This is a genomic window from Streptomyces sp. NPDC002853, from assembly GCF_053591915.1.
Genome location: NZ_JBSFUS010000004.1, coordinates 610,358 through 667,081, shown reverse-complemented (window position 1 = coordinate 667,081; position 56,724 = coordinate 610,358). Strand labels below are relative to the sequence as shown.

Annotated in this window: 52 protein-coding genes (1 of these 52 running past the window's edge); 36 read left to right on the top strand and 16 right to left on the bottom strand. The window is 70.4% G+C overall.

The genetic code is table 11. The features are described 5' to 3' along the window. Together ACWD02_RS14305 and ACWD02_RS14300 are read right to left on the bottom strand one after the other, a co-directional pair. Positions 1 to 1,066: the 5' portion of a SufS family cysteine desulfurase gene (locus ACWD02_RS14305; protein WP_451209124.1), read on the bottom strand. It extends 257 nt beyond the left edge of the window; the window shows 1,066 of its 1,323 coding nt (coding positions 1-1,066); it begins with the start codon at positions 1,064 to 1,066; the stop codon falls past the left edge of the window. Then, complete coding sequence (locus ACWD02_RS14300) at positions 1,053 to 2,441, bottom strand: family 2B encapsulin nanocompartment shell protein (RefSeq protein ID WP_451209122.1); 1,389 nt, start codon at positions 2,439 to 2,441, stop codon at positions 1,053 to 1,055. Before ACWD02_RS14300 ends, ACWD02_RS14305 begins: the two co-directional genes overlap by 14 nt. Before the next feature lie 334 nt (positions 2,442 to 2,775). Here ACWD02_RS14300 and ACWD02_RS14295 point away from each other — a divergent pair, with 334 nt between their 5' ends. Next, positions 2,776 to 3,633 carry a GNAT family N-acetyltransferase gene (locus ACWD02_RS14295; protein WP_451209119.1) on the top strand — a complete coding sequence of 286 codons (858 nt, stop codon included), beginning with the start codon at positions 2,776 to 2,778 and terminating at the stop codon, positions 3,631 to 3,633. Between the two features lie 66 nt (positions 3,634 to 3,699). Here ACWD02_RS14295 and ACWD02_RS14290 read toward each other — a convergent pair whose 3' ends face one another. Next, complete coding sequence (locus tag ACWD02_RS14290) at positions 3,700 to 6,000, bottom strand: glycoside hydrolase family 3 N-terminal domain-containing protein (RefSeq protein ID WP_451209116.1); 2,301 nt, start codon at positions 5,998 to 6,000, stop codon at positions 3,700 to 3,702. A gap of 179 nt (positions 6,001 to 6,179) precedes the next feature. Between ACWD02_RS14290 and ACWD02_RS14285 the strand changes: the two genes are divergently transcribed. Then, entirely contained in the window at positions 6,180 to 8,060 is a 1,881-nt protein-coding gene (locus ACWD02_RS14285) for an ABC transporter ATP-binding protein (protein ID WP_451209113.1), read from the top strand. A gap of 71 nt (positions 8,061 to 8,131) precedes the next feature. Here ACWD02_RS14285 and ACWD02_RS14280 read toward each other — a convergent pair whose 3' ends face one another. Together ACWD02_RS14280 and ACWD02_RS14275 are read right to left on the bottom strand one after the other, a co-directional pair. Continuing rightward, positions 8,132 to 9,733: an MFS transporter gene (locus tag ACWD02_RS14280; RefSeq protein ID WP_451209110.1), complete on the bottom strand. Its 1,602-nt coding sequence runs from the start codon at positions 9,731 to 9,733 to the stop codon at positions 8,132 to 8,134. A 147-nt stretch (positions 9,734 to 9,880) separates the two neighbouring features. Then, on the bottom strand, positions 9,881 to 10,360 hold the full coding sequence (locus ACWD02_RS14275) for a MarR family winged helix-turn-helix transcriptional regulator (protein ID WP_451209107.1): 480 nt from the start codon (positions 10,358 to 10,360) through the stop codon (positions 9,881 to 9,883). 206 nt (positions 10,361 to 10,566) lie between these two features. Between ACWD02_RS14275 and ACWD02_RS14270 the strand changes: the two genes are divergently transcribed. The 6 genes from ACWD02_RS14270 to ACWD02_RS14245 all read left to right on the top strand — a co-directional run bounded on the left by ACWD02_RS14270 (position 10,567) and on the right by ACWD02_RS14245 (position 16,616). Further along, positions 10,567 to 11,853 (top strand): flavin-containing monooxygenase, encoded by a 1,287-nt coding sequence (locus ACWD02_RS14270; protein ID WP_451209105.1) that lies wholly within the window; start codon positions 10,567 to 10,569, stop codon positions 11,851 to 11,853. Between the two features lie 10 nt (positions 11,854 to 11,863). Continuing rightward, positions 11,864 to 12,352, top strand: coding sequence for a RidA family protein (locus tag ACWD02_RS14265; protein WP_451209102.1), 489 nt, complete (start codon positions 11,864 to 11,866; stop codon positions 12,350 to 12,352). After that, the gene (locus ACWD02_RS14260; RefSeq protein WP_451209100.1) at positions 12,349 to 13,023 is read left to right on the top strand and encodes a DUF1028 domain-containing protein; all 675 of its coding nucleotides are present in this window, start codon (positions 12,349 to 12,351) and stop codon (positions 13,021 to 13,023) included. Before ACWD02_RS14265 ends, ACWD02_RS14260 begins: the two co-directional genes overlap by 4 nt. Beyond that, on the top strand, positions 13,023 to 14,165 hold the full coding sequence (locus tag ACWD02_RS14255) for a M20 family metallopeptidase (RefSeq protein WP_451209097.1): 1,143 nt from the start codon (positions 13,023 to 13,025) through the stop codon (positions 14,163 to 14,165). Before ACWD02_RS14260 ends, ACWD02_RS14255 begins: the two co-directional genes overlap by 1 nt. Before the next feature lie 66 nt (positions 14,166 to 14,231). Beyond that, positions 14,232 to 15,620, top strand: coding sequence for an MFS transporter (locus tag ACWD02_RS14250; RefSeq protein WP_451209093.1), 1,389 nt, complete (start codon positions 14,232 to 14,234; stop codon positions 15,618 to 15,620). A gap of 57 nt (positions 15,621 to 15,677) precedes the next feature. Next, the gene (locus ACWD02_RS14245) at positions 15,678 to 16,616 is read left to right on the top strand and encodes a LysR substrate-binding domain-containing protein (RefSeq protein ID WP_451209090.1); all 939 of its coding nucleotides are present in this window, start codon (positions 15,678 to 15,680) and stop codon (positions 16,614 to 16,616) included. Between the two features lie 51 nt (positions 16,617 to 16,667). Here the strand turns inward: ACWD02_RS14245 and ACWD02_RS14240 are convergent, their stop codons facing one another. Both ACWD02_RS14240 and ACWD02_RS14235 read right to left on the bottom strand, forming a co-directional pair. Continuing rightward, positions 16,668 to 17,063 (bottom strand): hypothetical protein, encoded by a 396-nt coding sequence (locus ACWD02_RS14240; RefSeq protein WP_451209087.1) that lies wholly within the window; start codon positions 17,061 to 17,063, stop codon positions 16,668 to 16,670. 144 nt (positions 17,064 to 17,207) lie between these two features. Continuing rightward, positions 17,208 to 17,660: a hypothetical protein gene (locus tag ACWD02_RS14235; protein WP_451209085.1), complete on the bottom strand. Its 453-nt coding sequence runs from the start codon at positions 17,658 to 17,660 to the stop codon at positions 17,208 to 17,210. A 352-nt stretch (positions 17,661 to 18,012) separates the two neighbouring features. Between ACWD02_RS14235 and ACWD02_RS14230 the strand changes: the two genes are divergently transcribed. From ACWD02_RS14230 to ACWD02_RS14190, 9 genes are all read left to right on the top strand, one after another. After that, a complete protein-coding gene (locus tag ACWD02_RS14230) occupies positions 18,013 to 18,918 on the top strand; it encodes an ArsR family transcriptional regulator (RefSeq protein WP_451209082.1) in 906 nt (301 codons plus the stop codon). Positions 18,919 to 19,175: 257 nt separating this feature from the next. Further along, positions 19,176 to 19,931 (top strand): ABC transporter substrate-binding protein, encoded by a 756-nt coding sequence (locus tag ACWD02_RS14225; protein ID WP_451209251.1) that lies wholly within the window; start codon positions 19,176 to 19,178, stop codon positions 19,929 to 19,931. A gap of 41 nt (positions 19,932 to 19,972) precedes the next feature. Further along, a complete protein-coding gene (locus ACWD02_RS14220; RefSeq protein ID WP_451209079.1) occupies positions 19,973 to 20,758 on the top strand; it encodes an amino acid ABC transporter permease in 786 nt (261 codons plus the stop codon). Positions 20,759 to 20,763: 5 nt separating this feature from the next. Then, positions 20,764 to 21,597 (top strand): amino acid ABC transporter ATP-binding protein, encoded by an 834-nt coding sequence (locus tag ACWD02_RS14215; RefSeq protein ID WP_451209076.1) that lies wholly within the window; start codon positions 20,764 to 20,766, stop codon positions 21,595 to 21,597. Between the two features lie 123 nt (positions 21,598 to 21,720). Further along, positions 21,721 to 22,170 carry an aspartate 1-decarboxylase gene (gene panD, locus ACWD02_RS14210; protein WP_451209073.1) on the top strand — a complete coding sequence of 150 codons (450 nt, stop codon included), beginning with the start codon at positions 21,721 to 21,723 and terminating at the stop codon, positions 22,168 to 22,170. Next, entirely contained in the window at positions 22,167 to 22,517 is a 351-nt protein-coding gene (locus tag ACWD02_RS14205; protein WP_451209070.1) for a GNAT family N-acetyltransferase, read from the top strand. Before panD ends, ACWD02_RS14205 begins: the two co-directional genes overlap by 4 nt. Then, positions 22,511 to 23,170, top strand: coding sequence for an aspartate/glutamate racemase family protein (locus ACWD02_RS14200; protein WP_451209067.1), 660 nt, complete (start codon positions 22,511 to 22,513; stop codon positions 23,168 to 23,170). Before ACWD02_RS14205 ends, ACWD02_RS14200 begins: the two co-directional genes overlap by 7 nt. Before the next feature lie 90 nt (positions 23,171 to 23,260). Next, positions 23,261 to 23,701: a nitroreductase family deazaflavin-dependent oxidoreductase gene (locus ACWD02_RS14195; RefSeq protein WP_451209064.1), complete on the top strand. Its 441-nt coding sequence runs from the start codon at positions 23,261 to 23,263 to the stop codon at positions 23,699 to 23,701. A gap of 101 nt (positions 23,702 to 23,802) precedes the next feature. Then, on the top strand, positions 23,803 to 23,997 hold the full coding sequence (locus ACWD02_RS14190; protein ID WP_451209061.1) for a hypothetical protein: 195 nt from the start codon (positions 23,803 to 23,805) through the stop codon (positions 23,995 to 23,997). Between the two features lie 61 nt (positions 23,998 to 24,058). Here the strand turns inward: ACWD02_RS14190 and gndA are convergent, their stop codons facing one another. Next, positions 24,059 to 25,501 carry an NADP-dependent phosphogluconate dehydrogenase gene (gene gndA / locus ACWD02_RS14185; RefSeq protein ID WP_451209058.1) on the bottom strand — a complete coding sequence of 481 codons (1,443 nt, stop codon included), beginning with the start codon at positions 25,499 to 25,501 and terminating at the stop codon, positions 24,059 to 24,061. 98 nt (positions 25,502 to 25,599) lie between these two features. Here gndA and ACWD02_RS14180 point away from each other — a divergent pair, with 98 nt between their 5' ends. Further along, entirely contained in the window at positions 25,600 to 26,571 is a 972-nt protein-coding gene (locus tag ACWD02_RS14180) for an acetylxylan esterase (protein WP_451209056.1), read from the top strand. 115 nt (positions 26,572 to 26,686) lie between these two features. After that, complete coding sequence (locus tag ACWD02_RS14175) at positions 26,687 to 27,895, top strand: transglycosylase family protein (protein ID WP_451209053.1); 1,209 nt, start codon at positions 26,687 to 26,689, stop codon at positions 27,893 to 27,895. A gap of 83 nt (positions 27,896 to 27,978) precedes the next feature. Here ACWD02_RS14175 and ACWD02_RS14170 read toward each other — a convergent pair whose 3' ends face one another. Beyond that, positions 27,979 to 29,001, bottom strand: coding sequence for a DMT family transporter (locus tag ACWD02_RS14170; protein WP_451209050.1), 1,023 nt, complete (start codon positions 28,999 to 29,001; stop codon positions 27,979 to 27,981). 331 nt (positions 29,002 to 29,332) lie between these two features. Here ACWD02_RS14170 and ACWD02_RS14165 point away from each other — a divergent pair, with 331 nt between their 5' ends. The 4 genes from ACWD02_RS14165 to glgC are packed head-to-tail and all read left to right on the top strand — an operon-like array spanning position 29,333 to position 33,296. Next, entirely contained in the window at positions 29,333 to 30,085 is a 753-nt protein-coding gene (locus ACWD02_RS14165) for a class I SAM-dependent methyltransferase (protein ID WP_451209047.1), read from the top strand. Then, positions 30,082 to 30,822 (top strand): (2Fe-2S)-binding protein, encoded by a 741-nt coding sequence (locus ACWD02_RS14160; protein WP_451209043.1) that lies wholly within the window; start codon positions 30,082 to 30,084, stop codon positions 30,820 to 30,822. Before ACWD02_RS14165 ends, ACWD02_RS14160 begins: the two co-directional genes overlap by 4 nt. A gap of 51 nt (positions 30,823 to 30,873) precedes the next feature. Further along, positions 30,874 to 32,040: a glycogen synthase gene (glgA, locus tag ACWD02_RS14155; protein ID WP_451209040.1), complete on the top strand. Its 1,167-nt coding sequence runs from the start codon at positions 30,874 to 30,876 to the stop codon at positions 32,038 to 32,040. A gap of 35 nt (positions 32,041 to 32,075) precedes the next feature. Continuing rightward, the gene (gene glgC / locus ACWD02_RS14150) at positions 32,076 to 33,296 is read left to right on the top strand and encodes a glucose-1-phosphate adenylyltransferase (RefSeq protein WP_451209038.1); all 1,221 of its coding nucleotides are present in this window, start codon (positions 32,076 to 32,078) and stop codon (positions 33,294 to 33,296) included. A 21-nt stretch (positions 33,297 to 33,317) separates the two neighbouring features. Here the strand turns inward: glgC and ACWD02_RS14145 are convergent, their stop codons facing one another. The 5 genes from ACWD02_RS14145 to ACWD02_RS14125 form a co-directional block, all read right to left on the bottom strand. Then, complete coding sequence (locus tag ACWD02_RS14145; RefSeq protein WP_451209249.1) at positions 33,318 to 34,307, bottom strand: ABC transporter permease; 990 nt, start codon at positions 34,305 to 34,307, stop codon at positions 33,318 to 33,320. Between the two features lie 29 nt (positions 34,308 to 34,336). After that, positions 34,337 to 35,308, bottom strand: coding sequence for an ABC transporter permease (locus ACWD02_RS14140; protein ID WP_451209035.1), 972 nt, complete (start codon positions 35,306 to 35,308; stop codon positions 34,337 to 34,339). Beyond that, positions 35,301 to 36,830: a sugar ABC transporter ATP-binding protein gene (locus tag ACWD02_RS14135; protein WP_451209032.1), complete on the bottom strand. Its 1,530-nt coding sequence runs from the start codon at positions 36,828 to 36,830 to the stop codon at positions 35,301 to 35,303. Before ACWD02_RS14135 ends, ACWD02_RS14140 begins: the two co-directional genes overlap by 8 nt. A 1-nt stretch (position 36,831) precedes the next feature. Continuing rightward, on the bottom strand, positions 36,832 to 37,929 hold the full coding sequence (locus ACWD02_RS14130; protein WP_451209029.1) for an ABC transporter substrate-binding protein: 1,098 nt from the start codon (positions 37,927 to 37,929) through the stop codon (positions 36,832 to 36,834). Between the two features lie 154 nt (positions 37,930 to 38,083). After that, complete coding sequence (locus ACWD02_RS14125; RefSeq protein WP_451209026.1) at positions 38,084 to 39,097, bottom strand: LacI family DNA-binding transcriptional regulator; 1,014 nt, start codon at positions 39,095 to 39,097, stop codon at positions 38,084 to 38,086. Between the two features lie 195 nt (positions 39,098 to 39,292). On the opposite strand from ACWD02_RS14125, the gene ACWD02_RS14120 reads away from it, so the two are divergent. The 5 genes from ACWD02_RS14120 (at position 39,293) to ACWD02_RS14100 (ending at position 48,384) form a co-directional block, all read left to right on the top strand. Next, complete coding sequence (locus tag ACWD02_RS14120) at positions 39,293 to 41,911, top strand: PA14 domain-containing protein (RefSeq protein WP_451209022.1); 2,619 nt, start codon at positions 39,293 to 39,295, stop codon at positions 41,909 to 41,911. A 133-nt stretch (positions 41,912 to 42,044) separates the two neighbouring features. Then, a complete protein-coding gene (locus ACWD02_RS14115) occupies positions 42,045 to 42,761 on the top strand; it encodes a hypothetical protein (protein ID WP_451209246.1) in 717 nt (238 codons plus the stop codon). Between the two features lie 115 nt (positions 42,762 to 42,876). Next, positions 42,877 to 45,219 carry a GH92 family glycosyl hydrolase gene (locus ACWD02_RS14110; RefSeq protein WP_451209020.1) on the top strand — a complete coding sequence of 781 codons (2,343 nt, stop codon included), beginning with the start codon at positions 42,877 to 42,879 and terminating at the stop codon, positions 45,217 to 45,219. A gap of 203 nt (positions 45,220 to 45,422) precedes the next feature. After that, positions 45,423 to 46,796 (top strand): wax ester/triacylglycerol synthase family O-acyltransferase, encoded by a 1,374-nt coding sequence (locus ACWD02_RS14105; protein WP_451209017.1) that lies wholly within the window; start codon positions 45,423 to 45,425, stop codon positions 46,794 to 46,796. 70 nt (positions 46,797 to 46,866) lie between these two features. After that, positions 46,867 to 48,384 (top strand): SDR family NAD(P)-dependent oxidoreductase, encoded by a 1,518-nt coding sequence (locus ACWD02_RS14100; protein ID WP_451209014.1) that lies wholly within the window; start codon positions 46,867 to 46,869, stop codon positions 48,382 to 48,384. Positions 48,385 to 48,418: 34 nt separating this feature from the next. Here ACWD02_RS14100 and ACWD02_RS14095 read toward each other — a convergent pair whose 3' ends face one another. Beyond that, positions 48,419 to 49,243: an SDR family oxidoreductase gene (locus tag ACWD02_RS14095; protein ID WP_451209011.1), complete on the bottom strand. Its 825-nt coding sequence runs from the start codon at positions 49,241 to 49,243 to the stop codon at positions 48,419 to 48,421. Positions 49,244 to 49,550: 307 nt separating this feature from the next. Between ACWD02_RS14095 and ACWD02_RS14090 the strand changes: the two genes are divergently transcribed. From ACWD02_RS14090 to ACWD02_RS14055, 8 genes are all read left to right on the top strand, one after another. Further along, positions 49,551 to 49,724, top strand: a complete 174-nt coding sequence (locus ACWD02_RS14090; RefSeq protein ID WP_361831645.1) for a hypothetical protein — start codon at positions 49,551 to 49,553, stop codon at positions 49,722 to 49,724. 127 nt (positions 49,725 to 49,851) lie between these two features. Next, on the top strand, positions 49,852 to 50,838 hold the full coding sequence (locus tag ACWD02_RS14085; protein ID WP_451209008.1) for a YihY/virulence factor BrkB family protein: 987 nt from the start codon (positions 49,852 to 49,854) through the stop codon (positions 50,836 to 50,838). A gap of 99 nt (positions 50,839 to 50,937) precedes the next feature. Next, on the top strand, positions 50,938 to 51,378 hold the full coding sequence (locus tag ACWD02_RS14080) for a phage holin family protein (RefSeq protein WP_451209005.1): 441 nt from the start codon (positions 50,938 to 50,940) through the stop codon (positions 51,376 to 51,378). Further along, positions 51,375 to 51,812: a DUF3618 domain-containing protein gene (locus tag ACWD02_RS14075; protein WP_451209002.1), complete on the top strand. Its 438-nt coding sequence runs from the start codon at positions 51,375 to 51,377 to the stop codon at positions 51,810 to 51,812. Before ACWD02_RS14080 ends, ACWD02_RS14075 begins: the two co-directional genes overlap by 4 nt. After that, positions 51,809 to 52,075 carry a DUF4235 domain-containing protein gene (locus ACWD02_RS14070; protein ID WP_451209000.1) on the top strand — a complete coding sequence of 89 codons (267 nt, stop codon included), beginning with the start codon at positions 51,809 to 51,811 and terminating at the stop codon, positions 52,073 to 52,075. The genes ACWD02_RS14075 and ACWD02_RS14070 overlap by 4 nt, the downstream gene beginning before the upstream one ends. Positions 52,076 to 52,212: 137 nt before the next feature. Continuing rightward, a complete protein-coding gene (locus ACWD02_RS14065) occupies positions 52,213 to 54,102 on the top strand; it encodes a family 20 glycosylhydrolase (protein ID WP_451209243.1) in 1,890 nt (629 codons plus the stop codon). Between the two features lie 38 nt (positions 54,103 to 54,140). Next, positions 54,141 to 55,781 carry an alpha-L-fucosidase gene (locus ACWD02_RS14060; RefSeq protein ID WP_451208997.1) on the top strand — a complete coding sequence of 547 codons (1,641 nt, stop codon included), beginning with the start codon at positions 54,141 to 54,143 and terminating at the stop codon, positions 55,779 to 55,781. A 56-nt stretch (positions 55,782 to 55,837) separates the two neighbouring features. Next, positions 55,838 to 56,236 carry a nuclear transport factor 2 family protein gene (locus tag ACWD02_RS14055; protein WP_451208994.1) on the top strand — a complete coding sequence of 133 codons (399 nt, stop codon included), beginning with the start codon at positions 55,838 to 55,840 and terminating at the stop codon, positions 56,234 to 56,236. Here the strand turns inward: ACWD02_RS14055 and ACWD02_RS14050 are convergent. After that, on the bottom strand, positions 56,233 to 56,691 hold the full coding sequence (locus ACWD02_RS14050) for a hypothetical protein (protein WP_451208991.1): 459 nt from the start codon (positions 56,689 to 56,691) through the stop codon (positions 56,233 to 56,235). The two genes, ACWD02_RS14055 and ACWD02_RS14050, sit on opposite strands and share 4 nt — an antisense overlap. Positions 56,692 to 56,724 lie beyond the last annotated feature (33 nt).

Genomic DNA, 56,724 nt, shown 5'->3' with positions numbered 1-56,724 from the left:
GCACCGTGGCAAGGGCCTGTTGCGCGTACGTCATGAGCGCGCTCTCGTACGCGGCCACGGCGTCCCGGTCGAAGGACGTGAACCAGTTCAGCGCGGCGAGGAGGCCGACCACGCCCGAGATGTGGCCCGTGCCGGCTTCCAGGAGATGCGGGACCGGCGCGAACGTGGTCCGCGTGAAGTCGACCGACTCGATCATGTTGCCGCCGCCCTGCCACGGCCGCATGCCGTGCAGGACCTCCGGTTTGGCGTAGAGCGCGCCGATGCCGGTCGGGGCGAAGAGCTTGTGCCCCGAGAAGGCGTAGAAGTCGGCGTCCAGATCCCGCACGTCGACCGGGAAGTGCGCGACGGCCTGTGCCCCGTCCACCAGGACCCTGGCGCCGTAGCGGTGTGCGAGGGCGGTCATCTCCTTCACGGGCGGGACGGTGCCGAGGACGTTCGACGCGTGGCTGACGGCGACGAGCTGGGTGCGGGACGAGAGGAGGTCCGCGTAGGCGTCCTGGTCGATCGCGCCCTCGGGGGTCAGGGGGATCGGGACGACCCGGGCCCTGGTCTCCTTCGCGATCAACTGCCACGGCACGATGTCGGAGTGGTGTTCGAGGACGGCCACCAGAATGTCGTCCCCGGGCCCGAGGTTGGCCCGCCCCCAGCTCTGGGCCACCAGGTTGATCGCCTCGGTCGTGCCGCGCACGAAGACGATGTCGTCCGGCGACCCCGCCCCGAGGAACCCGGCGACCGCGGCCCGCCCCGCCTCGTACATCTGGGTCGCTTCGCGCGCCATGGTGTGCGCGCCGCGGTGGATGTTGGAGTTCGCGGTGCCGTAGAAGGCGCCGAGCGCCTCGATGACCTGGCGCGGTTTCTGCGTGGTGGCGCCGTTGTCGAGCCAGACCAGGGGGTGGCCGTTGACGGTGCGGTGCAGGATCGGGATGTCCTGGCGGGCCGACTCGGGCGAGAACCCCGGGGGTTGCAGCTGCGGGAGGGCGCTCGGAGCGGGGGCCGTGGCTGCCGGGGTCACGCCCCGGAGCCCCGGGACGCCCGCCCCGAGTGTCGTGACGTCAGGAATAGTCATGGTAGTTGGACACCTCGACGTTCTGCAGGACGGCGATGGCGTCCTCGACCAGGACCGCGGTGTTGAAGTACGCCGTCATCAGGTACGACGTGATGCCCTTCTGGTCGACGCCCATGTTCCGCATGGACAGGCCCGGTTCGACCTCGTCGGGGACGCCCGAAGGCCGCAGCCCTACCACGCCCTGCTCGGCCTCGCCCGTGCGCATCAGCAGGATCTCGGTGGTGCCGAGGCCGGTGCCCAGGCCGCCCGAGAAGCGCACCTTGTCCGAGGGGAGCAGCGGAACGCCACGCCAGGTCAGGAGCGGGCTGCCGTAACGGTTGTCCGTCACCGGGGGCACGCCGCGCCGCGTGCACTCCCGGCCGAAGGCGGCGATGGCCCTGGGGTGGGCGAGGAAGAAGCCGGGTTGCTTCCAGACCCGCGTCAGGAGTTCGTCCAGGTCGTCGGGCGTCGGGGCGCCGGTGCGTGCCTGGACCCGCTGGCCGGCGGAGACGTTGTGGAACAGGCCGTGCTCCGGGTGGTTCAGGAGCGAGGCCTCCTGCCGCTCCCGCAGCGCCGCGACGGTCAGGTTGGACTGCGCGCGGGTCTGGTCGATGGGCCCGTTGTAGAGGTCGGCGACCCGGGTGTGCACGCGGAGCACCGTCTGCGCCAGCGTCATGTGGTACTCGCGGGGCGCGTCCTCGTAGTCGACGAACGTCCCCGGCAGATCCGGCTCCCCGACATGCCCGGCGGTCAGATCCACCGGCACCTCGGCGCCGGGCGTCATGGTGTCCCCGTCGCAATACGCGGTGATCGCGCCGCCCAGCGCCTCGTCCCGGTCGGCGAGCCGCGCCAGTGCGCCGCGGTCCGCGCAGAGCGCGAGGCCCGGGGTGAGCGCCTTGACGCGGTACGGCATCGGCTGGGTCCTGGTCCACGCGCCGAGGTCGAAGAACTGGCCGTCGCCGATGACCTCGAGCAGCGCGTCCTCGCCGTAGCGTCCGGTCATCCGCTTCTCGGCCCTGCCGTGCACGACCACCCACAGCCGGTCGGCGGGGTCGCCCTCCTGGGCGAGTACCTGCCCGGCCTCGAAGGGGACCTCGGTGAAGGCGCCCGCCAGCTCCGCGAGCAGCGCGTCGTCGGCGTCACGCAGATAGGGGACCTCGCGTAAGTCGCCGGGCACGACACGCTGCGAGCCGCTCTCCTCGTACGTGGTGACGCGGTCGTCGCCGAGCACGAACGTCCTGCGGCGGTTAACCCGGTAGGTGCCCGACTCGACGTCCACCCAGGGCAGGGCGCGCAGGAGATAGCGCGGGGTGATGCCGCGCATCTGGGGAGTGGTCTTGGTCGTCGTCGCCAGTTGCCGTGCGGCATCCGGACCGAGTGCGAGCCGGTCGTTCACTGGAACCTCCTGGAAGAACGGTCTTTCGCGGCTGCCGCGATGGCATGCGACGCCGATCGTCTTCGGGGTGTTCCATGACCGCAAGGGGTCATTTATGAGTGCTAGTTGGGAAAAGGCCAGAAATGACCGGACAGTTGGTCTCGCGGCCCCTGACCAGCCTCCCAGGGCTCCGCCGGGGAGTCCCTCCGCAGCGGATATTGGGCTCGAATCATCCCGATACCGGACCCAAGCACCCCTGAAAGGAGCGCTTATGACTCGGGTATCGGCGTGAGGAGTCGGGAAGGATGGTTCCGGTGCGAGGGGTAGTCCCCTCCGTTTCACGAAGGGTGCAGCGATGACAGATTCGGTCCCTGGGCGGCTCACCGTCTCGCGGGCGACGCTCGACGACTGGCAGGTCGTCAGCGGGTGGGCGGCGGACGAGGGCTGGAATCCGGGCCTGCGGGACGGCCCTTCCTTCTTCGCGCAGGACCCCGACGGTTTCTTCATCGGCCGCATCGACGGCGAGCCGGTCTCCGCGATCTCGGTCGTGAACTACGACGAGGTGTACGCCTTCCTGGGTTTCTACCTCGTACGCCCGGACCAGCGAGGACGCGGCCACGGCCTCGCCACCTGGCGCACGGCCATCGCCCACGCGGGCAAGCGCACCGTCGGCCTCGACGGCGTGGTCGCCCAGCAGGACAACTACCGCCGTTCGGGCTTCGAGCTCGCCCACCACACCATCCGGTACGTGGGCTCCCTGCCCGGCGGCGGCCCGCGTCCCGCACGGGTCCTGCCGGTCGAGGCGGCGGGTCTGCGCGCCATCACCGCGTACGACGCCGCGAGTTACCCCGCGGACCGCCCGAGCTTCCTGGAGTCCTGGCTGACGGCTCCCGGGCACCGCGCCCTCGCCCGGATCGTCGACGGCACCATCACCGGATACGGCGTGCTCCGCCCGGCCCACGGCGCCCTGCGCATCGGACCCCTGTTCGCGGACACGCGCGCCGACGCGGAGGAACTCTTCGACGCGCTGACGGCGGAGGCGGACGACACTCCTGTCGTCATCGACGTCCCCGAGACCCAGCCGCACGCCGTCGCCCTCGCCGAGGCCCGCGGCATGAAGCCCACGTTCCCGACCGCCCGTATGTACACCGGCCCGGTGCGGGAGATGGCAGGGGAGCGGGTCTTCGGCGTGACCACGCTCGAACTCGGCTGATCCGGCTGATCCGGCTGATCCGCGAGGAGCCGGGCCCGCCAGGGGCCCGGCGCTTCTCCGCGGTGGTTACGTGATCGTCAGCCTCTTCTTCGCCGTGGCCTCCGAGCTGTTGCCGACGTAGAGGTCCACCGCCCCCTCCTCGACACGGAACTCGCCGTCCCGCGCGTTCGTCCAGAACCCGAGGTCCTCGGCGCGGAGGCGGAAGCGGACGGTCGTCGACCGGCCCGCCTTCAGTGTCACCCGGCGAAAGCCGCGCAGCTTGCGCACCGGCTGCGCGATGCTCGCCGCGATGTCGTGGACGTACAGCTGGACGACCTCGTCGCCCGTGCGGTCGCCCGTGTTGCGCACGCCGACCGAGACCTCCAGGGTGTCGCCCTCGCGCAGCGCCCGCGCCGACACCCGGTCGCGGCTCAGCTTCGGCTCGCCGAGCTCGAAGGACGTGTAGGAGAGCCCGTGCCCGAAGGCGAACTGCGGGCCCGGGGGCAGGTCGAGGTACTTGGACGTGTACTTGTTGTCCGCGTTGTACGGGCGGCCCGTCGACTCGTGGTTGTAGTGCACGGGAATCTGGCCGACCGTCCGCGGGAACGACACGGGCAGCTTGCCGCCCGGATCGACCTCGCCGAACAGCACGTCAGCGATGGCGTTGCCCGCCTCAAGTCCGGGGTGCCAGGCCTCGAGGACGGCCGGTGCCGACTTCAGCCAGCCGCCGACGGTCAGCGGCCGGCCGTTGACCAGGACCACCACGAACGGCTTGCCCGTCCCGGCGATCGCCTCGATCAGCTTCTCCTGCCCGCCCGGCAGGCTGATGTCGCCGCGTGCGGCGGCCTCGCCGCTCATCGCCGGCGGCTCGCCGACCACGACGACGGTGACGTCCGCCTTCTTGGCCGCCGAGACCGCCGCCGGGATGCCTCCGGTGTCCTCGCCCGCTGGGTCCACGCCCTTCGCGTACGTCACCTTCGCCCGCGGAACGGCGGCCTTCACCGCGGCGAGGATCTTTCCCGAGGGGAAGCTCTTCGCCGCGCCGGGGAACGTCCACGTGCCGAGCAGGTCGTCGGAGTCGCCGAACGGGCCGACGACCGCGATCGACCCGGTGGTCTTCTTGAGCGGGAGCGCCTTGCCCTCGTTCTTCAGGAGCACCATCGAGCGGGCGGCGGTCTCGCGGGCCGCCCGGCGGGCCTCGGCGGACGGCTTGTCGATGGCGGCGCCCTCGTCGACGTACGGATGGTCGAAGAGCCCGAGCGCGAACTTCAGGCGCAGGATGCGCGAGACCGCTTCGTCGAGGCGCCGCTCGCTGATCCTTCCGCTCCGCAGCAGCTTCTTGCCATGCTTGGCCAGGTCCGTGCTGGCCATCTCCATGTCGACGCCGGCGTTCAGCGCGAGGCGTGCCGCGTCGGCGCCGTCCTCGGCGAAGCCGTGCGCGACGAGTTCGTCGACGCCGTTCCAGTCGCTGACGACGAAGCCGTCGAAGCCCCACTCCTTGCTCAGCACGTCGGTGAGCGTGTGGGAGTTGCCGTGGGCCGGTACGCCGCTGATGGTGTTGAAGGAGGCCATCACCGTGGCCACGCCCGCGTCCAACGCGGCCTTGAACGGCGGCAGATAGTGGTTGCGAAGGCGCGACTCCGACACGTCGACCGTGTTGTAGTCCCGGCCGCCCTCGGCGCCGCCGTACGCGACGAAGTGCTTGGCGCAGGCGGCGACGCGGTCCTTGGCGTCGAGTCCTGAACCCCTCTCGCCCTGGTAGCCCTCGACCTTGGCCACCGCGAACGCCGTCGTGAGATACGGGTCCTCGCCGCAGCCCTCGGCGATCCGGCCCCAGCGCGGCTCGTGCGTGACGTCCATCATCGGCGAGAACGTCCAGTGCACGCCGTTCGAGCGGGACTCCTTCGCCGACACCTCGGCGTCCCGCCTCGCGACCTCCGGGTCGAAGCTCGACGCCTGGGCGAGGGGGATCGGGAACGTGGTCCACAGGCCATGGATGACGTCGAGGCCGAAGAGCAGCGGAATGCCGAGCCGGGACTCCTCCACCGCGATGCGCTGCAAGGCGTTGCTGCTCTTGGCGCCGAAGATGTTCAGGACCGAACCGAGCCGTCCGGCGCGCGCGGCGTCCTCGACGTCCTTGGTCTCGCTGCCCCCGGGGCCCGTGCTGACCGACCAGGGGAGCTGCTGCAGCTGACCCAGCTTCTCTTCGACAGTCATACGGTCGAGCAGCTTGGTGATCTTCGGGTCGAGAGGGCCGGTTGTGCTCGTGGGCCTCGGTCGTCGTGGCGCGGCCTGGGCGATCCCGGTGCCGGCGGCGGTGAAGCCGCCCCCCGCGACGGCCGTGCCGCCGATCGCGGACAGCAGAGTACGCCTTCGTAGCTCTCGCATGTGTTCGCCTTCTCGCATCAGGAAGTCGACAACCTCTGTGATGGCCACAAGAGTTGAAGCGAAAGTACGTTCCTGTTACACGCGGGTCAAGGGAGGCGGCCGTGACGCGCGGGGTCTCGTTCGGGTGTCTCGCTCCCAACGCTTGACCTCAAGGAAACTTGAGGTTCTACGTTCTTCTCATGAGCATGGAAACGACAGCCTGGACCCAGCTGCAGAGCGTCATGCACGCCGAGCAGGACCGCCGTCCCTTCGCCCGCGCCACCCTGCGCCGCATCGGGACCTTCTCCCGTCCGCACAAGCGCCGCATCGTCTACTTCGTCCTCCTGAGCATCATCACCGCGCTGCTCGCGGTGGCGACCCCCGTCCTCGCGGGCAGTGTCGTGGACGTGATCGTCAAGGACGGCGACTCCTCGCTGGTCGTCCGGTACGCACTGCTCATCGCCGCCATCGCCGTCGCCGAGGCCGCTTTCGGACTGCTCGGCCGCTGGCTGTCGGCGAACCTGGGGGAGGGGCTGATCCTCGACCTGCGGACGGCCGTCTTCGACCACGTACAGCGCATGCCGGTCGCCTTCTTCACCCGCACCCGCACCGGCGCCCTGGTCAGCCGCCTGAACAACGACGTGATCGGCGCCCAGCGCGCGTTCAGCAACACGCTCTCCGGAGTCGTCGGCAACGTGGTCACGCTGCTCCTGACCCTGGCCGTCATGCTGAAGCTCTCCTGGCAGATCACGCTGCTCGCGCTCGTCCTGCTCCCCGTCTTCATCGTGCCCGCCCGCCGCATGGGCTCCCGGATGGCCAAGCTCCAGCGCGAGGCCGCGCACCACAACGCGGCCATGGGCACGCGCATGACCGAGCGCTTCTCCGCCCCGGGCGCCACCCTCATCAAGCTCTTCGGGCGGCCCGGCGCCGAGTCGGAGGAGTTCGCCACGCGGGCCCGGCGGGTGCGGGACATCGGTGTCCGCACGGCCATGGCACAGTCCACCTTCATCACCGCGCTCACCCTGGTCTCCGCCCTCGCGCTGGCCCTCGTCTACGGCCTCGGCGGCTACTTCGCCCTGAACGGCACCCTGGAGGCGGGCGCGATCGTCTCCCTGGCCCTGCTCCTGACCCGCCTCTACGCGCCGCTGACCTCCCTGGCGGGAGCGCGGGTCGAGGTCATGAGCGCGCTCGTCAGCTTCGAGCGGGTCTTCGAGGTACTGGACCTCAAGCCGCTGATCGACGAGAAGCCGGACGCCCGCGAGGTGCCCGCCGGCCCGGTGGCGGTGGAGTTCGACGACGTCCGCTTCGGCTACCCGTCCGCCGACAAGGTCTCCCTGGCCTCCCTCGAAGAGGTCGCGTCCCTCGACACCCGGGGCGGCGAGGAAGTCCTGCACGGCCTCTCCTTCCGCGCCGAGCCGGGTCAGACCGTCGCGCTCGTCGGATCGTCCGGCGCGGGCAAGTCGACCATCGCGCAACTGCTTCCCCGCCTGTACGACACGGACGGCGGGGCCGTGCGCATCGGCGGAGTCGACGTCCGCGACCTCTCCGCGGCCTCGATGCGCCGGACGCTCGGCATGGTCACGCAGGACGGCCACCTCTTCCACGAGTCGGTCCGCGCCAACCTGCTGCTCGCCCGGCCCGATGCCACCGAGGACGATCTGTGGGACGTCCTGCGCAGGGCCCGCCTCGAAGACCTCGTACGCTCCCTGCCCGACGGCCTCGACACCGTGGTCGGCGAGCGCGGCTACCGGCTCTCCGGCGGCGAGCGCCAGCGCATGACGATCGCCCGGCTGCTGCTCGCCCAGCAGCGGGTGGTCATCCTCGACGAGGCCACGGCGCACCTCGACAACACCTCGGAGGCCGCGGTCCAGGAAGCCCTCGCCGAGGCACTGGAGGGCCGCACCGCGATCGTCATCGCGCACCGGCTCTCGACGGTGCGGTCCGCCGACCAGATCCTCGTCGTCGAGGCCGGGCGGATCGTGGAGCGCGGGACGCACGAGGAACTGCTCGCGGTGGAAGGCCGGTACGCGGAGCTCTACCGCACCCAGTTCGCGGTCAAGCCGGTGCAGGTGGCGGCGTAGAACAAGCGGCAAGGGCGCCGGACAGAGGGAAGTTGCCCCTCCGTCCGGCGCCCTTTTCGCAGGCCCGGGTTCTAGTGCCGTGCGGCAGAAGTGCGCCGCAGGCCGGCCGCCGCACCCGCGGCGCCCAGCAGACACAGCACCCCGGTCACCGTCACGGCGGTGTGCACGCCGTTCATGAACGCCTGGCCGCTGCCCTCCACGACCGCCGACCGCAGCTGCGCGGGCATGTCGGCCGAGACCGGTGCCGCGCCCATCGCCACCGCGTCCTCGGCCTTGTGGAGCCCGGCCGCCATGGGGTGCGGGACGCCCGCGCCGGTCAGTTCACCGGTCAGCGTCGAGCCGACCCGGCTGCTGATGAGCGAGACGAGGACGGAGGTGCCGAGCGCGCCGCCGATCTGCAGGGCGGTGGCCTGCAGCCCGCCGGCCACGCCCGCGTCCTGGACGGGGGCCTGGCCGACGATGGCGTCGGAGGACGCGGAAAGGACCATGCCGACGCCGAGGCCGAGCGCGATGAACGGCGGCCACATCGTGGCGTACGACGAGCTGGTGTCCCAGGTCAGCATGCCGAAGGCGGCGGCGGCCTGGAGCAGCATGCCGAGCGGCATCGTCAGGCGCGGTCCGAACCGCGCGGTGAGCGCGGCGCCCAGCGGGGAGGCCACCAGGGAGGCCAGGCTGAGCGGCAGGGTGCGCACACCGGCCTCGACCGGCGAGAAGCCGCGCACGTTCTGCAGGTACAGCATCACGAAGAAGATCACGCCGAGCATGACGAAGAAGTTCAGGGCGGTGATGACCGTGCCGGTGGTCAGCGCCCGGCTGCGGAAGAGCCGCATCGGCAGCAGCGGATGCGGGACGCGGTTCTCGTACCAGCCGAAGACCCCCAGAAGCAGTACGCCGACGCCGGCCGACCCCAGGGTCCCCGCGGAGGCCCAGCCCCAGGTCTCTCCCTTGACGACGCCGAAGACCACGCACAGCAACGCGACGGCCAGCAGCACGACCCCGAGGACGTCGAAGCGCTCCCGCCCCGCGTCGCCCTTGCCCGCGTTCTTGCTCTGCGGCAGCACGGCGGCGCTGACCAGCACGGCGATCACGCCGATGGGGGCGTTGATGTAGAAGACGGACTCCCAGGAGACGTTCTCCAGGAGCAGTCCGCCCACGATCGGCCCCAGCGCGGTCGACACCGCCGAGACCATGGCCCAAATGCCCACCGCCATACCGAACTTGCGCGGCGGGAACGCGGTGCGCAGCAGGCCCAGGGTGTTGGGCATCAGCAGGCCGCCGAAGAATCCCTGCACCGCCCGGAAGACGATGACACCGTCGACGGAACCGGAGAGGCCGATGGCGACCGAGGCGAGCGTGAACCCGACGACGCCGACGAGGTAGAACGTGCGGCGACCGAAGCGGTCACCGAGCTTGCCGCCCAGGATGAGGGAGGCGGCCAGGGCGAGCAGGTAGGCGTTGGTCACCCACTGCAGGTCCGCGGTGGACGCGTCGAGGGCGCGGCCGATCTCCGGATTCGCGATGGCGACGACGGAGGCGTCGAGCTGAACCATGAAGAGACCGAAGGCGACGGCGACGAGCGTCAGCCAGGGGTTGGCGCGCCTGCCCGTGGGGGCCGCCGCTTCCGGCGGGGAGTGCGCGGGCAGGGGGGAGTGATCCACGGTGGTGGACGGCATGAGGGTGCCTTGTCTGTGCTGAGAGATACGTAGAGAAAACGCGAGGGAACGCGCGGGCAGCGCCGTGCTGTTGCCGGGCCCGCGGAGAACCGTGCGCGGTGTCGGGGGGCAGGGCGATGCCGACCCCGTGACGTGAGTCGTGCGGGTCTACTCCGCCGAGGGCGCGACGTGCAGTTGCCGCGTCAGCGAGGCGAGCGCGCCGACGGCCGACCCCAGGGCATCGCGCTCGCCCTGGGTGAGGAACTGCAGGGCGCGGGCGAGGTGTTCACCCTCGAGGCGCCGGACCTCGGCCAGCTCGCGCTGGGCGCGGGGGGTCAGATGCAGATGCGCGATCCGCTTGTCGTCCGCGTCCTGCCGCCGCTCAAGGAGGCCCTGCTCGGTGAGCTGGGACACCAGGGCGCTGACGTTGTTCGGCCGCATCAACAGGGAGTCGGCGGCCTCACGTACGGTGACGCCTTCCTCCTGCGCCACGAGGCGCAACAGCGCGAGCTGGGCCTCCGGAGGCTTGGGCAGCGCGAAGTCGCGGCCCACGTGCCGGTCGAGGGCACGGTTCAGCGCGGGCAGGCTCGCCGCGAGCGCTGAGGCCACACGGTCGAGGTCCTGGGCGGACGCGCTGGAATCGGGCATGACGCGACAGTACCTCTCCACAGATAGGTATGTCCAAAGATGTTTCTTCGCGGCACGCGCACGCCTCTGAAACCCACATCTGAAAATGCGATCGCCTGCAACGGAAACATCTGTTGGACAGGGCTTCACGTGCATTCAAGGATGTCTCGCACGGCAGCACCGTCAACGCGACACCGAGATGAACTGCCGTCTGAGTGGAGGATGAAGTGCCGAGCGAAGAAACCGAAGTTGTCGTCGTCGGAGCCGGCCAGGCGGGCGTGGCGGCCAGTGAGCACCTCGGGGCTCACGGAGTGCCGCACGTCGTGCTGGAGCGGCACCGCATAGCCGAGCGGTGGCGCTCGGAGCGGTGGGACTCCCTGGTGGCGAACGGGCCCGCGTGGCACGACCGTTTCCCCGGCCTCGAGTTCACCGACGTCGACCCCGACGGCTTCGCCTCGAAGGAGCAGGTCGCCGAGTACTTCACCGCGTACGCCGAGAAGATCGGTGCGCCGGTCCGCTGCGGCGTCGAGGTGACCCACGTGCGCCGGCACACGGGGCGAGAGGGCTTCCGGGTGGAGACGTCGCAGGGCTCGATCGACGCGCGCTTCGTCGTGGTGGCGACCGGGGCGTTCCAGCGGCCCGTCTTCCCGCCCATCGTTCCGGACGACGCCGTCCCCGTTCAGATCCACTCCAGCGCTTACCGCAACCCGGAGCAGCTGCCCGAAGGTGCGGTCCTGGTGGTCGGGGCCGGCTCCTCGGGGGTGCAGATAGCCGACGAGCTGCGTCGCTCCGGGCGCCGTACCTTCCTCTCCGTCGGCCCCCACGACCGCCCTCCGCGTGAGTACCGCGGGCGGGACTTCTGCTGGTGGCTCGGCGTGCTCGGGCTCTGGGACGCGGAGACGCCCCCGCAGGGCGCCGAGCACGTGACCATCGCGGTCAGTGGCGCACGCGGCGGACACACCGTGGACTTCCGTGCCCTGGCCGCCGACGGTGTCGAGCTGCTCGGGATGACCGCGTCCTGCGAGGACGGCGTCCTGCGCTTCGCGCCCGATCTCGCCACGAACATCGCGCTCGGCGACGAGAAGTACCTCGCCCTGCTCCGGGCGGCCGACGAGTACGTGGAGCGCAACGGTCTCGACCTGCCCGAGGAGCCGCAGGCCCATCTCCTCGGGGAGGACCCGGCGAGCGTGACCGACCCACGCCTGGAACTGGACCTGGCAGCGGCCGGCGTGACCTCGATCGTCTGGGCGACTGGCTTCGCCACCGACTACGGCTGGCTGGACGTCGACGCCTTCGACGAGAACGGCCGCCCGGAGCAGCGGCGCGGAGTCTCCGGCGAACCCGGCGTCTACTTCCTGGGCCTGCCCTGGCTCTCCCGCCGCGGCTCCAGCTTCATCTGGGGTGTCTGGCACGACGCCCGGTACGTCGCCGACCACATCGCGACCCGGCGGGGCTACCTCGCCTACCGCGGCGCCGACCGGACCGGCGCCGCGTCGGCCACCCCCAACACCTGAGGAGCAGACGATGACTTCCCCGGACCAGGGCCCCCGGCCCAAGCCCCCGATCGTCGCCGGCGGACACACCCGCATCCGTCCCTTCAACACCCGCGACACCTATCCCGAGCAGAACCTCGACAACGACCTTTGCCAGGCCGTGGTCGCGGGCGACACGGTGTACGTCCGGGGCCAGATCGGCCAGGACCTCGACACCAGTGAGTCCGTGGGCATCGGCGACGTGGAGGCGCAGGCCGAGCGGGCCATGGCGAACATCAAGATGCTGCTCGAAGAGGCCGGCGGCCGGATGGAGCACCTGGTCAAGCTGACCATCTACCTGGTCGACCCGCGCTATCGCGAGGCGGTGTACCGCACGGTGGGCCGCTGGACCAAGGGCGTCCACCCGATCTCCACCGGCCTGGTGGTGTCCGCCCTCGCCCGGCCGGAGTGGCTGTGCGAGATCGATGCCGTCGCCGTACTTCCTGAGGGAGCCGTACCGGTCGAGGGGGAGCAGGCATGACGTTCTCTCTGGTGGTCCGGGACGGCGAGCGGTTCGGCATCGCGGCCAGCTCGTCGAGTCCGGCGGTCGCCGCCCGCGTCGTCCATCTGCGGCCGGGCGTCGGCGCGGCGACGTCGCAGAACATCACCGACCCCACGCTCGGCACCAGCCTCCTGGAGGGCCTGGCGGACCACGGCGACGCCGAACGCGCCCTGGCGGACGTCACCGGGGCCGCGGGGAACCAGGAGACCATCGCCTACCGGCAGTTGACCGTCCTCGGCCGGTCAGGACCGGGCGTCGCCTTCAGTGGCCCGCACACCCTGGGCACCTTCGCGTCGGCCACCGCGGACGGCGCGGTCGCGGCCGGCAACATGCTGTCCGGCGAGCACGTTCCCGGCGTACTCATCGACGCGTACGCCGCCGCCACGGGGGAGTTGGAGGAGCGGCTGCTCACCGCTATGCAGGCCGCCGTCGCGGCCGGTGGCGAGGAAGGGCCGGTGCACTCCGCCGGAATGGCGGTCGTCGCGGACGTCGGCTGGCGGGTCACCGACCTGCGGGTGGACTGGGCCGATGACCCCCTGGACCGGCTCGGCGACCTGCTCGGCATCTGGCTGCCGCAACGCGACGACTACGTGCGGCGCGGACTCGACCCCGCCGGTTCTCCCTCGTACGGCGTTCCGGGAGACCTGTGATGGGGGCGATGAAGGAGGCGGCGCGGCACGCGGTCGACCGGCACGCCGAGGAGCTGATCGGCCTCTCCGAGCGGCTGCACGCCGACCCGGAGACCGCCTGGGAGGAACACCGGGCCGCCGCCGCGGTACCAGAACTCCTCGACCGCGCCGGATTCGACGTCACCCCGTCCTACCTCGGCCTGGACACCGCCTTCCTCGCCCGGTTCGGCAGCGGTCCGGTCCGGATCGCGCTGTGCGCCGAGTACGACGCGCTGCCGGGCCTGGGCCACGCGTGTGGCCACAACCTCATCGCGGCGAGTGCGGTCGGCGCGGCCCTGGGCCTTGCCGCCGTCGCCGACGACGCCGGGCTCACCGTGGAGGTCTACGGCACCCCGGCCGAGGAGGGCGGCGGCGGCAAGATCGAGATGCTCGACCGGGGAGCTTTCACCGGCGTGGACCTCGCGATGATGGTGCACCCGGCGCCGGTCGACGTCGCCGAGGCGCGCCCGTTCGCCGTCAGCCATTCCAAGGTGTTCTACACCGGGAAGTCCGCGCACGCCGCCGCGTACCCGGAGGCCGGGATCAACGCGGCCGACGCCTTCACCGTGGCCCAGGTCGCCATCGGTCTGCTGCGCCAGCAGTTGCCGGGTACGGCACGCGTGCACGGCGTGGTGACGCACGCCGGGGCCGCCCCGAACGCCATCCCCGAACGGTCGAGCGGGCGCTGGTACGTCCGTGCCGAGACGCTCGCCGAACTGGCCGAGCTCGAACCGCGCGTCATGCGGGCCTTCGAGGCGGGCGCCCTCGCCACCGGCTGCGACCTGGTGATCGAGCCGGAGAGCAAGCCCTACGCGGAGTTCCGCACGGACGAGACCGCCCTTGGGCACTACCGGGCCAACGCCCTCGCCCTGGGAAGGGAGTTCGCACCTCCCGGCCAGGCGGCGCGCATGAACCGCGCCTCCACCGACATGGGCAACGTCTCGCAGGTCGTCCCGGCGATCCACCCGTACATCGGCATCGGCTCCCTGCCCGCCACCAACCACCAGCACGAGTTCGCCGCCCACTGCGTGGGCGGACCGGCCGAGCGTGCCCTGCTCGACGGTGCCGTCGCGCTGGCCTGGACCGGCGTGGCCCGGAGCACTGCCGCACCTCCCCGGCCCTGACGCGACGACATCGGCGGAACCCGCACAGCTCCAGCTTCGGAACCCCTTTTCCCCAAGGAGGCGCGTATGTCCACGCGTGACAGCAGTGCCACGACGACCGAGGCCGAACCGGCCACCGACGTGGTCGCACTGCGCAGGAGCGTCGCAGCGGGAGCCGTGGGCGTGTTCGTGCACTGGTTCGACTGGGCCGCCTACGCCTATCTCGCCGGCACGGTCGCCACCGTGTTCTTCCCTGCCGGGGACGCCACGACCGGGCTGCTCGCCGTGTTCGGTGTGTTCGCCGTCTCGTTCGGCATCCGGCCCATCGGCGCGCTGGTCTTCGGGCCGCTGGGCGACCGGATCGGCCGCAAGCGCACCCTGTCACTGGTCATCTTCATGATGTCGGGCGCGACCCTGACCATCGGTCTGCTTCCCGGCTACGACTCGATAGGCGTCGCCGCTCCGGTGCTCCTGGTGGTGCTGCGCCTGATCCAGGGCTTCGCCGCGGGCGGCGAGTTCGGCAGCGCGGCCAGCTTCCTCGCCGAGAGCGCGCCACGGCGCCGGCGCGGATTCGGCGTGAGCTGGCTGGAGGTCGGCTCCCTGCTCGGCTTCCTCGCCGGCTCGTTCGTCTTCCTCGTCCTGTCCACCGCGCTCGACGAGAGCCAGCTCACCGCCTGGGGCTGGCGCATCCCCTTCCTGATCGCTGCGCCCCTCGGCATCATCGGCTTCGTCATCCGCAGCAAGATCGAGGACACCCCGGAGTACCGGGCGCTCGAAGCCAACGACGCGGTGCCCAGCAGCCCCGCCAGGGAATTGCTCCGCTCCCACAAGCGCGAACTGCTCCAGGCGGCGGGGCTGATGGCGGCCATGCACGTCCCCTTCTACGCGGTGCTGACCTACCTCGTCACCTACGAGACCGACCACCTGGGCCACTCGGCGGACAACGCGGCCCTGCTGTCCACCGCCATCTCGCTGATGGGTCTGGTGCTCGTGCCGCTGTTCGGCGCGCTCTCCGACCGGGTGGGACGCAAGCCGGTGTTCATCGGGGCGACGCTGGCCCTGCTGGTGCTGTCCACCCCGGCCTTCCTCCTGATGCGGACCGGCCTCGCGGGCACTTGGGCCGCCGGCCTCGTGCTCGGCGTGATCCTGGCGGCGATCCTGGGGACCTACGCGGTGTGGTCGGCGGAGATCTTCCCCACCCGCACCCGGCAGAGCGGTCTTTCCGTCGCGTACAACATCACCGCGGCGCTGTTCGCCGGGACCGTGCCCTACCTGATGACCGTGCTCATCTCCGCGACGGGCAGCACCCTGGTGCCGGGTCCGTACCTGATGGTGTTCGCCGTGGGCGGCCTGATCGCCGCCCTGACCCTGAAGGAGACCGTCGGCACCACGCTGCTGCGCCCCGAGGACGTTTCCCCCGATGAGGTCTCCCGCACGCCCGACAAGTCCCGCGCGCCCGCCGCGGAGCGGGTCTAGGAGGCGGCGCCGCATAGGGTCGGTGCGGACACCGTTCACCGGGCGCAAGGGTCTCGTATGACGTCACCGCTGGGTTTCACCCTCGTTCAGCTGCGCTACTTCCTCGTGGCCGCCGAGCGTGGCTCCATGACCGAGGCGTCGGCCGAGCTGCACATCGCCCAGTCGGCCGTGTCCGCCGCCATCCACAACCTGGAGCAGGATCTCCAGGTGCAGCTCTTCATCCGGCGGCGGGGCCGGGGCCTGACCCTGACCCCCGCCGGGGAGCGGCTCCAACAGCAGGCGCGGGACCTGTTGGCGCGGGCCCGCGAGGTTCACCGGGAGGCACGGGGCGACGGGGAGACCCTCTCCGGTCCCGTGGCCGTCGGCTGCTTCGTGACCCTGGCCCCGTACTATCTGCCGCCTCTGTTCAGCGAGTTCACCCGGCGCCATCCCGGCATGGAGATCGACGTGGTGGAGGCGGAGACGGACCAGCTCGTCCAGGCCCTGGCAGCGGGACGCATCGACTTCGCCCTCACCTACGGCCTGGGTCTGTCGTCCGAGCCGGACCTGCACAGCGAGACGATCGCCCGCGCTCCGGCCTACGTCATCGTCGCGGCCGACCACCCGCTGGCCGGGCAGGGCAGCGTGGAGCTGGCCGAGCTGTCCGCGGAGCCCCTCGTCCTGCTCGACCTCCCGCACAGCCGCGACTACTTCCACGCGCTGGTGGCCGCCACCGGCACCGCACCCGACGTGCGATACCGCACCCGCAGCTACGAGACCGTGCGCTCGCTCGTCGCGCGCGGACTCGGTTACTCCGTGCTCAACCAGCGGCCGTCGACCAGCCAGACCTACGGCGGCGGCGAGGTCGCGGAGCTGCGGCTACGAGACGGCGGGCCGCCACTCGAAGTCAAGATCGTCTCCATGGGTGGCGTGGCCCAGACCGCCCGGGCCCGAGCGGTGATGAACCTGCTGAGGGAGATCGCCGCCCGGCCCGCCGGGGCCCGCGCGGACGGGTGAGCAAGAAGACCCCCCACCCATGGGGGCGTTGCGCCCGGCCGGTCGGGTGGGTCAGGGCCGGTCGTACCACTCGCACTTGAGTGCCGTGTCCGCATCAAGGCAGATACTGACGGACGTCGCCCCGCCGGGCACATCCGCGGGGAGCGTGGCATTGAATTGGTATGTCACGTTGCACCGAGTGCCGCTGGTCCGCCTGTCCAGTTCCTTGCCGGAGGCACCGTACGTGCTGAACCACAACCTGCTGCAGCCGACGGTCCGGTGTGTTCCGGCGGCCCCGACCGACCGGTCGCGCCAAGTCAGGGTGCCACGGACGGAGCTGGCGCCGATCGTGATGTCGAAAGGGGTGGTCGGGTAGGGGGCTGTCTGCGCCCCGGCCGCGGGAGCGCCCAGCAACGTGCCCGCGGTCAGCACGACGGAACCGAGGGCGGCGGTGAGATGAGTCTTCATGCGATCTCCAGGATGGGGACTACAGGGCCCGACCGCGGTCGCGTGCGGCATCAACCGGGATGCGCTGCCTTCCCGGCCGACACCGCCACACGACGCCATATGACCCTCAGCTGACGAACAATCGCCACATGGACCGCTGCAGTACTAGTGCAGGCCGTCGATGCAGTAGCCGGCGCGGTAGCAGGTCTGTCCCGCGAGGTAGTTCTGGTTCTCGTCGGTCATGTAGACCCAGATGTTGTCGGACCCACCGACGACGTTCGCGGCAAGGGCGAAGTCCGCCGGCCCGGATCGATTGCACCAAGTGCTGCTGCTCTTGAAGTCCAGTGAGGTGCTGCCGGCGAACGCCCGCGCGTAGACCCGCCGACAGTTGCTGGCCTTGAACGATGCGTCGATGCCGACCGACCGGTTGGACCAGCTGGCCGTGCCTTTGTAGTAGCTCGCCCCATAGTCGATCGAGACGGTGGCGGCAGCGGCGCCGACGGCGGTCGCGGGTGTCGCCGCGAAGGCCAACCCGGCAACCGACACGGCTGCGGTCACGGCCACGCCGACCTTCCTCGTGCGGCTCTTCACCTTCGATGCGTCCTTCAACTGCACCATGACAACCACTCCCTGGTTCCTCGAGTGCCGGATGCGCGATCTCACCGTCGTGCGGAGGCGACCGCCTCAGATCCGGCAGTGAACGTCGCTGCCGTGTTCGGCACCACGACCACACCACGCGGGAACCTCGGGCCGGAAAGCATTCGAGCCAGTTCAAATCCGTCGCGACGCCTGCTAGCGTCGGGCGGTGCTGACCCTGCGTGTAGACGCCAATACAGTGTCCAGGGCGCGGTTGGCGCCTTCCCCCGCCTCGGAATCCATGGCGTGGCTGAGACTCACCGCCGCGTCGGGACGGCACCCGGTCTTCGGGGATCCCGGATCACTCGCCCGAGCGTCACTTGCCCATCCCGATGTGGCCCTGCTCGTAGACCTGTTGCCGCAGAACGGCGACACCTACAGACCTGACCTGCTCACCCCTCAGCCGGGAACGGACGCACAGCGCCGCGACCTGATCGACGAGCAGATCGCGCAGATCGAGGCCGTGGCGCAGGCCGACCTCGAGACCCAGGTCTTCACCCACACCCGGACCCACTGGAACAGGCCGCTCCTTGCCACCACCCGCCGGATCGCGGAGTCGGGCAAGATGCAGCGCCGTCTCGCCAACGGCCTCGCCCGGTTCTGGCGCGACACCTTGGCCGAGGGCTGGCCCGAACTGCGCTCGATCGTCCATCAGGACATCGCCCACCGCGCGACAGCCATCGCCACCCACGGCATCGGCCGGACGCTCGGAGCACTCCACCCCGACATGGCCTGGGCAGGCGACGCGATCACCCTCGCCAAGCCGTGGGATGCCGAAGTCGAGGTCACAGGAGGGGACTTGGTGCTCACCCCCAGCGTGCTCGGCCGGCCCGCCGTCGTCATCCAGGTCGACACCCCCGGGCAATTCGTCTTCTACTACCCCGCCCAGCGGATCGGAGCCGACCGGGATCGCAGGTCCGGAAAGATCGCGCAAGTGGTCGGCAACGCCCGAGCGGCCTTGCTCGCGGACCTCGAAACCGCCCGGTCCACCGCGGAACTCGCCGCCCGGACCGGATACGCCCCGGGCACCGTCTCCTACCACCTCAGCGCCCTGCACCGCGCACGCCTCGTCACCAAGGTCAGAGACGGGCGCTACGTGTTGTACCAGCGGACCGCGCATGCGGCAGGACTCCTGGAAGAAGCCCATTGCGGTACTCGACGCTCCTCGCTCTCAGGGTCACCCGCCGCAGATCGCGAAGCCTGCCCGGCTGCAACCGAGAGTGCTCGTTTCGGGATCTGACGCAGAGCAAGTGACTGCTCGCTCAGGGGAGTTGCTGCAGTGGAGATCGAGTGTGTTACCCATACGCAATCCCGAGGGCGGGACAAGAGCCCTGGCCGGTGGCAGGATGCACCGCAGCTTGCGCAGCACACAGCGCTGTTGATCTCGCTCGCGCCCTGGTTCGAGCCTGCCCTGGAGGTCCTGTGTCCGCTCGTCCCCCCAAGTCCGTTCGTTCCCCGGTGGCTGCCATAGCCCTGACCGCAGCCGCCGGCCTGCTGATGGCGGGCTGCACCAGCACCAAGTCCGACAGCGACGGCGACAAGGGCGCCTCGGGGATCAAGCTCGTCTCGTCAGGCAAGATCAAGACCTGCACGCATCTGCCCTATCCGCCGTTCCAGTCGAAGAAGGACGGCAAGATCGTCGGCTTCGACGTGGATCTGGTCGACCTGGTCGCCAAGGAACTCAAGGTCGAGCAGGAGATCGTCAACACGCCCTTCGAGGGCATCGAAACCGGCCAGGACTTCAACATCCGCAAGTGCGACCTGGCCGCCGCAGGCATGACGATCACCGACGAGCGCGACAAGGTCATGGACTTCTCGGACCCCTACTTCAACGCCACCCAGGCGCTGATCACCAAGAAGGGGCAGCCCTACAAGACCTTCGAGGATCTCAAGGGAAAGAAGCTCGGCTACCAGAAGGCCACCACCGGCGGCATCCACGCCAAGAAGGAGAGCAAGGGCCTCGACGTGGAGCTCGTGGAGTACGAGGACGTCGGCCTGCTGCTCACGGCGGTCAAGGCCGGCAAGGTCGACGCGGGCATCAACGACAACGGCGTGCTCTTCGAATACATCAAGGACAACCCGGACACCGAGGTGACCGCGGAGTTCGACACCGGTGAGAAGTACGGAATCGGCTTCCGCACGGGCAACGACTCACTGCGCAAGAAGGCCAACGAGGTCCTCAAGGAGGCTCGTTCCGACGGCAGTTACGACAAGATCTACAAGAAGTGGTTCGGCACCACTCCGCAGAGCTGACCTCAAGCATTCAAACGGCTGACCAGAGGAGTTCTGCACGTATGCCCATGTCCCGACGGCGGCGGGCACGGCTGTTCCGCGGCATCCAGTACGCCGTGCTGTTCATCGCCATGGCCGTGATCGCGCTGGTGGCCGACTGGGGGACACTGCGCCAGGCGTTCTTCGACGTGGAGATCGCCAAGGCGCTGTTCCCCGAGGTGATCACCACCGCGCTGGTCAACACCGCCTACTACACGCTACTCGGCTTCGGCTTCGGCCTGGGGCTCGGCGTCGTCCTCGCGCTGATGCGGCTGTCCACGGTGCCTCCGTACCGCTGGATCGCGATCGCCTACATCGAATTCTTCCGCGGCATCCCCTCCCTCCTTGTGTTCATCGCGCTCGGCTTCGGTGTGCCGCTGGCCTTCGAGGTCGCGCTCGACATGGACATCACGGTGATGTTGTCCCTGGGCCTGGTGGGCGCCGCCTATATGGCCGAGACGATCCGCGCGGGCATTCTCGCCGTGCCCAAGGGGCAGACGGAGGCGGCCCGTTCGCTGGGCATGTCACCGGGGCGTGCGATGGTGTCGATCGTGATGCCGCAGGCGTTCCGGATCGTCCTGCCGCCGCTGACCAACGAGCTGATCCTGCTCACCAAGGACTCCTCACTGGTGTATCTGCTCGGCCTCTCGCTCGGCCAGTTCGAGCTGGCCAACTTCGGCCGGGACGCGCTGAACGAGCACAAGAGCCTGACCCCGATCCTGATCGCCGGACTGCTGTATCTCGTCATCACACTGCCGCTCGGCCATCTGGTGCGGCGGCTCGAGGCCCGTACGGCGAAAGCCAGGTGAGCACCATGAAGTTGGACAAGACACCCGACGCGCCCGCACCTTCGGGCCAGGCGATCGAGGTGCGCGAGCTGCGCAAGTCGTTCGGCGATCTGGAGGTGCTCAAGGGCATCGACCTCACGGTCGGGCGCGGCGACGTGGTCTGTGTCATCGGGCCTTCGGGCTCCGGCAAGTCGACCCTGCTGCGCTGCGTCAATCTCCTGGAGGAGCCCACGTCGGGCACGGTGACGGTGGCCGGCACGGAGGTCACCGACCTCGATGTGGACATCGATCGCGTACGCCGTCGGATCGGCATGGTCTTCCAGTCCTTCAACCTCTTCCCGCACCTCAAGGTGCTGGAGAACCTCACCATCGCGCAGCGCCGTGTGCTGCGGCGCGGCAAGGAGGAGGCGGAGCGCGTCGCGCGCGCCAACCTCGCGCGGGTGGGCCTCGTCGACAAGGAGCAGTCCTATCCGGCGCAGCTCTCCGGCGGGCAGCAGCAGCGGGTCGCGATCGCTCGGGCGCTGTCCATGGACCCCGAGTTGATGCTCTTCGACGAGCCGACCTCCGCGCTCGACCCGGAACTGGTCGGGGACGTACTCGCGGTGATGCGCTCGCTCGCCCAGGAGGGGATGACAATGCTGGTGGTCACCCATGAGATGAGCTTCGCGCGCGAGGTCGCCGACCGGGTGGTCTTCATGGACGACGGGGTGATCGTCGAGGAGGGCACGCCCGAACGCGTGGTGGGCGACCCGCAGCACGAGCGGACCCGGACGTTCCTGGCGCGCGTACTCGATCCCGCGGCGGCGGAGGTGGGCGAGGTCCCGGACACCGGACCGCACGAGAAGCGCGTGGACCGCTGAGGGCGCCTGTGAGGGCGCCTGCCGGACATGGGAAAGTCCTGGATTCGAAGGGTGCCCGATGTAAAGTGAAAGGCGCCCTTGACCTGCAAAAAGCTGGCAGGGAGCCGTCTCTCGGGAGTCCAGATGCTGCGCACCATGTTCAAGTCCAAGATCCATCGCGCCACGGTGACCCAGGCCGACCTGCACTACGTGGGATCCGTCACCATCGACGCCGATCTGCTCGACGCCGCCGACCTGCTGCCCGGCGAGCTCGTGCACATCGTCGACATCACCAATGGCGCCCGCCTGGAGACGTACACCATCGAAGGTGAACGCGGCAGTGGCGTCATCGGCATCAACGGCGCCGCGGCGCATCTTGTGCACCCCGGCGATAAGGTGATCATCATCAGCTATGCCCAGGTCGACGACGCCGAGGCCCGCACCTTGCGACCCAAGGTCGTGCACGTCAAGGACGTCGACGGCGCGAGCAACCGCATCGTGGCCCTCGGCGACGACGCGGCCGCGCCGGTGCCGGGCGCCGAAGACATGGCGCGCAGCCCGCAGGCCGCGCCCGCCCTCCAGGAGTGCCGATGAGCAGCAGTGGGATCGAGATCCGCGACGACCGGGCGCGCGGCGTCCTCGAGGCGCGTGCGGGCGATGAAGTCGTGGGCCAGATCGTCTACTTCACGCTGGACGCGCCCGAGCCCGCCCTGGTGCCGGTGCACACCGAGGTCGTGCCCGCCCATGAGGGCGAGGGCATCGCGGGATCGCTGGCCAGGGAGCTGTACGCGCAGGCGGCGCGGGAAGGCGTCGCCGTCGCGCCCCTGTGTCCGTACGTCGTGAAGTGGGCCGAGCGGCACCCCGACGAGGCGCCCGTCGCCTCGGGGGCGCTGGTCAGCGCCGCCCTGGACAAGGTGAAGTCCGACCCGGCCGCGTGGTGACCGCCACGCTCGCCCTGCTGCACACCTCGCCCGTGCACGTCCCCGTCTTCGAGGGGCTGCGGGACCAGGACCACCCGGGGTTCGCGCTGCGGCACCTCGTGCGCGAGGACCTGCTCGCGCGGGCCCGTGCCGAGGGGCCCGACGCGGTGGCCGGCGACGTCCAGGAACTGCTGGTGCGGGCCGTCGCCGAAGGGGCGGACCTCGTGCTCTGCACCTGCTCGACGATCGGCGCCGTCACCGAGGCGCGCGCCGCGGCCGTCGGTGTCCCCCTCGTACGCGTCGACCGGCCCATGGCGGCCGCCGCCGTGGCCGCGGGGCGGTCCGTGGCCGTCGTCGCCACCCTCAAGAGCACCCTGGGGCCGACCCGCGCCCTGGTCGAGGAGGAGGCCGCCCGCGCCGGGCGGCCCGTCGACGTCACCGAGGTCCTGGTGGACGGCGCCTGGGAGAGGTTCGAGGCCGGTGACAGGGAAGGCCACCTGCGTCTGATCGTGGACGCCGTCGACGCCCTGGCAGGCGTTGACTCCGTCGTCCTGGCGCAGGCGTCGATGGCGGACGCGGCCGACCGCGCCGCTCTCCCGGTGCCGGTCGTCTCCAGCCCGCGCCCCGGTCTGCGCGAGGCCGTTCTCCGGTGTGGTGTCGGCGCCAAGTCGTAGGCTGACAGCGGGAGGTGAGTGACCGCTCACCTCCCGCGTACTCCATCGACCGACACTTCACCTTTCACCTCACGCTTCACGGGAGCGGACATGGCGCAGCAGGACGAAGAGGCCGTGATCAGTCCAACCGGCTGGGTGGCCAAGCAGGCCCGCCTGTACGAGGAGTCGGGCGGCACGAAGGGCACCGGGGTGCAGGGCGTCCCCTGCCTTCTGCTCGACTACCGCGGACGACGCACGGGCCAGTTGCGGCGCACCGTGCTCATCTACGGCCGCGACGGCGACGACTACCTGATCGTGGCCTCGAACGGCGGCGCCGACGAGCACCCCTTGTGGTACCGCAACCTCGTCGACGCGCCTGACGTACGACTGCGCGTCGGCACCGAGGACCGGTTCGCCGCCCGCGCCGAGACACTGTCGGCCGAGGACAAGGCCAGGGTCTGGCCGAGCCTCGTCGAGCTGTTCCCCCTCTACGCGGACTACCAGGCCAAGACGGATCGCGACATCCCCGTCGTGCGCCTCAGCCGCACCTGAGACCGAGGCCGGACGGCGCGGGGACGCGTGGACTCGGCAGGCGTGGGCACGCGAGGCGGGAGAGAGTGGACTCGACCGATCTCCGACCCGATGGAGGAGACATGACCGTCCCGTATCCCGACCCCGTGCCGCCGAGCCCGATCCCCGACCCGAACGGGCCGAATCCGGTTCCGGACCCCGAACGGCCCACACCGGGCCCGGGTCCCGGCCCCGTGCCGCGCCCGACTCCGGACCCGCCGCCGACCCCGCTCCCGCCGCCGGGTCCGGAGCCCGAGACGGAGCCGAAGCCGGTCTGACGGCAGACAAGGTACGGCAGACAGGTACGGCAGACAGGGAGACCGCCGGAGTGAGCAGGTCCTAGGCCTGCACCTCCGAGCGGTCCCCGCCCCACAAGGTGTGGAACGAACCCTCGCGGTCCGTACGCCGGTAGGTGTGCGCCCCGAAGAAGTCCCGCTGCCCCTGCGTGAGCGCGGCCGGCAGCCGGTCCGCGCGCAGCGCGTCGTAGTACGCGAGGGCCGCCGAGAAGCCCGGCGTGGGGACACCCTGCCGGGTGGCCGCGACCAGGACCGCGCGCCAGTCGTCCTGGGCCGCACCGATCTCCTGCGCGAACGTCTTGTCCGACAGGAGGCTCGGCAGGTCCGCGCGCGTGTCGTACGCGGCGCGGATGCGGTCCAGGAAGGCGGCGCGGATGATGCAGCCGCCGCGCCAGATGGCGGCGACCGCGCCCAGGTCGATGTCCCAGCCGTACTCCTCGCTGCCCGCGGCGACCTCGTGGAAGCCCTGCGTGTACGACACGATCTTCGAGGCGTACAGCGCCTGCTCGACCTGGTCGGCGAAGGCACTCGCCTCGGCCTCGTCCAGCGGGCGGGCGGTCGGGCCCGCCAAGTCCTTGGACGCCGCCCGCAGTTCGGAGTGGCCGGAAAGCGACCGGGCGAACACCGCCTCCGCGATCCCCGACACCGGAACGCCCAGATCGAGGGCGATCTGCACCGTCCAGCGGCCGGTGCCCTTCTGCTCCGCCTGATCCTGCACCACGTCCACGAAGGGCTCGCCCGTCGCGGCGTCCACGTGCTTGAGGACCTCCGCCGTGATCTCGATCAGGTAGGAGTCGAGGCGGCCGGTGTTCCAGGTGCGGAAGATGTCCGCGATCTGCGCGGGGGAGTAGCCCGCCACGTCACGGAGCAGCTGGTACGCCTCGGCGATCAACTGCATGTCCGCGTACTCGATGCCGTTGTGCACCATCTTCACGAAGTGCCCCGCGCCGTCCGGGCCGACGTGGGTGACGCACGGGGAGCCGTCCTTGGCCTTCGCCGAGATCTTCTCCAGCATCGGACCGAGCGAGGCGTACGACTCCGCGGAGCCGCCCGGCATGATGCTCGGGCCGAGCAGCGCGCCCTCCTCGCCGCCGGAGACGCCCGTACCCACGAAGTGGATGTCCTGCTCGCGCAGTTCACGCTCGCGGCGCCGGGTGTCCGCGAAGTGCGCGTTGCCCCCGTCGATGATCATGTCGCCCGGCTCCATGAGCGGCGCGAACTCCTTGATGACGGCGTCCGTGGGCTCGCCGGCCTTCACCATGATCACCAGGCGGCGCGGGCGTTCGAGCGCCGCCACGAACTCCTTGGCGGTCTCGGTGGCGATGAACTCGCCCTCGTCGCCGAACTCCTCGACCAGCGCGTGCGTCTTGGCCGCCGTGCGGTTGTGCAGGGCGACGGTGTAGCCGTTGCGTGCGAAGTTGCGGGCCAGATTGCGACCCATGACCGCGAGGCCCGTGACACCGATCTGGGCTGACGTGCTGCTCATGCCGTGGCTCCTGAGGTGGAAGTGCCGGAGGTGTTCGCCAGTATTGCCCCGCGGCGTAGCGTGACATTCCGACACTGTGTCCGACGGAGGAGCCGCCCGTGCCCCATTTCGACATGCCGCTCGACGAACTGCGCCGCTACCGGCCCGAGATGACCGAGCCCGAGGACTTCGACGCGTTCTGGGAGAAGACCCTTTCGGCCGCACGCGAGCACGACCTGGACGCCCGCTTCGCTCCCGTCGAGGCCCACCTGAGCACGGTCGACGTCTTCGACGTGACCTTCGCCGGGTTCGGCGGTCACCCGGTCAAGGGCTGGCTGACACTGCCCGCCGGGACGACCGAGCCGCTGCCCGCCGTCGTCGAGTACATCGGTTACGGCGGCGGCCGCGGCCTCCCGCACGAGCGTCTGCTGTGGTCGGCCGCGGGGTTCGCGCACTTCGTGATGGACACCCGGGGGCAGGGCAGCGGCGGTTCGGCGGGCGACACCCCCGACCCGGTCGGCAGCGGGCCCGCCTACCCGGGCTACATGACGCGCGGCATCGAGGACCCCCACGAGTACTACTACCGGCGTGTCTTCACCGACGGCGTACGGGCGGTCGAGGCGGCCCGCTCGCACCCGCTGGTGGACTCCTCGCGGGTCGCGGCGGTCGGCGGCAGTCAGGGCGGCGGGATCACCCTCGCCGTCGGCGGACTCGTCCCGGATCTCGCGGCGATCGCGGCCGACGTGCCGTTCCTGTGCGACTTCCCGCGCGCCACGACGCTCACCGACCGGCCGCCGTACCGGGAGATCGCGCTCTACATGAAGGCGAAGCGCGGCGTCGAGGAGCGCGTCTTTCGCACGCTCTCCTACTTCGACGGTGTGCACTTCGCGGCGCGGGGCACGGCGCCCGCGCTCTTCTCGGCGGCTCTGGAGGACATGACGTGCCCACCGTCCACCGTCTTCGCCGCCCACAACGCCTACACGGGGGCGGAACGTTCGATGGAGGTGTACTCCTTCAACGATCATGAGGGCGGTGGCCCCTACCAGCAGAGTGTCCAACTCCGGTGGCTCCCGGAGCACTTGAAGGGCTGACCGGTGGTGCGCTCCCTCGGTCGCGCGCCCTTGTCACGGCTCGGTCGGAGCGGCTAACTTGCCGCCTTGTCGTGTGTCTGACGTGACTGTGATGTGTGTGACTGAGGGAGCTCTCATGGCCGTACGCGGTCGGCACCGCCGGTACCAGCCGAACCGGATCAACCGAGCTTCGCTGACCGTCACGGCGGGCGGCGCCGGGATGGCGCTCCCGCTGATCGGCACGGGCACGGCGGAGGCGGCCGACGTCGACACCTGGAACAAGGTCGCCGCCTGCGAGTCCACGAACAACTGGAGCATCAACACCGGCAACGGCTACTACGGCGGCCTCCAGTTCAAGCAGTCCACCTGGGAGGCGTACGGCGGCACCGCCTACGCCCCGCGCGCCGACCGCGCCACCAAGCACCAGCAGATAGCCGTCGCCGAGAAGGTCCTCAAGGCACAGGGACCGCAGGCCTGGCCGGTCTGCTCGGAGCGGGCCGGCCTGACGCGGGGCGGCGACGCGCCCGACATCACGCCGATGAGCGCACCCAAGAAGGCGGCGCCGAAGGCCCCCCAGCGCGAGGTCAAGGACGTCAAGCCGGAGGTTACCCCGCAGTCCACCGCAGGCCGCGGACAGATGTACACCGTCGTCCGCGGCGACACGCTCTCCGGGATCGCCGACGAGCGCCGGGTGAGCGGCGGCTGGCGGCAGTTGTACGAGGCCAACCGCTCGACGATCGGCGCCGACCCCGACCTGATCACGCCGGGCCAGCGGCTCGCGACGCGCGTCTCGCAGAAGCAGGCCGAGAAGCCGCAGGCCGCGCCGAAGCCGCGTACGCAGCCGAAGCAGCGGGCCGAGCCCAAGGCCGAGCCGAAGCCGAAGCCCAGGGCGGAGAAGCCCAAGGCCGAGCCGAACAAGGCGAAGCCGGCCCAGGCCACGCGGGGCATGTCCGCACCCGTGGCCGCCTCGCCGAGCACCCCCTACCGTGCCGCGGGCGGCTCCTGGTCGAAGGGCTACCACACGGGCGTGGACTTTCCCGTCGCCACCGGTACTTCCGTCAAGGCCGTCGCCGCGGGCACCGTCGTGTCGTCCGGCTGGGGCGGCTCGTACGGCTACGAAGTGGTGATCCGGCACGGCGACGGCAAGTACTCCCAGTACGGCCATCTCTCGGCGCTCACCGTGAAGGCCGGGCAGAAGGTGGGCGCGGGGCAGCGCATCGCGCGCTCGGGGTCCACGGGCAACAGCACGGGCCCGCACCTCCACTTCGAGATCCGTACGGGGCCCGGCTTCGGCTCCGACGTCGACCCACTGGCGTACCTGCGGGCCGGCGGCGTCCGGATCTGACGCGCGGCCGCCGCACGTGAACGACCGAAGCCCCTGGGGAATCCCAGGGGCTTCAGGATGTGTGCGAGGCCGCCGTGCGGGCCTCAGGTACCGATGCGTTCACGGCCGTGGCCATGGCGGAACAGCACCCGCCGGTGCGGTACCGCCGCGGGCTGGGAGGGCACCGCGGGCAGTTCGTGCGCCCGCTCCTCGGGCCGCCGCTCGCGAGCCACGGCGTCGGCCGCCACCGGGCCGCCCTTGGCCACCTGGACCGTCGAGGCCGCGGCACCCTGCGCCGCGCCGATCCGCTCCGTGGTCAGCAGGATCAGACCGCCGGCCGCGACGACCCCGAAGCCCAGGGCGACGGCCGTGCCCGCCGAGCCGTAGCGGAACGATTCGCCGAAGAGCGTGAGGCCCACCGCGGCCGCCACGACGGGGTTCACGACCGTCACGGTCGACAGCGGGGCCGCGAGGCCCGCGCCGCGGTAGGAGGCCTGCGAGATCAGGACACCGGCACCGGCCAGGACGGCGATCACGGCGAGGCTCGGCACCTGCTGCGTCAGCGAGACGCCCGCGTCCAGGTCCACCGCCACCGTCTTGGTGAACACCGAGGCGATGCCGAAGGCGACGCCCGCCGCGCTGGCCAGCAGCACACTGCGCACCACCGGATGACGGTGCACCGCGTGCGCCACGACCATGAGCGTCACCACGGCGCCCGCGGTCATCAGCGCCACCATGAACCGCTCGGTGCCGTCCAGGGACTGCGCGTCCGCAGACTGCGTCAGCGAGAGCAGCCCGGCCAGACCCACGGTCGCCATGATCGCCCCGCGCCAGGCGGTGGCCCCCGCCTTGCGGCGCACGAAGAGGGCGGCCATCGGCAGCGCGAAGACGATGGTGAGGGCGCCGAGCGGCTGCACCAGGCTCAGCGGCCCGTACGCCAGCGCCACCACGTGCAGCAGCGCACCCAGGCCGTTCAGCGCGATGGCGACCCACCAGGCGCCGCGGCGCAGCGGTGCGTACCGCCGCTCCGGCGTGCTGTCGGCGACGCGCTCCTGCAAAATGGCCCCGCCCGCATACGCCACGGCGGAGACGAGGGAGAGCAGCACGGCGAGCGTGAGGGCACTCATGAGGTGCTCCACGGCTTGCGTTGCGCCCCTTGGTGGGCCCGGGGCGTCCGGCGCGGCGAACGGTCGGCTTCCATACCCACCACGATCTCGCGAATTTCGCTCCACGTCGTCGTACCTCAGCAGGCATTGGGTCCTACTGCCGATGGAGTACGACCAGAGAGATGTCCTCCCCCGGGTGGGTTACGCGGCGGTTCGGCGGATCATCCGAAATCTCGAAAATTCTTGCGTACCTGCCCGTCGTGGCGCGCCCGTACAAGCCTCTGGACGGGCCGTGGGCGCGTCGGCGCACCATCGTCGACCGTATCCTCGGTCTCCGTGGAAAGGGGCCCGGATGCACCGGAACATACGCACTGTCGACGACGTCCTGAAGCTTATGGACGGCCTGTTCGCGCCGGAAGCCGACCGCTGGACCTCCGACGCGGCGACCTGGTGGGACGGCTTCTACACCGACCGTGACCGGCCGGTGCCGTTCTTCGTGGCGAAGCCGGACGAAAACCTGGCCTCGTACGTCGAGCGTGGGCTCGTCACTCCGGGGCGCGCGCTCGATCTGGGCTGCGGTCCCGGCCGCAACTCCCTGTACCTGGCCTCCCTGGGGTTCCAGGTGGACGCCGTCGACCTCTCCCCGGCAGCCGTGGACTGGGCCGAGGAGCGGGCCCGCGAGGCCGGGGCGGACATCCGCTTCCACCGGGGCGACGCCTTCGCGCTCACCGAGACCGAACTGGGCGGCCCGTACGACCTGATCCACGACTCGGGCTGTTTCCACCACCTGCCGCCCCACCGCCGCGTCAGCTACCTCTCCCTGCTCGACCGCGCGCTGGCCCCCGGCGGCCACCTCGCCCTCACCGCCTTCGCCGCAGGGGAAGCGGGCTCCGGCTCCGAGCTGCCCGACGCGGACTTCTACCGCGCGTCCGGACTCCAGGGCGGCCTCGCCTACACGCCGGAGTCCCTGCGCTGGATCTTCTCCGACCTGACGGAGGTCGAACTGCGTCGCATGCGCGACGAACCCGCCGACTCCGCGCGCTTCGGCGAGCCCTTCCTGTGGACGGCACTGTTCCGGCGGGACGCCCAGGCCCTGCTGTCGTGAAAGCCCCACTCGACCTGACCGAAGTCGGCTCCGTCGGCGGATTCTTCGCCCTGCGCACGGGCGAACCGCCCGCCGGGCCCCAAGTGACGCCCCTGGCACGGCTGTACGCGGGGGACGACGGGCCCCTCGCGTTCCGCGTCGACAAGGTCGCCGCCCGGCTGGGGGCGCCCGACGCGCGTGTCGCGGTGTCCGTGGCGCAGCTGGGGCTCGCGGCGCGGCTGTGGTCGGTGGCGCTCGGCTCGGCCGCGCTGCACGGCGCGGTGCCGGACCTCGATCCGGGGCGGCTGCACTGGGACGCGGACGGCAGCTCCCCCGATGACCTGTGGCTGACCGAGGTGCGGACGCGGCCCGGTGACGCCGCGAACATCCGGGACGCCGTGCAGCACGCCCATCTGGCTCCGTTGGCCGACGCCTTGCGCACGCGGCACCGGATCTCCGCACCCCTGCTGTGGGGCAACGCGGGCTCCGCGCTCGCCGGCGCGGCCCGCGAACTGGACACCTGGGCGCGCCGCACGGGACGTATCGACGTGGGGGAGCGGGCGCGGGCCCTGGCCGTGGAACTCTTCGACCATCCCGACCTGCGCGGCACCGGAACGCTGCGCGGCACGGCGTTCCGCCGCCGCAGCTGCTGTCTCTACTACCGGTGCCCGGGCGGCGGCCTGTGCGGGGACTGCTGCTTCGAGCGGCCGCCCCGGAGGTCGGTGCGGGCCTCTTCCCCACCGGGCGCTTCTGGGTGACCATGAGGGGGCGGACGACCGGCGGCTGGGGTGGACGGACGGAGGTTCTGCGTGCGAGTAGGACTGCTCACCCGGGAGTACCCCCCGGATGTCTACGGCGGCGCGGGCGTCCATGTCGAGTTTCTCGCACGGGAGTTAGAGGCCCTCGTCGACGTCGACGTGCACTGCTGGGGAGAGGGCGCGGCCGCCGACGGCCCCATGCGCCACCAGGCCTGGGCCTCCCTCGACGGCGCCAACGACGCCCTGCGCACCTTCTCCGTGGACCTCTCCATGGCGGCGGCGCTCACGGGCTGCGACCTCGTCCACTCCCACACCTGGTACGCCAACCTCGCGGGCCATCTCGGGAAGCTCCTGTACGGCATTCCGCACGTCATGACAGCGCACTCCCTGGAGCCGTTGCGCCCGTGGAAAGCCGAGCAACTGGGCGGCGGGTACGCCCTCTCCGGCTGGGCCGAGCGCACCGCCGTAGAGTCCGCGGACGCCGTGATCGCCGTCTCGCGCGGCATGCGGACCGACATCCTCGACTGCTATCCCGCCATCGACCCGGCGAAGGTACGCGTCGTCCACAACGGCATCGACACCGACCTGTACCGCCCCGTCGCGGGCACGGACGTCCTCGAACGCCTGGGGATCGACCCCCAGCGGCCGTACGTCCTGTTCGTCGGACGCATCACCCGGCAGAAGGGCGTGCCCCATCTGCTGCGCGCGGCCAAGGAGTTGGACCCGGCGGCGCAGCTGGTGCTCTGCGCCGGGGCGCCCGACACCCCGCAGATCGACGCCGAGTTCCGCACCCTCTTCGATGAGCTGAGCCGCGCCCGCGCGGGGGTCCACTGGATCCCGGAGATGCTGCCGCGCGAGCAGGTCATCCAACTCCTCACACACGCCCGCCTGTTCGTCTGCCCTTCGGTGTACGAGCCGCTCGGCATCGTGAACCTGGAGGCGATGGCCTGCGGCACCCCGGTCGTGGCATCGGACGTCGGCGGAATCCCCGAGGTCGTCGCCGACGGAAGCACGGGCCTCCTCGTCCCGTACGAGGAGAAGGAGCCGGCGGCCTTCGAGGCGCGCCTTGCACAGGCCCTGAACGACCTGGTCGGCGATCCGCGCACCGCGACCCGCATGGGCGCCGCCGGACGTGACCGGGCCGTCGGGGAGTTCGGCTGGGACGCGGTCGCGCGACGCACGACCCGCGTGTACGAGGAGTTACTCGAGTCCAAGTGATCCCGGTTAGTGATCCCGGTTAAGGGGGCGGCGCGATGCGCGGTGGACCTTCGGTGCTCGGAATCGTCCTGGCGGGCGGTGAGGGCAAGCGCCTGCAACCCCTGACCGCCGACCGGGCCAAACCAGCGGTCACGTTCGGCGGCACCTACCGTCTCGTCGACTTCGTGCTCTCCAATCTCGTCAACGGCGACGTCATGCGGATCTGTGTGCTGACCCAGTACAAGTCGCACTCCCTGGACCGGCACGTCACCACCACCTGGCGGATGTCCAGCCTCCTCGGCAACTACGTCACCCCGGTGCCGGCCCAGCAGCGCCTGGGCCCCCGCTGGTATCTGGGCAGCGCCGACGCGATCCTGCAGTCCCTCAACCTCGTCCACGACGAACAGCCGGACTACATCGCGGTGTTCGGGGCCGACCACGTCTACCGCATGGACCCGCGGCAGATGCTCAAACAGCACTTCGAGAGCGGCGCCGGGGTCACGGTCGCGGGAATCAAGGTGCCGCGCTCGGACGCGTCCTCCTTCGGCATCATCACGCCCGCGCGGGACGGCACCCGCGTCGAGCGTTTCCTGGAGAAGCCCACCGACCCGCCGGGGCTGCCGGGATCGCCCAACGAGGTGTTCGCCTCCATGGGCAACTACGTCTTCACCACGAAGACCCTGGTCGACGCGATCCAGCAGGACGCCGACGACGACAACTCCAAGCACGACATGGGCGGTTCGATCCTGCCGATGCTCACCGAGCGCGGCCTGGCCCAGGTCTACGACTTCGACGACAACCACGTGCCGGGGGAGACCGCGCGGGACCACGGCTACTGGCGTGACGTCGGCACGCTCGACGCGTACTACGAAGCGCACATGGACCTGATCTCCGACCAGCCGGTCTTCAACCTGGACAACCGCCGCTGGCCGATCTACACCCACCCGGGCGGCCTGCCGCCCGCCAAGTTCTGCGCGGCGGGCATCGCGAGTGAGTCCATCGTCAGCCCCGGATGCGTCATCCGGGGGCAGGTCACACGCTCCGTGCTCTCGCCCGGCGTGACCATCGAGGACGGGGCGGTCGTGCAGGGCTCGGTCCTGCACGACAACGTACGCGTGGGCAGGGGAGCGGTGGTGCGCGGCGCGGTCCTCGACAAGAACGTGGACGTCCCGCCCGGGGCGACGATCGGCGTCAACCCCGAGCGGGACGAGGAGCTCTACACGGTGTCGAAGGGCGGCGTGATCGCGCTGGGGAAGGGGCAGATCGTCCCCATGTAGCCGCCCCCGCGTCCGTGCGTACTACAGCACCCGGCGTCTGCGCCCCAGCCACGTCTGCGCGATCACCACGAGTGCCAGGAAGGCGCCGCTGACCACCTGTTGGTAGGCGGAGTCCAGGGAGCCGATCTGGTTGATGACGTTCTGGATGACCTTCAGGAGCAGTACGCCGACGAGTGATCCGCTGATGAAGCCGAATCCGCCGGTCAGCAGGGTGCCTCCGATGACGACCGCGGAGATCGCCTCCAGTTCCATGCCCGAGCCGAGGATGGTGACGCCGGAGACCAGCCAGGCCGCGTTGAGCGCACCCGCGAGGCCCGCGCAGAGGCCGGAGAGGGTGTAGACGGTGACCTTGGTGCGGGCCACGGGGGCGCCCATGAGGGCCGCCGCGTCCTCGTTGCCGCCGACCGCGTACACGTACTGGCCGAAGCGGCTGCGGCGCAGTACGACGGCGCCGGCGACGAAGAGGCCGAGGGTGATCCAGACGGGGGCCCCGATGCCGAGGAACTTGCCCTGGCCGAGCGTGGCGAAGAACGAGTCCTTGTCGACGAGGTAGGTCTTGGAGCCCTCGTCGGTGATGGACAGCAGGATGCCGCGCGCGCCCAGCATCGCGGCCAGCGTCACGATGAAGGGGGCCAGGCGTGAGCGGGCGATCAGGAGGCCGTTGACGAGGCCGATGAGTCCGCACACGGCCAGCGGCAGGAGCAGCGCCACCGCCGTCCCGTACTGCGAGCCCCAGGCCGCGAGCACGCCGCCGAGCGCGAACAGGGACCCCACGGAGAGGTCGATGCCGCCGGTGATGATCACGAAGGTCATGCCGAGGGCGACGACCGCGAGGAAGGCGGAGGAGACCGCCATGTTCTCCAGGTTGTCGCCGGTCAGGAACGTGTCGAAGCTGAGCGACGCCGCGATGACGGCGACCACCAGGGTGACCAGGGCGCCGTGCTGCTGGGCGAGCGCGCTGACGCGCTCGGAGCGGCTCGCCCCGGACTCCTCGTCCTCTGGCTTCTTCATGGGCTTGGCCTCGGATAGGACGGTGCCGGTCACCGCTTGCCCCTCTCCCGTGCCGCGTAGACGGCGAGAATGATCACTACGGCCTGGGCGATCTGTGTCCAGGAGGGCGGCAGATCGTGCTTGATGAGCGTCGTGGTGAGCAGCTGGATCAGTACGGCGCCCGCGACGGTGCCGCCGATCCGTACGCGACCGCCGCTGAGCGGCGTGCCGCCGACCACCACGGCCGTGATCGCGGACAGTTCCATCAGGTTGCCGAGCGAGGTCGGGTCACTCGCGGTGAGGCGGGCCGTCGCCAGGACACCCGCGATGGCGGCGAGCACGCCGGCGCAGACGTACACGAGGATCAGGACGCGCCGTACGGGGAGTCCCGCGAGGCGCGCGGCCGGGCGGCTGTCGCCGATGGCGAGGAGCTGGCGCCCGAAAGTGGTGCGGCGGACCACGAAGGCCACGATGAGCGCGAGGGCCGCCGCGATCAGGACGAGGTAGGGGATTCCCAGGACGTCGCCGGAGCCGAGCGAGGCCATGGTCGGGTCGCGTACGTCCTTGAGCTGGGGGAGCAGCACGAGGGCGAGTCCGCGGCCCGCGACCATCAGCGCCAGGGTGGCGACGATGGGCTGTACGCCGATGAACGCGATGAGGGAGCCGCTCGCGAGGCCGATGACCGCGCCGCCGATGAGCGCGACGATGATCGCGATCCAGGTCCCGTAGCCCAGGTAGAGGGAGAGCAGGGACGTGGAGAGCGCCATCACCGAACCCACGGAGAGGTCCACGCCCTCGCTGCCGATGGCCAGGGCCATGCCCAGGGCGACGATGAGGACGGGGGCGACCTGGACGGCCTGGGTGCGGAAGTTCTCGGCGGAGAGGAAGTGCGGGGTGAGGGCGATGTTCAGGATCAGGAGGACGGCTACGCCCAGGTAGACGCCGTAGTTCTGGAGGTGGCCGAGGATGCGGTCGCGGTCGGCGGCTTTCGCGCCGACGGCTTCCGTGGCGAGGTCAGTCATGGTGGTCTCCGGGGCCTCCGGTGGTGGCTATCGCCCGCATGAGGGCGTCTTCCGTGACCTTGGCGCCCGTCAGTTCCTCGATCACCGTGCCGTCCTTGAGGACGATGACCCGGTCGGAGCCTTCGATGAGTTCCTCCATGTCGGAGGAGATGAGGAGCACCGCGAGTCCGTCGTTGGCCAGTTCGTCTATCAGTTTCTGGACTTCGGCCTTCGCGCCGATGTCGATGCCCCGGGTGGGCTCGTCGAGGAGGAGGACCTTCGGGTTCATCGCCAGCCAGCGGGCCAGGAGGACCTTCTGCTGGTTGCCGCCCGACAGTTCGCCCACCTTCTGGTGGGGGCCCGACGCCTTGATGCGCAGGCGCTTCATGAACGTGTCCACGATGGAGTCGATGGCCGCCTCGTTCACCAGGCCGAGGCGGGAGAGCCGGGGGAGCGCGGCGAGCGCGATGTTCTCGCGGACGGAGAGGCCGGGGACGATCCCCTCGGCCTTGCGGTCCTCGGGGAGCAGGCTGATGCCGGCGCGGATGGCGGCGGGCGGCGAGCCGGTGCGGACCGTGTCACCCGCCACCACCACACGTCCGGAGTCGGGCGGCAGCGCTCCGGCAATGGCCTTGGCCGTCTCGCTGCGCCCTGAGCCGAGCAGGCCGCCCAGTCCCACCACTTCGCCGGGCCGGATCTCGACGGAGACGCCATGCAGGTGGTGGCGCATCGTCAGATCGTTTGCCCGGAGGATGGGTTGGGTCTCCGGGGCGTGTTCGCCGGAGAACTTGGTGACGCCCTCCTCGCGCACCTCCCCGATCTCGCGCCCCAGCATCAGCGAGACGAGGCGGAGCCTGTCGAGTTCCGCGATGGGCCCCGTGTGCACCAGCTTGCCGTCGCGCAACACGGTGACCGTGTCGCACACCTCGTAGAGCTCCTCCAGGCGGTGGCTGACGTAGATCACCGCGATACCGCGGTCCCGCAGCATGCGGATGACGCCGAACAGGGTCTGGACCTCGCGGGGTTCGAGCGACGACGTGGGTTCGTCCATGATGACGACCTGCGCGTCGACCGAGACCGCTCGGGCCAGGGCCACCATCTGCTGCGTGCCGACGCCCAGTTCACGCAGCGGGCGGCGCACGTCCACACGGATGCCGAGCCGCCGCAGGGCCTCGTCCGCCTCACGGTGCATGCGGCGGAAGTCGATGAGGCCGAGCCGGCCACGAGGTTCGCGGCCGAGGAAGAGATTGCGGGCCACGCTCATCAGGGGGACGAGGTTGACCTCCTGGTAGATGGTGGAGATGCCCGCGTGCTGTGCTTCGAGCGGCGTGGCGAACGTGACCTGCCGCTTGTTGTACGTGAGGGAGCCGGCGTCCGGTGCGTACACGCCCGTCAGCACTTTGATCAGCGTGGACTTGCCCGCGCCGTTCTCGCCGATCAGGGCGTGCACCTCACCGGCGCGCGCGGTGAAGTCGACCCCGTCCAGGGCCCGTACGCCCGGGAACGTCTTGCTGAGGCCGGTGACCGAGAGGACGTCGGACATCTCAGTACGCCTTGCCGAGGTCCGCCTTGGCGTTGTCCTTCGTGTACGCGCTGTCCTTGATGACGATGTCCTGCGAGACCTTCGTGCCCTTGGTGAAGGTGTCCAGGGTCTGGAAGGCGAGCGGACCGAAGCGCGGGTTCGACTCGATGACGCCGTCGATCCAGCCGTCGACGATGCCCTGCACGGCGTTGCGGGTTCCGTCGACCGTCACGATCTTCACGTCGCCGGCCTTCTTGCCCGCGCCCTTGAGGGCGTTGACGGCGCCGAGGCCCATCTCGTCGTTCTCGGCGTAGATCCCCTTGATGTCCGGCTTGGACTGGATGAGGTTCTCGGTGACCGACTGACCCTTCTCGCGGGCGAACTCGCCCGTCTGCTTGAAGACGATCTTCAGGTCGGGGGCCTTCTCCTTGACGCGGTCCTCGAAGCCCTTGGTGCGCTCGGTGGTGACGTTGTTGCCCGCGGAGCCGAGCAGGATCGCGACCTTGCCCTTGCCGCCCGTGGCCTTGATCATCTGGTCGGCCGCGCGCTTGCCCTGCTCGACGAAGTCGGAGCCGATGAAGCTGACGTAGTCCTTGCAGGCCTTGGCGTTGATCTTGCGGTCGATGGTGATGATCGGGATGTGCTTGGCGGAGGCCGAGCGCAGCACGGGCTCCCAGCCGTCGGAGTTCAGCGGTGCGATGACCAGCAGGTCCGCGCCCTTGGCGATGAGGTCCTGGACGTCGCTGATCTGCTTGGAGAACTGCGACTGGGCGTTCGCGGTGAGGAGTTTGACGCCGCGCTTCTTCGCCTCGGCCTTGATGGAGGCCGTCTCCGCGATGCGGAAGGGGTTGGCCTCCTTCTCGGACTGGGAGAAGCCGACGGTGGCGCTCTTGAGGTCGAGCTTCTTGCCGCCGTAGGCGTCTATCGCGCAGGTCGGGCCGCTGCCCTCGCTCGGTTCCGAGACGACCTGCCCCGAGTCGCCCTGGTCCTGGGACGCGGAGCTCTTGTCGCCGTCGTCCTCGGACTTCGCGCATCCGGTGGCGAGCGCGAGGCTCGCGGCGAGACCGGCGGCGAGGAGGGTCCTGGCTGAGGTGCGGCTAAGGCGTGTGGTCGGCTTCATGGAGTCCCCAAAACGGCACGGCCCCGGCGCTGAGAGCGCTCACGGGAGGATCGGCTCTTACGGTCACTCGGCGGTACGGGGAGCTTTTTACATCGTTGAAAGGGGGCTGTAAACCCTCCGCGCACGGGGAGCCTCCAGCTGACGACTCGCCAGTTCAGCGTCGCCCCAGCGTGCTCTCCCGCTCCACCAGGCGGAATTCGGCGGTGAGTTCACGTCCCTCGGGTGCTCCCGAGCCCTCCAGACTGCGCAGCAGCGAAGCCACCGCGAGCCGGGCGATGGCCTGTTTGTCCGGTGAGACCGTGGTCAGCGTGACCGCCCCGAACTGCCCCTCGGCGATGTCGTCGAAGCCCACCACCGCCACGTCCCACGGCACGCGCAGACCGCGTTCGTGCAGCACCCGCATGGCACCGATGGCCACCAGGTCGTTGTACGCGAAGACCGCGTCGGGCCGCACCCCCGCGTCCAGCATCCGCGCCATCGCCTTCGCCCCGTCCCAGCGGTTCCAGCCGCCGACCGGGCCCACCAGGCTGTCCGGCGCGGCTATCCCCGCCTGCGTCAACTCCTCGCGCCAGCCCTGGAGCCGGAGGTTCGCGGGCTGGTTCGCGGAATCCGTGCGGGCGCCGAGATAGGCGATGCGGGAGCGGCCGCGGCCGACGAGGTGACGTACCGCGGTGCGGGCCGCCGCGACGTTGTCGATCGCGATGTGGTCGTAGGGCAGGTCGTACTGGCGCTCGCCGAGCAGCACCAGGGGTACGTCGTCCTCGCGGCCGAGCAGGTCGGCCGACTCCAGCTCCAGCGGGCTCATGATCAGACCGTCGATCACCCGGGCCCGGAACCCCTGGCTGACCAGGACCTCCTGCTCGCGTTCGCCGCGCGTGTGGTCGAGCAGGACGGTGAAGTCGTGCTCGGCCGCCGCGTCGATGACCGCGCCCGCCAGTTCGGCGAAGTAGGGGTTTCCCAGTTCGGGGACGGCGAGCGCGATGATGCCCGTACGCCCTTTCCGCAGGTGACGTGCCGTCAAGTTCGGGCGGTAGCCCAGCTCGTCGATCGCCTCCTGCACGCGCGCCCGCATCGCCGGGGTGACGTGCTGATATTTGTTCACCACGTTCGAGACGGTCTTGATGGAGACGCCCGCGCGCTCCGCGACGTCCTTGAGGCTAACCCGCACGTGCAGCTCCCTGCGTCGAGGTGCACCCCTGTCCTGGGGTGTTTGTCATGGCCCTGGACAGCGCGCCGGAGAGCGTGCTGTCATGCCAACTGCCGTTCCTTCCAACGTTGTACAGATTCGTTGTACAGACTGCGGCGGTCAGCCGCCACCCCCTTCCTCAGCCTTCAAGCACCGCTTTCGAGCTACGGAGGATCTGTGCGCCCCACCCGACCCAGACGAGTCAGGCAGCGACTGATATTGCTGCTCACCGTCGCCCTCGCCTTCGCCGGACTCACCGCGGTCCCCGCCGCGACAGCCGCCGACGAACCCCCCGAGATCCACGGCCTGAAGGGCGAGTACTACACCCAGTCCGCCCCCGGTGCCTTCGACTTCCACGAGCTCAAGGCCACCGGCTTCGACCAGAAGATCGACTTCGACAACCTCGACCCGCGCCTGGCCTTCGCCACCGGCAAGGCCGACGACGCCACCGTCCGCTGGACCGGCAAGGTCGTCCCCGAGAAGACCGGCTCCCACACCTTCTCGATGATCGGTGACAACGGCTTCAGGCTCTGGGTCGACGGCAAGCTCGCCATCGACCACTGGGTCGACGACTGGGACAAGGAACAGACCGCGCAGCCGGTCGAGTTGACCGCCGGCAAGGCCTACGACATCAAGGTCGAGTACTTCGAGCACTACGGCGGCTCCAACCTCCACCTGCGCTGGACCGAGCCCGGCGGCACCAAGAAGGCGATCCCGCAGTCGGCCTTCCGCCTGCCCGACGGCTTCGACTACGACGGCGCCACCTCCGCCACCGTCCTCAAGGACGGCCGCACCCTGAAACTGGACTTCGCCCAGAAGCTCGGCGCGCCCCCGAACGGCCTCGCGGACCACATCGAGGCGGTCATCGGCGGCGCCAAGTGGCCCATCGGCACGATCAAGGCCGACCCCGATGACCCGCGCGCGCTCCTCGTGGGCCTCGAGGAACCCGTCGTCGGCAACAAGACGGGCACGGCCAAGGGCACCGCCGACATCCGCTACGACGGCAAGGGCGGCCTGGCGGGCGACGACGGCAAGGAGGTCGCCGCCTTCTGGAGCAGCGGCCCCAACCACTCCGAGCACCAGCTGCGCACCAAGTTCGCCGACGACGTGAAGCCGGGCAACGTGCTCCCCGAGTACCCGCGCCCCCAGCTGACCCGCGACGCCTGGCGCAACCTCAACGGGACCTGGCAGTTCGCCTCGGCCAAGGCCGGCGAGAAGCCCCCGTTCGGCAAGCAGCTCGGCGAGAAGATCCTCGTCCCCTACCCCGTGGAGTCCCAGCTCTCCGGCCTGGAACGGCACGAGGACCGCATGTGGTACCGCAGGACCTTCACCGTCCCGCAGGGCTGGAAGGTCGGCGACGGCAAGCGCCTCAAGCTCAACTTCGGCGCGGTCGACTGGCAGTCCGAGGTCTTCGTGAACGGCAAGAAGGTCGCCGAACACAAGGGCGGCTACGACAAGTTCAGCGCCGACATCACCGACGCCCTGAAGCCGGGCAGGACGCAGGAGCTGATCGTCGGCGTCTATGACCCGACCGACTCCAAGGACGGCGAGAACCCGCCGGTCGGCAAGCAGCGCCTGGACCCGAGCGGCATCTGGTACACCCCGTCGTCCGGCATCTGGCAGACGGTGTGGATGGAGCCGGTGGCGGCCGACCACGCCGACTCGCTGAAGATCACGCCCGACGTGGCCACCAAGCAGGTCACCGTCGAGCCCAAGGGCGTACGCGACGGAGTGCCGGTCAAGGCGGTCGCGTACGAAGGCAAGAAGAAGGTCGCCGAGGCGAGCGGACGCACGGGCAGCCCGCTCAAGCTGAAGATCGCCGAGCCGCACCTCTGGTCGCCGGACGACCCCTTCCTCTACGACCTGAAGGTCACGGTCGGCAGGGACAACGTCAAGAGCTACTTCGGGATGCGGACGCTCGCCGTGGAGAAGGTGAACGGCACACCGCGCACCATGCTCAACGGCAAGCCCCAATTCCTGATGGCCACGCTCGACCAGGGCTTCTGGCCGGACGGGCTGCACACCGCGCCGACCGACGAGGCGCTGGCGTACGACCTCAAGATGCACAAGGAAATGGGCTTCAACTCCGTGCGCAAGCACATCAAGGTGGAGCCCGACCGCTGGTTCTACTGGGCGGACAAGCTGGGCCTGATGGTCTGGCAGGACATGCCGTCGATGGACGCGGGCCGCAGCCCGGGCACGGCCGCCCGCGCTCAGTACGAGTCCGAGATGAAGCAGATGATCGACGAGCACTGGAACCACCCGTCGATCGTCATGTGGGTCACCTTCAACGAGGGCTGGGGCCAGTACGACGAGGGCCGCATCGCCACCCAGGCCAAGTCCTGGGACCCGACCCGCCTGGTCAACGGCATGTCGGGCCTCAACCTCGGACGCGACGGCGGCACCGGCGACATCATGGACGAGCACGGCTACCCGAGCCCGGCGCTGCCGCCCAAGCCCGACGGCGAACGCGCGCTGATCAACGGCGAGTACGGCGGCCTCGGACTCGCGGTGCCGGGCCACGCCTGGTCCGTCCAGCAGAGCTACGTCGACGTGGACCCGGCGACGTACACGGACGACTACCTCACCAAGCTGGACGAGGTGCGCGCGCTCGCCTGCAAGGGCGGCAACGGCGCCGTCTACACCCAGATCTCGGATGTGGAGGGCGAGTTGAACGGTCTGCTCACGTACGACCGCAGGGTCGTCAAGCCCGACGTGAAGCGGCTCAAGGCAGCACATGAGTCCTTGATCGGCGACGCGTCGCGGCCCGACCCGGCGGGCTGCCCAGGTTCCTGACCCGGGCACGGGGGCGCTCCGGACCGGTCGGCGGTCCGGAGCGCCTGCCCCGCCGACGCTCGACCCGTCACCGCCCGGCCCGCGCGCATATCCCGTGGACGCGGGCTCGTTCGCTTGGCACGATCACCCCGTGATCGACAAGAGTGAGTGGGCGAGGGCCGCGGCCCGGAACAACGCCGAGTGGTGCGACGCGGTCTGCCGCGCGCACGGCCTGGCGGGGGAGTTCGGGGAAGGGGTGTGGAGCAGCGCGCGGCGGACGCCCCCGCTGTATCCGGACGCCGTTTCGCTCACCCCCGAGGTGTCGGCTGCCGCATTGGTGGCGCGGATCGACACGACCTCACCGGGCTGCTCGGTCAAGGACAGCTTCGGCTGCCTCGATCTGGAGCCGATGGGCTTCGAGGTCCTGTTCGAGGCCCAGTGGATCCACCGACCCGCGGTCGCGGCTCCCGCGGGGCATCCCGGCGTCAGCTGGGAGCCGCTCAAGAGCGCTGATGCGCTGCCCGCATGGGAGAGCGCGTGGAACGACGGTGAGGGGGGCCTGGACTTGTTCCGGCCCGGAGTGCTGACCGGGGACACGACGTTCCTGGCCGGGACCTCCCTTGACGGCCACATCGTCGCGGGTGCCGTCGCGAGCCCCGGCGATTTCGTGGTCGGCATCTCCAACCTGTTCGCGGTGGGCGACGCGACGGGCGGCGAGGCGGCGGCCTGGGCCGGCTGTCTGACGGAGGTCGCCCGGCTCTGGCCCGGCCTGCCCGTCGTCGGATATGAGAGCGGCGAGAGCCTGGACGTCGCCGTCGGCCAGGGGTTCACCCCGGTCGGACCGCTGCGGATCTGGGTGCACACCTCCTGAGAGCCGCAGCCCGCTTCTCTCCCCGTCTCCCACCCCTTGACGCACGCGACGCGACCATCGAAGAATGATCGCGTTCCGCGCTTTGACAACGTTGTCCAAGGAGGCGTTCCCACCCATGAGATGGACCCAACGGCTACGCGGTACGGGGGTGGCGGTGGCCGCGGCCACGCTCCTCGGGGGAGCCCTCGCCATACCGGCGGCGCAGGCCGCCCCGGCGGCGGATGGCCGCCTTACCGACCTGGTCAACCCGTTCATCGGCACCGAGAACGAGGGCAACACCTATCCCGGTGCGGCCGTGCCCTTCGGCATGGTCCAGTTCTCGCCCGACACCGGCCACAACACCGGCTACGACCACTCCGACACCCACATCCGCGGCTTCTCGACCGTCCACCTCTCGGGCGTCGGCTGCGGGCTGGGCGGCGACCTGCCGGTGCTTCCCACCACGGGTGACGTCAAGGAGACGGACTACGCGAAGTACGCGGCGGAGTTCAGCCACGACGACGAGAAGGCGAGCCCCGGCTCGTACCAGGTGGGCCTGAAGTCCGGCATCGATGCGGAGCTGACCGCCACCAAGCGCACCGGCGTGCAGCGCTACACCTTCCCCGCCACCGAGAAGGCCAACGTCCTGCTCAACGCGGGTCAGTCGCTGCACAAGACGGGCAGCACCAAGGTCGAGATCCTCGACAGCCGTACGGTCCGCACGGCGATCACCGGCAGTGGCTTCTGCCAGGACACCAAGCCGTACACCGTTTACACGATCACCAAGTTCGACCGGCCCTTCACCACGTCGGGCACCTGGAAGGGCGACACCGTCACCGCGGGCTCCAGGTCGTCGTCGGCGGGTGAGGAGCGCAACGGCGCGTACGTCCGCTTCGACACCTCCAAGGACCGCACCGTAGAGGCGACCACCGCTCTGTCATACGTCGACGCCAAGGGTGCCGCGCTCAACCTCCGCGCGGAGGGCGGGCGTTCGTACGACCGCGTCGCGAAGGCGGCCCAGCGGGCGTGGGAGGACCGGCTCGACGACGTGAAGGCGCAGGGCGGCAGCGAGACCGTGCGCCGCACGTTCTACTCCTCCCTCTACCGTTCGTTCCTCGCGCCGAACATCGGCAGCGACGTCGACGGCCGGTACACGGGCTGGGACCAGAAGATCCATCGCGCCAAGGGATTCACGTACTACCAGAACTGGTCCCTGTGGGACACCTACCGCACCCAGGCGCAGCTCCTCGCCCTGCTCGCGCCGCACGAGTCACGTGACATGGCGCTCTCCGTCCTGAAGATCGACGAGGAGAGCGGCTGGCTGCCCAAGTGGGGCTACGGCACGGTCGAGACGAACATCATGACCGGCGACCCCGTCACCCCTTTCCTCACCAACGCCTATCAGCAGGGCCTGCTCAAGGGGCATGAGGAGGAGGCGTACCGCGCCCTGAAGAAGAACGCGGACGGTGTGCCGCCCGCCGACTCGGCGCCCGTGGGCCGCGAGGCCAACAAGGAGTACCTGAGCGAGGGCTTCGCGCCGTACATCAAGGGCCGCCCGCACGCCAAGCCCGGCGACTCGGACTACGACCACGGCGCTTCCGCGACGCTGGAGTACGCGCTCTCGGACGCGATGCTCGGCCAGATGGCCGCCGACCTGGGGCACAAGGCCGACGCCAAGCGGTACGCGGACCGTGCGCAGAACTACCGGAAGATCTTCGACGCCTCGACCGGTTTCTTCCGGGCGCGGGACGCCGCGGGCGCCTTCACCGGCCCGGCCGACCCGGCCAAGAGCGAGGGCTTCCACGAGGGCACGTCCTGGCAGTACCAGTGGCTCGTCCCGCAGGACCTGCCCGGCATGGTCGGTCTCATCGGCGGCAAGCAGGCCACCAACGACCGCCTCGACTCCTTCTTCGCCTACGAGCAACTCCTGAAGGACCCGGCGAAGACCGCGCGCGAGGTCTGGGTCAACGGACCCTACGACTACTACAACGCGGACAAGTACAACCCGCAGAACGAGCCCGACCTCATCGCCCCGTACACCTACCTGTCGACGGGCCAGCCGTGGAAGACGACCGACGTGGTGCACGCCGCGCTCACCCTCTTCACGGACACCCCGACCGGCATGACCGGGAACGATGACCTCGGCACCATGTCCGCCTGGAACGTGCTGTCCTCGATCGGTGTCTTCCCGGTCCAGCCCGGCACGGACACCTGGGGGCTCTCGACGCCCGTCTTCGAGCGCGTCGACCTCAAGCTCGACCGCCGCTATTACCCGAAGGGCCGTCTCACGGTGAAGGCGCCGGGCACCTCGGACACCAAGCGGTACATCCAGTCGGCGCGCACGGACGGCGCCGACTACGGCAAGACGTACCTGACGACCGACGACATCCGTGACACCCGCGAACTGTCCTTCACGGTGGGCGACAAGCCCTCGAAGTGGGGCACGTCGCAGGACGCAGCGCCGCCGGCGCTGAAGTGACGTACCCGCCCGCGCTGAAGTGACGTAGCCGATACGCCACTTGCGCACCACCAGGCCCGCCTCTCCCGGAGAGGCGGGCCTTAATCTGTTGTTAACTGTGCGTAGCTTGATCGTACTTGACCGTAGTCGCGCTACGGCGCTTGACTGCACACTCATGCCATCCCCCGCATCGTCCTCGACGCGAGAGCAGGCCGTTGAACCCGTTGACAGCGCGAACCCCTGAGTCCTCCGATCTGCTCGCACCTCTCGACCTCGCCTTCTGGAACATCGAGTCCGCCGAACACCCCATGCACCTGGGAGCGCTCGGCGTCTTCGAGGCCGACTCGCCGGCCGCCGCCGAGCGCGCCGCGCGCCTCCTCGCCGAGCGGGCGGCCGCCGTGCCCGGACTGCGGCTGCGGATCCGCCCGGTCTGGCTGCCGGTCGGCGGGGCCGCTCGCGCAGCCGACCCCGCCTTCGACGCGCTGGACCACGTCCGCCTCGCCGAACCCACGGCCGACTTCCACGCCGCGGCGGGCGCGCTCATGCAGCGCCCCCTGGACCGCGCGAGGCCGCCGTGGGAGGCGCATGTGCTGCCGGGCGGCGACGGAACCTCCTTCGCCGTGCTCTTCAAGTTCCACCACGCCCTCGCCGACGGGCTGCGCGCCCTGATGCTCGCCGCGGCCGTCATGGACCCCACCGAGCTGCCCGCCGCCCGTCCGGCGCCCGCCGGGCCCGAGACCTCCCGGTGGTCCTGGCTGCCCGACCCGCGCAAGCTGCCGGGTCTGGTCCGCGACACCGTCGGCGATGTGGGGCAGGCCCTGGACATCGGCTCGTCCGTCGCCCGTGCCACCTGGGGCGTACGGTCCTCGGCCGCCCTCACGTCGCAGGCCACCGGGACCAGGCGCACCGCGGGGGTACTGCTCGACCTGGACGACGTGCACCGCGTGCGCAAGACCGTGGGCGGCACGGTCAACGACGTACTGATCGCCGTGGTCGCGGGAGCGCTGCGCCGCTGGCTCGACGAGCGGGGCGACGGCAGCGAAGGCGTGGAGCCGCGCGCCCTGGTCCCCGTGTCCCGGCGCAGGCCGCGCTCCGCGCAGCCGCCGGGCAACCGGCTTTCCGGGTATCTGGTCCGCCTGCCGGTCGGCGATCCGGACCCGGTGGCGCGGCTGCGGGCGGTGCGGGCCGCCATGGACCGCAACAAGGAGGCGGGGCCCGGCCGGGGCGCCGGTGCCGTCGCCCTGCTCGCCGATCATCTGCCGCCGCTCGGCCACCGCATCGGCGGCCCCGTCGTCGCGCAGGCCGCCAGGCTGCTCTTCGACATCCTCGTGACCAGCGTCCCGTTGCCCAGCCTCGGCCTGCGGCTCGGCGGCTGCCCGCTCACCGCCGTCTACCCCTTCGCGCCGCTCGCCCAGGGGCAGGCGCTGGCCGTCGCGGTGTCGACGTACCGGGGCCGGGTGCACTTCGGGCTGGTCGCGGACGCGGCCGCCGTGCCCGATCTGGACGTGCTGGCGCGCAGCGTGCGGGAGGAACTCGCTGGGCTCGTCGAAGCGTGCGTAAACCGTCCGCGTTTGGTAGAGGGGCCCGTCGCTACGTAAAGTTCTCTTCTTTGGAGCTTCCGCGGTCACCCAGACGAGCCGCGGCATGAGTGACGCGAGGACAGCGGCGATGACGGTGACAGAGGACAGCCCGGGGGCCGGCGGTCCGGCCGAGGCCCAGGAGGCCGGGTCGGTCTCCTTCGGTCCCGGCATCGACCCCGACCGTCTCGCCGTGTGTCTCGGTGTGCTCGACGAGCTCGACAAGCTGGACGTCGACCACCCCGACGCGATCGCGGTGCGCCGGGCCACGGCCGGGATCTACCGCACCGTGAAGCAGCGCCGCCGTCAGGAGCGCAGGGCTGCCAAGACCGCGCACGACAAGGCCGTGACGGAGGCCACCGCCACCGGCTCCGCCGAGCGCATCGACGACGAGACCGAGGGTCTGCTGCCCTCCTCGCAGACCGAGGAGGGCCGGATCGCGGGGATACTCCAGCGCCCCCGCTCCTGCTACACCTGCAAGACCCGGTACGTGGAAGTCGACTACTTCTACCACCAGCTGTGCCAGGACTGCGCCGCCCTGAACCGCTCCAAGCGCGACGCCCGCACCGACCTCACCGGCAAGCGCGCACTGCTCACCGGCGGCCGCGCCAAGATCGGCATGTACATCGCGCTGCGTCTCCTGCGCGACGGCGCGCACACCACCATCACCACGCGCTTCCCCAAGGACGCCATCCGCCGCTTCAAGGCGATGGACGACTCGGCCGACTGGCTGCACCGCCTGGAGGTCGTCGGCATCGACCTGCGTGACCCGGCGCAGTCCGTCGCGCTCGCCGAGCGGCTCGCCGCGGCGGGACCCCTCGACATCCTGATCAACAACGCGACGCAGACCGTACGCCGCCTGCCCTCCGCGTACGCCGCCCTGGTCGACGGCGAAAGCGCGCCGCTGCCCGCCGGGGAGCTGCCCGCCCACTCCGTCATCGGCGCCTTCAACTCCGGCGCGGTGGACGGCCTGGCCGCACTGCCCGTCGGCACCAGCGGCCTGGACGCCCAGCAGGTCGCCGACCTCGCCCTCGTCGCGGGCAACGCCAGCGTCGCCCGGCACCTCGACGGCACCGCCATCGACGCGGGCGGCCTGGTCCCGGACGTCGTCGACAGCAACACCTGGGTGCAGACGATCGAGCAGATCTCCCCGGTGGAGCTCCTCGAGACCCAGCTGTGCAACTACACCTCGCCGTTCATCCTGATCAGCGCGCTGCGTTCGGCCATGGCCGACGCCGCGAAGAAGGCGTCGAGCGGCCGCTCCTACGTCGTCAACGTCTCGGCGATGGAGGGGGTCTTCGGCCGCGGTTACAAGGGCGCGGGTCACCCGAACACGAACGCGGCGAAGGCCGCGATGAACATGGTGACGCGGACCAGCGCCCAGGAGATGTTCCAGACCGACGGCATCCTGATGACGTCGATCGACACCGGCTGGATCACCGACGAGCGCCCGCACTACGACAAGCTGCGCCTGGCCGACGAGGGCTTCCACGCCCCGCTCGACCTGATCGACGGCGCCGCCCGGGTCTACGACCCGATCGTGCGGGGCGAGGCGGGCGAGGACCTGTACGGCATCTTCCTGAAGGACTACGCACCCGGTAAGTGGTAGCCCGCGGGCCGCGGGCGGCGTCCGGCCGGCCTCCTCAGGCCTCGCCCGTCGCCGCCGCCCGCAGCCGCTCGTGCACGGCGTACGGGGCCGTCGTACCGGCGGCGGCCCGCACCCGCGTACCGCCGTCGACCAGCACATCGGCGCCCGTCACCCATTCGGCTGCATCCGAGACCAGCCACGCCACGGCCCGCGCCACGTCCTCCGGTTCACCGATGCGACCGAGCGGCAGGCTCGCGGCGAGCTGCTCCTCGGCGCCGTCCCACACGAAGCGGGCCATCTCGGTGCGGATCAGGCCGGGGGAGACGGAATTGACCCGCACGTCGGGCGCCAGTTCGCCCGCGAGCTGGGCGGTCAGGTGCAGGAGCGCCGCCTTGCTGGTGCCGTACGCGCCCACGTTCGGGCCCACGTGGGAGGCGCCCTCGGTGCAGATGTTCACCACGGCGCCGCCGTGCCCGCCCATCCAGGCCCGCCAGGCGAGCTGCGTCAGGCGCAGCGCTGCCTCGACGTTCACCGTGAAGGCGGTGCGCCACCGGGTGAGGTCGACGTCCATCAGCGGGCCGTAGGGGGCGTTCGTCGCGGCGTTGTTCACCAGGACGTCGAGCCGCCCGAACTCCTGGACGGCGAGCGCCACGCAGGCCTGCGCCCGACCGGAATCAGCCACGCCGCCCACGCACCCCACGGCCTGGGCGCCGTCCGCGCGCAGCCCGGCCACCGCCGCCTCCAGGGCGTCCGGTTCGCGGGCGGTCAGGACGAGGCGGTGCCCTGACTCCGCCAGCGCCCGCGCGACGGCGAGCCCGATTCCTCGCGAGGCGCCGGTCACCAGGGCCACCGCGCCGTCCCTTGCCTGGGCGGAAATCATCTGCGTACGGTCCCATGGAGACCCGGAAAGGCCCATGGGCTCGACCCGTTGAGAATTCTTCGGCTCGCGGGCCACCCCCACACCGGGATCAACTGTCCGAAATACACTCCTTCGGCGGACCCCATAGAGCGCGGGCGCGCTCATTTGGTTAATGTGAGGCGAACGGACGGTCTCCAGGGGATCCACAAGCACCCCTCGGCCGCCCCGGGACAGGCTCGCCACCGTGGCCGCGATCCCGCCTTTACAACGGCGCCACCGCGACCGAACAGCTCTTGTCCTTCCGTTACGCGACACAAAGGAGTGCGCGGTGACACCAGATCTGACGAAGCAGGAAAAGCGACCGGCGGAACGCGGCAGTGAGCGGGCCGGCAGACCCCGCAAGCTGAGCAACCTGGACTCGTGGGCGAAAGCGGCCCCGATCCGCCTTGCCGGCTACGAGGACGACCTCGCCGAGCCGCACATCCTCCCCGGGATCGACTGATCCCTGCGCTTTCGCCGCGCGCCCCCTGCCCACCCGGCCGGGGGCGCGCGGCGTTGTCCCGGCGGTCTCGTCCACGCAGGTCGGCCCGCACGCGCATGCACCGGCGGTTGCGGGTTACTCCGGGAGTATGGACGGAACATCGGATGCAGAGCGCGACGTGGACAGCGCGCCGGAAGAACCCACGCAGTTGCCCAAGCGGTCCTGGAAGGCGGTGCTCACCGGCGTCGTCAAGGAGTTCCAGGACGACGAGCTGATGGACCGGGCCGCGGCACTGACCTACTACGGGGTGCTGTCGCTGTTTCCGACGCTCCTGGTGCTGGTCTCCCTGCTCGGCGTGGTCGGGAAGTCGGCGATCGACTGGCTCCTGGAGAACCTGGAGAAACTCGCGCCCGGTTCGGCCCGGGACATCATCGGCGACGCCGTGAAACAGCTGGCGGGCCAGGGCGGCGTCGGCTCGCTGATGGCGGTGGTCGGCATCGTGCTGGCCGTGTGGGCGTCCTCGGGGTACGTAGGGGCGTTCATCCGCACCGCCAACGCCGTCTACGACATGCCCGAGGGCCGGCCCGTGTGGAAGGTGCTCCCGGTCAGGGTGGGCGTGACGGTGGTGCTCCTCCTGCTGGCGGTCGTCAGCGCGGTCATCGTGGTGTTCACCGGCGGTCTCGCCAGCACCGTGGGCTCGGCCCTGGGGATCGGGGACGCGGCGCTCACGGTGTGGTCGATCGCGAAGTGGCCGGTGCTCGTCGTGCTGGTGACCTCCATGATCGCGCTGCTGTTCTGGGCGACGCCGAACGTGAAGGGCCGCGGTTTCAGGTGGATCACCCCCGGCAGTGTCATCGCCCTGGTGATCTGGCTGATGGCCTCGGCCGGATTCGCCTTCTACGTGGGGAACTTCAGCTCCTACAACAAGACCTACGGCGCACTGGCCGGAGTGATCATTTTTCTGGTGTGGCTGTGGATCAGCAACATCGCGATCCTGCTCGGCCTGGAGTTTGACGCGGAGCTGTCCCGGCAGCGTGCCATCGCCGGTGGGCTTCCCCCCGAGGAGGAGCCCTACGTGCCGCCACGCGACACCCGTGCGTGGGATGAACAGGACCGGCGCCGCGTGGCGGAGTGACGACGTGTGACGCCGTCCGCGACGACCGCGGCCCTCGACCATGTGCCGATGCCGAAGATCGGGGTACTCGGCAGCTGAACAGACAGGAGGTTGATGACGATGGCCCAGACAGGCCCGCACCCCACCGGCCGTGACGGCACCGGACAGACCGCCCCCCACAACGAGCCGGTGGGCGACCTGGTGCAGCGCGCCTCACAGCAGCTGACGGAGCTGGTGCGCGGCGAGATGCGGCTGGCACAGGCGGAGATGAAGGAGAAGACCAGGCGCTACGGCAAGGGCAGCGGGTTGTTCGGCGGAGCCGGTCTCGTCGGCTTCCTGACCCTGCAGGCGCTCGTCGCCACCGCGATCGCGGCGCTCGCCGTGCCGCTTCCGGTGTGGGCCGCGGGGCTGATCGTCACCGCCGTCCTCGGTCTGATCGCCGCGGTACTGGCACTGACCGGCAAGAAGGAGGTCGGCCGGGCCGCCCCGCCGATCCCCGAGCAGGCGATCGACGGCGTGAAGGCCGATGTCGCAGAGATCAAGGAGAGTGCACAGCGATGAACCAGCCCGACGACAAGCACACCGCGGACCCCGGGGAGCTGCGCGCCAAGGTCGAGAAGACCCGGCAGGACCTGGGGGAGACGGTCGAGGCACTTGCGGCCAAGACGGACGTCAAGGCCCGCGCGCAGGAGAAGGCGGTCGCCATCAAGGGGCAGACCGCCACCAAGGCCGCGGAGCTGGGTGAGCAGGCCAAGGCCAAGGCTTCCGAGGCCGCCCACGTGCTGCAGGACAAGGTGCCCGACCAGGTCAAGGACAAGGCCGTCGCCGCCACCGGGCAGGTGAAGGCCGTGGCCGGACAGGCCAATGAGGTGTGGCACGACAAGGCGCCCGAGCAGGTCCGCAACCGCCGTACCGCCTTCCTGGCGGGTGGCGCGTCGCTGGTGCTCGCGTACGTGCTGGTGCGGCGCAAGCGCAGGCACGGGAGCGCGCGGTGAAGGCCTCGAAGATCGCGTACAAGCCGGTCGGGATGGCGCTGGGCGCCCTCGCCGGTGTGGCCGCGGGCGGGCTCTTCAAACAGGCGTGGAAGATGGTCGCCCACGACGAGGACGCGCCCGACGCCACCGACGAGGACCGCGACTGGGGCGAGATCCTGCTGGCGGCCACGCTGCAGGGCGCGATCTTCGCCTTGGTCAAGGCGGCTGTCGACCGCGGTGGCGCCGTCGCGACGCGTCGGCTGACGGGTGCCTGGCCCGGCTGACGCGGGTCGGTAAATGAACGAAGGTCCATATTCATCCGATGGCTCAGCGCAGGGCAGCGTAAATGTCCAAGTCCCCGCCGTGGGCAATGCATTGACACCCTTCGGAGGCGCTTGAATCATCGGATGTCATGACTGACATGCGCATGATCTTCGCGCCGCCCCGCGCGCGGCTCCGCAGACTGCGAGGCGCCGCGGTGGCCCTGCTGCTGCTCGCGGCGCCGGTCCCGGCGGCCCAGGCCGCCGGGACCTCGCGGCCCGCCGCGGACCCGCCCCGCACCGTCCCCGCCCTGGCCGACTGGACGCCGGGGAAGGGGAGTTACGCCTACGGCCCTGAGACCCGGCTCGTCGCGCACGGGCAGGCGGCCCGCGACGTCGCCCGCACCCTCGCCGACGATCTGCGCGCCGCGGGCGAGGGCCAGGTGCCGGTCACCGGCGGCGCCCCGCGCGACGGCGACATCGTGATCGACGTCGCGCCCGCCCGCAAGGCGCTCGGCGCCGAAGGGTACGAACTGCGTGCGGGCAAACGCCTGGAGATCACCGGCGCGAGCGACGCCGGCGCCTTCTACGGCACCCGCACCCTCCTCCAACTCCTGGCCCAGAGCGACCGCGTACCGGCCGGACGCACCGTGGACGTGCCGCAGTACAAGGAACGCGGGGTGGGCGTCTGCGCCTGCTACATCCATGTCTCCACGCCCTGGCTGGAGAACCTCGTACGCGACATGGCGTACAACAAGCAGAACCAGCTGCTCCTCGAACTCAAGGTGAAGAGCGACAAGCACCCCGAGGCCAACAGCTGGGGCTACTACACCAAGAGCGAGATACGCCGCATCGTCGCCCTCGGCGAGAAGTACCACGTCACGATCATCCCGGAGATCAACTCGCCAGGCCACATGGACCCTTGGCTGGAGAAGCGCACCGATCTCCAGCTCACCGACTCCGACGGAAAACCGCAGCCCTCCCGCCTCGACATCACCAAGGACGAGGCCTTCGCGTACTACACGAGCCTCATCGACGAGTACGCCGAGGTGTTCCCCGCGAAGTCCTGGCACATGGGCGCCGACGAGTACATGCTCGGTTCCGACTTCGCCAAGTACCCCCACATCCTCGAATACGCGAAGAAGAAGTACGGCGAGAACGCGACCCCGCAGGACGCCTTCGTCGACTTCATCAACCGGGTGCACGCGTACGCCAAGAGCGAGGGCAAGCAGCTGCGCATCTGGAACGACGGCCTGACCGGCGCGAACACGGTGCCGGTCGCGGCGGGCACGAGCGTGGAGCACTGGCTCGACGTGAAGACCAAGCCGAGCCAACTCATCGCCCAGGGACACCCGTTGCAGAACGCCGCCTACGCGCTCTACCTCGTCCGCGGCGGCTTCCACACCGACACCAAGGCGCTGTACGACCAGGCATGGGACCCGCGCAGCTTCGAGGGCGAGAAGCTCGCTTCGCGCGACGGCATCACCGGGGCGAAGATCAGCCTGTGGCCCGACAACGGCCGGGGCGAGACCGAGAACGAGGTCGCGGCCTCCATGGCGCTGCCGCTCAGCCACGTCGCCCAGGTCACCTGGGGATCCGCGCACCCGGACCCGACGTACGCCGACTTCACCTCACGCGCCAGGTCCGTCGGGCACGCCCCCGGCTGGCGTGACCTGACCAAGCCGCCGGTAACGGACGGGACGTACACCCTGCGCGACACCAAGGGACACTCCGCGCCCGCCGCGTACGAGATCAAGCGCACCGCCGACGGCTACGTCACGCTGAAGGCCACCGCGGACGGCACCTGCCTGGAGACCCGCAGCGGGAAACTCACGCTCAACGTCCCCCTTGAGCCGGGCAGTTCGGTCACGCGCGAGTCCTGCGACACGGCGAACACCTTGCAGCGATGGCAGCTGACGAGGGCGGCGGACGGCTACCGGCTGACGAACGCGATCACCCGGATGTCCGTGCACGTGGCCGAGGACGGGCGGCTCCAGCAGTACCCCACGGATCAACGGGCCCCGGCCACCTGGTCCTTGACCGCCCGCTGACCGAGCACCTCGACATCCGACAGAAGGACCGCGCCCCCATGACTGTCAGCAGACGTCTCTTCGTGACCGCCGCCGTCAGTACGGCGGTCGCCGCGTCGAGCGCATCCCTCGCTCTCGCGGCACCCGGCCCCACCGGCGCCCCCGCCGCTCCACAGCCGCCCCACCGCATTCCGATCAGCCCCAAGGACTCCCCGGAAGGAGTCGTCGCCAAGGCATCCCAAGTGCGGCCGACGGAGCGGCAGATCGCCTGGCAGCGCCTTGAACAGACCGCGTTCCTGCACTTCGGGGTCAACACCTTCACCGGACTCGAATGGGGCACGGGCGACGAGGACCCCGACGTGTTCCAGCCGTCCGGACTCGACACCGACCAGTGGGCGCGGGCCCTGCGCGACGGCGGATTCAAGCTCGCCATCCTCACCGTCAAGCACCACGACGGCTTCGTGCTCTACCCCTCGCGCTACACCAAGCACAGTGTGGTGAGCAGCAGTTGGCGGAACGGCAAGGGTGATGTGCTGCGTTCGTTCGCCGACTCGCTGCGACGGCACGGGATCAAGGTGGGCGTCTACATCTCGCCCGCCGACGAGAACCAGTACCTGCACGGCGTCTACGCCAACGGCAGCGCCCGCTCACGGCGCACCATCCCCACGCCGGTACCGGGCGACGACCGGGCGGACGCCGCCGCCGTACGGTCGTTCACGCTCGACGCGACCGACTACGGCGCACACATGCTGAACCAGCTGTACGAGGTCCTCACCGAGTACGGGCCCATCGACGAGGTGTGGTTCGACGGCGCCCAGGGGCGCATCCCGCCGGAGAAGGTCGAGACGTACGACTGGGACAGCTGGTACACGGTCATCCGCGCCCTGGCCCCGGACGCGACAGTCGCTGTACGCGGGCCCGATGTGCGCTGGGTCGGCAACGAGGGCGGCCTGGCGCGCGAGAACGAGTGGAGCGTCGTCCCCGTCAAGGATTCGGGGAACGGCAGCATCGACTACGCCCTGCAGTACGACGCCCCCGACCAGGGAAGCCGCCAGGCGCTCGCCGAGGCGAGGGAGGTCGCCCAGTACGTGCAGTGGTGGCCGGCGGAGTGCGACGTCTCGATCAGGCCGGGCTGGTTCTACCACGAGGACGAACAGCCCAAGTCGGTCGAGCAGTTGACGGACATCTGGTTCCGCTCGGTGGGCCGGAACTCCGTGCTGCTCCTCAACATCCCACCGGACAAGCGGGGCCTGCTCCCCGAGGCGGACGTGGCGCGGCTGCGCGAGTTCCGCGAGCGGATCGGACGCGAACTGCCCGAGGACTTCGCGCGGGGCGCGCGGGCCCGCGGTGACGGCCGCCGCCCGTCGAACGCGGTCGACGGCGACCCGGACACGGCATGGGCGTGCCCGGCACCCTCCCGGGGGACGCTCACCGTCGACCTGGGTGAGGCGCGCGAGGTCGACCGGATCCGGCTGGGGGAGGAGATCGGGCAGGGGCAGCGGCTGGAGCACGCGGTGATCGAGACCCGGGTCCCCGGCGGCTCCGGATGGACCCTCGTGACCGAGGTGGAGACGGTGGGGGCGAGCCGGGTCCTGACCCTTGCCGCGCCGGTACGGGGGCGGGAGTGGCGGCTCCGGGTGACGGGGTCGCGCGGCGCGGTGCGCCTCGCGGAGTTCGGCCTGTACCGGTCGCGGGTGTAGCGGACCTCTCCGAGGCGCCAAGTGGGCCGGGCCGCGCCGGTGTTACCGTCGCGGCCATGTCCAAGAACGAGATCGACGCCGTGACCGCCGAGTTCTTCGGCGCCTTCGACAACCGGGGCGGCCGGGCCGCCGACGTGGCCCGGATCCGCCGCCTGGTCCTCCCCGGGGGCGTGATCGTCTCGACCGGACCGAAGCTCACGGTCTACACGGTGGAGGAGTTCATCGAGCCGCGCGAACGGCTCCTGTCGGAAGGCCGGCTGACCGACTTCTGCGAGTGGGAGACATCCGAACGGACCGACATCGAGGGCGACATCGCCTCGCGGTTCGGCACGTACCGCAAGTCCGGGACGCTGGACGGCGAGCCCTTCGAGGGGAGCGGGACCAAGGCCATCCAGTTCGTCCGCACCCCTGAGGGCTGGCGGATCGCGGCCTTCTCCTGGTACGACAAGGTTTAGGGCCATACGACGACGCCCCGCACCGTCAGAGGGGCCGGCCCGTCCTCCTCGTGGAACCTGATCCAGCCGACATCGACCGAGCCGTCGGGCCGCTCGTGGCGGTCGACAGCTCTGCCCGCCAGCCAGACGAGCAGCTCGCCGACACGATCGAAGTCGTCCGGGTGTATCTCCTGGCGTGCGCTCAACGACCAGCCTTCCTCGCGCGACAGCAACGCGGAGGTGAGGACCCCGCCCACCTTCGAGGCCGCGTCGTGACACCCCAGGAGCGGCACAGGGTCGTCCTCGATCACCGGGTCGCCCTTGTCGTCCTCCACCACGACCGGGAACGCGCGCACGATCGTCAGGGTGCCCGGCCGGGGGCCCAGGCCGAGATGCCACCGGAGTTCGGCGATCTCCTCGTCGGAGACGTCCGCGCACAGGTCCAGCGCCACCGAGAGCTCGTAGATGTCCGCCATGCCGGCACCGTACTCGCGGGGTACGACAGTCCT

Excerpts from the sequence above, each read along its gene's own strand:
- ACWD02_RS14075 (WP_451209002.1), top strand. The coding sequence starts at position 51,375 with ATGAACCAGCCCGACGACAAGCACACCGCGGACCCCGGGGAGCTGCGC.
- ACWD02_RS14065 (WP_451209243.1), top strand. The coding sequence starts at position 52,213 with ATGCGCATGATCTTCGCGCCGCCCCGCGCGCGGCTCCGCAGACTGCGA.
- ACWD02_RS14100 (WP_451209014.1), top strand. The coding sequence starts at position 46,867 with ATGACGGTGACAGAGGACAGCCCGGGGGCCGGCGGTCCGGCCGAGGCC.
- ACWD02_RS14135 (WP_451209032.1), bottom strand. The coding sequence starts at position 36,830 with ATGTCCGACGTCCTCTCGGTCACCGGCCTCAGCAAGACGTTCCCGGGC.
- ACWD02_RS14260 (WP_451209100.1), top strand. The coding sequence starts at position 12,349 with ATGACGTTCTCTCTGGTGGTCCGGGACGGCGAGCGGTTCGGCATCGCG.
- ACWD02_RS14145 (WP_451209249.1), bottom strand. The coding sequence starts at position 34,307 with ATGAAGAAGCCAGAGGACGAGGAGTCCGGGGCGAGCCGCTCCGAGCGC.
- ACWD02_RS14190 (WP_451209061.1), top strand. The coding sequence starts at position 23,803 with ATGACCGTCCCGTATCCCGACCCCGTGCCGCCGAGCCCGATCCCCGAC.
- ACWD02_RS14215 (WP_451209076.1), top strand. The coding sequence starts at position 20,764 with ATGAAGTTGGACAAGACACCCGACGCGCCCGCACCTTCGGGCCAGGCG.
- ACWD02_RS14110 (WP_451209020.1), top strand. The coding sequence starts at position 42,877 with ATGAGATGGACCCAACGGCTACGCGGTACGGGGGTGGCGGTGGCCGCG.
- ACWD02_RS14170 (WP_451209050.1), bottom strand. The coding sequence starts at position 29,001 with ATGAGTGCCCTCACGCTCGCCGTGCTGCTCTCCCTCGTCTCCGCCGTG.
- ACWD02_RS14250 (WP_451209093.1), top strand. The coding sequence starts at position 14,232 with ATGTCCACGCGTGACAGCAGTGCCACGACGACCGAGGCCGAACCGGCC.
- ACWD02_RS14290 (WP_451209116.1), bottom strand. The coding sequence starts at position 6,000 with ATGCGAGAGCTACGAAGGCGTACTCTGCTGTCCGCGATCGGCGGCACG.
- ACWD02_RS14095 (WP_451209011.1), bottom strand. The coding sequence starts at position 49,243 with ATGATTTCCGCCCAGGCAAGGGACGGCGCGGTGGCCCTGGTGACCGGC.
- ACWD02_RS14280 (WP_451209110.1), bottom strand. The coding sequence starts at position 9,733 with ATGCCGTCCACCACCGTGGATCACTCCCCCCTGCCCGCGCACTCCCCG.
- ACWD02_RS14265 (WP_451209102.1), top strand. The coding sequence starts at position 11,864 with ATGACTTCCCCGGACCAGGGCCCCCGGCCCAAGCCCCCGATCGTCGCC.
- ACWD02_RS14165 (WP_451209047.1), top strand. The coding sequence starts at position 29,333 with ATGCACCGGAACATACGCACTGTCGACGACGTCCTGAAGCTTATGGAC.
- ACWD02_RS14295 (WP_451209119.1), top strand. The coding sequence starts at position 2,776 with ATGACAGATTCGGTCCCTGGGCGGCTCACCGTCTCGCGGGCGACGCTC.
- panD (WP_451209073.1), top strand. The coding sequence starts at position 21,721 with ATGCTGCGCACCATGTTCAAGTCCAAGATCCATCGCGCCACGGTGACC.
- ACWD02_RS14235 (WP_451209085.1), bottom strand. The coding sequence starts at position 17,660 with ATGGTGCAGTTGAAGGACGCATCGAAGGTGAAGAGCCGCACGAGGAAG.
- ACWD02_RS14050 (WP_451208991.1), bottom strand. The coding sequence starts at position 56,691 with ATGGCGGACATCTACGAGCTCTCGGTGGCGCTGGACCTGTGCGCGGAC.
- ACWD02_RS14205 (WP_451209070.1), top strand. The coding sequence starts at position 22,167 with ATGAGCAGCAGTGGGATCGAGATCCGCGACGACCGGGCGCGCGGCGTC.
- ACWD02_RS14225 (WP_451209251.1), top strand. The coding sequence starts at position 19,176 with ATGGCGGGCTGCACCAGCACCAAGTCCGACAGCGACGGCGACAAGGGC.
- ACWD02_RS14275 (WP_451209107.1), bottom strand. The coding sequence starts at position 10,360 with ATGCCCGATTCCAGCGCGTCCGCCCAGGACCTCGACCGTGTGGCCTCA.
- ACWD02_RS14055 (WP_451208994.1), top strand. The coding sequence starts at position 55,838 with ATGTCCAAGAACGAGATCGACGCCGTGACCGCCGAGTTCTTCGGCGCC.
- ACWD02_RS14140 (WP_451209035.1), bottom strand. The coding sequence starts at position 35,308 with ATGACTGACCTCGCCACGGAAGCCGTCGGCGCGAAAGCCGCCGACCGC.
- ACWD02_RS14195 (WP_451209064.1), top strand. The coding sequence starts at position 23,261 with ATGGCGCAGCAGGACGAAGAGGCCGTGATCAGTCCAACCGGCTGGGTG.
- ACWD02_RS14220 (WP_451209079.1), top strand. The coding sequence starts at position 19,973 with ATGCCCATGTCCCGACGGCGGCGGGCACGGCTGTTCCGCGGCATCCAG.
- ACWD02_RS14080 (WP_451209005.1), top strand. The coding sequence starts at position 50,938 with ATGGCCCAGACAGGCCCGCACCCCACCGGCCGTGACGGCACCGGACAG.
- ACWD02_RS14085 (WP_451209008.1), top strand. The coding sequence starts at position 49,852 with ATGGACGGAACATCGGATGCAGAGCGCGACGTGGACAGCGCGCCGGAA.
- ACWD02_RS14285 (WP_451209113.1), top strand. The coding sequence starts at position 6,180 with ATGAGCATGGAAACGACAGCCTGGACCCAGCTGCAGAGCGTCATGCAC.
- ACWD02_RS14255 (WP_451209097.1), top strand. The coding sequence starts at position 13,023 with ATGGGGGCGATGAAGGAGGCGGCGCGGCACGCGGTCGACCGGCACGCC.
- ACWD02_RS14060 (WP_451208997.1), top strand. The coding sequence starts at position 54,141 with ATGACTGTCAGCAGACGTCTCTTCGTGACCGCCGCCGTCAGTACGGCG.
- ACWD02_RS14175 (WP_451209053.1), top strand. The coding sequence starts at position 26,687 with ATGGCCGTACGCGGTCGGCACCGCCGGTACCAGCCGAACCGGATCAAC.
- glgC (WP_451209038.1), top strand. The coding sequence starts at position 32,076 with ATGCGCGGTGGACCTTCGGTGCTCGGAATCGTCCTGGCGGGCGGTGAG.
- ACWD02_RS14240 (WP_451209087.1), bottom strand. The coding sequence starts at position 17,063 with ATGAAGACTCATCTCACCGCCGCCCTCGGTTCCGTCGTGCTGACCGCG.
- gndA (WP_451209058.1), bottom strand. The coding sequence starts at position 25,501 with ATGAGCAGCACGTCAGCCCAGATCGGTGTCACGGGCCTCGCGGTCATG.
- ACWD02_RS14245 (WP_451209090.1), top strand. The coding sequence starts at position 15,678 with ATGACGTCACCGCTGGGTTTCACCCTCGTTCAGCTGCGCTACTTCCTC.
- ACWD02_RS14130 (WP_451209029.1), bottom strand. The coding sequence starts at position 37,929 with ATGAAGCCGACCACACGCCTTAGCCGCACCTCAGCCAGGACCCTCCTC.